Genomic DNA, 57,671 nt, shown 5'->3' on the forward strand with positions numbered 1-57,671 from the left:
TGGGAACAGATTTATATGCGAACGCAGTAGCGGCTCATCATTTGGGATACGAAGGCAAGAAAATTGTGATTGATTTCGGAACGGCTTTAACGTTTTTAGCGATTGATGAGGTTGGTGAAGTCACAGGAGTAATTATTGCGCCTGGAATTAATACGGCTTTAAATTCTTTGGTAGGTGAAACAGCTCAATTACCAGAAATCGAATTGAAAGCGCCAGCAACTGTTTTAGGTCGCGATACCGTAACGTGTATGCAATCGGGAATGGTATTCGGTTACCTTTCAATGATCGAAGGAATGATTGATCGCATCAACAACGAATTAGGCGCTGAATGTACGGTAATTTCTACCGGAGGTTTAGGGGGAATTTATAAACCATTGACAGATAAAATTCAGTTTGATGATCGTTTACACACAATCAAAGGATTGAAATTATTGTATGATTTGAATAAGGATTCTTATAATAAATGCTAAATGCTACCTAATTTAACGTCATTACGATTCTTTCTGGCCCTTTTCGTGCTATTATTTCATTTGCCAGAATTTGCAATGAATAGAGGATTTCCATATTATAATCAACTACCTATATTTTTCAAAGGCCCAGAAGCGGTTTATGTATTTTTTACATTAAGTGGATTTTTAATTATTAGAAATCTTATTAAAGAGAAACAAAAAACTGGGACAATACATCTCGGGAGATTTTATAAAAAAAGAGCTCTAAGAATTTTTCCGTTGTATTATTTGGTTTTAATTTTTGGACTTATATATTACAATTATATCGTTCAGTTTTTTGGATTTGAATTTGAAAGAAATTATAATCTCGTAAAGGGTATTTTTCAAGGTATTTTCTTTTTTCCAAATGTATTAGCAGATTACAAACCAGGGGGCATTTTAGAAGTATTATGGTCAATAGGTATTGAGGAACAATTTTACATATTTATTGCGCCATGTTTTTTCTTTATTCATAGAAAATATATTATTCCTTTTTTAATTGGGTTTACACTTCTATATTTTTTGCTCTTTCAATTAAGTATTTTACCTTTTATCGTGAAATTTAGAATGTATTTTTACTTCTTCTCTATGGGAGGATTATTGAGTTATTTTGATTTAAAATTTCAGAATATATATGGATCCAAACTTATAGAATTATTAAACTATTTTGTGTTTCTATTAATTTTCTTTACTAATATTTTTCAAGAAAATTTTAATGATTTTTGCTTACACATTATTTATATGTTTAATTTTTCTATAACTATATATTATCTATCTCAAAAACCAATTCCTGTTTTAAATTCGAAGGTATTAGAATATCTAGGGTCAATTTCGTATGGGATTTATATGTATCATGCAATTGTTTTTCAAATCGTAGGATTTATATTTCTAAAGATAAATATTCAAGATAATTATTTACAGATTATTCTATTTTATAGTACTGTAGTTATAACTACAATAGGAATTTCCGCAATGTCTTATAAATATTTTGAAAGCTACTTTCTAAAATTAAAATAAAAAAAGCCACTCGATTGAGTGGCTTTTTTTATTGGAAATCAATATTTTTAATAAAATTTCAAATTTTATTGTAACCTTTTTAAAAAGTTAGAGTCTATTCTATAAAGCCTTTAAAATTAACACACGTGAAACTATTTATAAATTCTAAAAAATCTGCAGAAGAGCTTTTGGTCGAACGGCTTAAGAAAGCGGATCAAAAAGCACAACGCGAATTGTACGATCAATGTGCCAAGAAAATGTTGGCGGTTTGTCGCAGCTACATTGCCGATGCGCATTATGCTGAAGATTGTATGATCAATGGATTTTGTAAAGTATTTAATCATGTAGTGAAATTTGAAAATAAAGGGAGTTTTGAAGGATGGATTCGCCGAATTATGGTGAATGAGTGTTTAACGTTTTTGCGATCGAATAAAACATTGATTTATGTGGACGATGCTCGAATTTCTTCTTACGATGATATTGATGATGAATTGGACGAATTAGAATTCACATTCAATGTCGAAGAAGTGTTACAAGACTTACCAGAAGCTTATCGCTTGGTTTTTAATCTTCATATCCTCGAAGATTATTCGCATCAAGAAATTGCTGAAGCGTTGAATATTTCGGTGTCTTCGAGTAAAACGCAATTATTTAGAGCCAAAGCCAAACTAAAAGAAATCATCCTAACTAAAAAAAGAGTTCAAAATGAAATTTAAACAATATATACAATCAGAAATTAACCAAAAAGAGGTCGAGCCATCGCACGATGCCTGGGATCGTATTCAAGCCCGAATGGAGAATCAAGCGCCAGCGGTCGTGATTGAAAAATCTTCTAAAAAATGGTGGGCAATTGCAGCTGCTGTTATTGGATTAGCGGTTTGTACGACGGTTTATTTTTCAATGAATAATGAAACGAATGTTCCGCAAATTGTGAATGAAAGTACCGTTCCAGAAATCAAAAATTCATCTGAAACTTCGCCTCAAGAACATTCAGCAACGGAAATCTTAAATCAGATAGAGGAGATTGATAATACAGAAATGGTAGAATCAAAATCTAACCCAACTACATCGCCTCAAACTATGGAGGTAGAAAAAGAACAAATGGTTTCTAATCTAAATTCAGAATCAAAAATAACAGAACAGCCTCAGCAACAATCGATACAAAAACCAGCTTTAGCAAGTGGATTAAAACCAACTCCACAACAAATAGCGACTAACTTGGATACGGTAAAAATGAAAAAGAATAAAGGAAATTACGTCGATCCAAGCATGTTACTTTATTCCATTGAAAACAAAGAAGCATTAAAAGAAACACAGAAAGAGAAAACCCGCGTTGCAGTGATAGACTTAAATAAATAACCACTCACTTCTTTAAAAAAATACTAAATATGATAAAGAGAATTATCGTAGCAGGAATGCTGTGTCTTTTCGCTACACCGACTTTTGCTCAAAATATTGCCATCGATTTTAATAAAGGTGGAAATCAAGATAAAGTTAGTCCTAAAGTTCGTGAGAAAATGGACGAATTTCAGCTTCAGATTCGTGAAATTGTAAATGAAGAAAAAGCAAAATTAGATGCCGAAATCCAAAAAGTAGAGAATGATTTAGCAGATGGTAAACTTTCGAAAACAGAAGCGGACGAAAAGAAAGAGTCCTTAGCCATTCAATCCTCAGATTTGATCAACGAAAGAATTCAAGCGGTTAATTTTGATTTAGACGAATTGATCAAAAAACAAGTTGCTTTTGCCATTTTGAATGGAAATGATGCTGACGCTGTTCCTACAAAATCAGAATTAGAAAAGAAGCATCGTGCGACGCATAACATCACAGGATATATAGGATATGGATTTATGGGATTTTCTCAAAAACAAAACGAGGAATTGGACAGCCGTTTAGGGTTTGCAAATAACTTTGAGTTAGGTCTTTCTTATACAAAACAGTTTAATCGCGAAAGTCCTTGGTCGTTGAAGTCTGGAATGGTCTTTTCTTGGCGTACAATTCGTTTGGATGACGATTATCGATTTGTGAGAGATGCTGACGGAAACACAGGGTTAATGCACAATGAGACACAATTGGATAAAAGTAAATTGAGAGGTTCATATTTAATAGTTCCATTGGGCTTACAGTATACATTTGGAAAAACAGTTACAGTAGAAGATTTTACGTACTACAAAGAAAAAGATATTGCAATTACCGCGAATGTCTATGGAGGTGTGAAATTGGCGAACAATAACATTGTGAAAGGAGATGATGTAAGTTTCAGAGATAAGAAAGATTATAACTTGAATCCATTCATCTATGGAGCGCAATTAACATTCAAGATTAATTCGGTGAATATCTATGCGCGTCAAGAATTCTCGAACTATTTTGATAAAAACACGTTTGATGATCGTAAAATGTTCCAAGTCGGAATTAACTTTGGATTCTAAAGAAAATAATTTTTTTATATTTCTACGATTATATTTGGATTGATAGCTGATAATTCTTGGATAAATTGTTCTCGATTTTTAGGAGAGATTAGGACAGAATCATATTTATTATACGAGATTTCAATTCGATCGATTGATAGGGCTGGACTGCTGATCCAACTTTTAGATTTTTTAATTGTTTTGATATGTTCAATGTCAATTTTCCTATAAAAGTAACCAGATTTAACCACTAATTTTTTTGAATTGTTATTTATGGTATATACTGTGGATAATAGTAAGTAAGTTATGAAAACGAATAACACAACAATGACGATTGTTCCGATGAGATTAAATTCGCTATAGACAAAATAAAATAAAGAGATAAATGGGAGATAAGCTATAAGAATAATCTCAATTCCAATTTTAGATGAATATTTAGTGATCATAATGCATTAATTGTTATAAAAATAAAAAAAGCTATCGAATTTCGATAGCTTTTCTATTTTATAATTTTCCTTGTTTCAAGGTTAAAATTAAATGTTGAATAATCACCACTAATCCTACAGAAACTAAAAATAACATTCCAGCTTCTATGGCAAGTTTAGGGTTTGAACCTTCTATTTTCGAGAAGATTGCATATGCTATTGCAGCAGCGGCCATTTGCATTGTGGCACTTCTCATTCCAATTTTATTAATTCCAGCGCGATCCTTTGGCTTAAAACCAAAAATTAATTGATGTAACGTAGGAATCAATAAACAAATGAATGCGATTAAAGTATAAGTAACTATCATTACAATTTTATTTCTTTTTGCATTTGCTCAACCACTTCATAAGTAGCAGGACAAATCAACGTGTTTTTAATCGTTAAATCATTAATTTGATAAAACTTCTTACGATCCGTATGTGGATATTCGCGGCAAGCTTTTGGTCGATCTTCATACACCAAACAATAATTGTCCGAGTCTAAAAATGGACAAGGGGTTTGTTGCAGGACATAATCGTTATCTTCATCAATGCGCAAATATTTCTCGATAAATTGACTTGGTTTCAAACGAAACACGTGCGCCAATCGTTCTATATCTTTATTGGTAAATAGAGGTCCAGTGGTTTTGCAACAATTGGCACACGATAAGCAATCGATACGATCGAAAACTTCTTCGTGAATTTCCTCCATTTGTTGATCTAAATTTTTAGGTGGTTTTTTCTTTAGCTTCGCTAGAAACGCTTTGTGTTCTTTCTGTTTTTCGCGAGCTTTTTTGAAATATTCTTCTAAATTCAACCTAATCTTTTTTAATTTCTTGTTCAGCTTTGATGCCTCTTAATTTTCCGAACTCTTCAATCACGGTATGATGAGTAACCGTTTTATCTTTAAAGAAGTTAACAAAGTATTTCTTTTCTTCTTCTGTTGCTTCTAATTGATTCAAGATATTCATCAAGTGCATTTTCATATGACCTTTCTGAATTCCAGTTGTCACTAACGAACGTAATGCTCCAAAATTTTGTGCTAATCCTGCCACTGCGACAAATCCCATTAATTCGCCAGCCGAAGGTTTACCTAATATTCCTAATGCTAATTTTACTATAGGGTGTAATGAAGTTAATCCACCAATAGTTCCTAAAGCGGTTGGTAAATCAATCCAAAAACGGAAAATTCCGTCTTTTACTTCGCAATGTGTTAACGAAGAATATTGACCATCTTTAGCAGCATAAGTGTGTGCACAAGCTTCAACTGCACGGAAATCATTTCCTGTAGCGATAACCACAGCATCAATTCCATTCATGATTCCTTTGTTGTGTGTTGTTGCACGATAAGGTTCAATTTCGGCGATACGAACAGCACGAGAGAATTTTTCTACGAATTCTTCAGCAGTAACATTTCCTTCCGCCAATTGTTCCACAGGACAAGAAACTTCTGCGCGTACAATACAATCGGGCGTGTAATTCGATAAAATACACATTACGATTTGTACCGATTCTTTTTCTTCTATTGTAAATGTATCATCTGATTCGACTTCATTTTTCAATGTTTTTGCAAATTGCTCTAAACAAGAATTAATGAAATTTGCTCCCATTGAATCCACCGTTTCAAAAGAACCTTTTATTTGGAAGTAGTTTTCTAATTCAGCCGATTTATCAATTAATTCAAGGTCTAAAATACCACCATTACGCGCACGCATATTTTTGGTGATATCATTCGTTTCCTCGATTAATTTTGCTTTGATTGTGTTTTCAAACGTTGTTCTTAATTTTTCAACATCTCCTTCGTACATGAAATGAACGTGACCTAATTTCGTTGTTGAAAGAACTGTCGTTTTAAATCCACCACGGTCTAACCAAAACTTAGCCGCTTTAGAAGCAGCTGCAACTACAGACGATTCTTCAACCGCCATCGGAATTGTGTATAATTCGTCGTTGATTAAAAAGTTTGGCGCTAAACCAAAAGGCATATAAAAATTAGAAATTGTATTTTCAGAGAATTCGTCATGCAGTTTCTGTAAATCTGCATCGTCGTTCCAATATTGTTTTAAAGTTTGGATAGCTTTTTCATCACCATTTAGGTATTCATTCACTAACCATTCAATTTTTCCTTCTTTCGATAATTTCGAAAATCCTTGTACGGGTTGATGTGTCATATTGGAGATTAAAATTTTAATTGTTACAAAATTAAGAAGCTTTGTATTATAAAGTTGAAAAAATCTTCTTGAAATGCCTAATTATTTAACATTGTTTGTATAAAAGAGTAGTTGTGCGGACCTATAGAATAACTATTTTGTTATATTTGATTGTTTATACACATGTTTTAGGATAAGATTATGAAAAAGACTTTATTAAGTTTTCTGGTTTGTACGGTAAGTATGTATACTTATGCACAGAAAATTACTTTAGAAAATATTTATGGAGGAAAGTACAGCGAACGTGGTTTGCGTGGTGTGAACTCGATGAATGATGGAGAAAATTATACCGTTTTAACGGAACAAGGTTTAATGAAGAAAACGTATCAATCGACATTGAACAAATCCATCGATAAAGACGTTGTTTTAGTTCCTGGAAAATTCCAAGGGTATGATTTTTCTTCGGATGAACGCTATGTTTTATTACAAAATAATGCAGAGAGTATTTTCCGACACTCATTTACTGCGACGTATGAAGTGTACGATACACAAACAAAATCTAAAGTGAAAGTTTTTGATGGAAAATCGATTCAAGAACCTTTATTCTCACCAGATGCTTCTAAAGTCGCATTTGCTTACGAGAACAATTTATATGTTCAAGATTTAAAATCGAATCAAGTTACTCAAATCACAAAAGATGGAAAGAAAAATGAAATCATCAACGGGATTTGTGATTGGGTGTACGAAGAAGAATTTGGATTTGTTCGTCATTTCGATTGGAATGCAGATGGAACAGCTTTAGCTTTTGTTCGTTTTGATGAATCGAAAGTAAAAGAAATTAATATTCCGATTTACTACAACAATTTATACCCTCAAGAATTAAAATTCAAATATCCAAAAGCGGGTGAAGATAATTCGGACGTGTCGTTACACGTGTACAACGTGAAATCGAACACAACGGATAAAGTTGATTTAGGATCAGTACAGAATTATTACATTCCTCAAATTAAATTCTCCAAGAAATCGAATTTATTAACTGTTGTTACTTCAAACCGTCACCACAACAATGTAGATGTTTCGTTTTATGATATCAATACCAAAAAAGTAAACAAGCTATTTACTGAGACAAACAAAGCGTGGATTGAAACGGATAATTTTACGTTAGAATTTTTAGCAGATAATTCATTCTTATGGACATCGGAGCGTGATGGAAATAACCACATTTACCATTATGCTGACAATGGAAAGTTAATCCGTCAGATTACAAAAGGAGATTGGGAAGTGACGCGTTATTACGGATATAATTCTGCAAACAAAACGATTTATTACCAATCGACAGCAAATAATGGAAAACGAGTTTCGACGGAGCGTCAGATTTTCGGTATTTCGTTAGACGGAAAGAAAACAACACAATTAACAAAATTAGCGGGAACAAATAATGCTGCGTTCTCTAAGAACTTTACATATTTCATCAACACATTTTCTAATATCGAAACACCACGAACAATTAGTTTAGTTGAAACGAAAACGGCGAAAGATTTAGGAATCATTATGAATAATGATCATGTGAAGCAACGCGTACAAGCAGATAATATCGGAACGAAAGAATTATTTACGGTTAAAACTCCGGCAGGAAATGAGTTAAATGCCTATGTGATAAAACCTAAAGATTTTGATCCAAACAAAAAATATCCTGTTTTAATGTATCAATATTCAGGGCCAGGTTCTCAAAATGTAAATAACACATGGCAATCAACCAATGATTATTGGCATCAATTGTTAGCACAAGAAGGATACTTGGTATTTTGTGTGGATGGACGTGGAACAGGATACAAGGGTGAAGCCTTCAAAAAAGTAACGTACATGCAATTGGGGAAATATGAGGTAGAAGATCAAATTGCAGCAGCTGTTGAAATCGGTAAATTACCTTATGTGGATGCAAGCCGAATCGGAATTTGGGGATGGTCGTTTGGAGGTTATATGTCGTCGAATGTTTTATTCAAAGGCAACGATGTATTCAAAGCGGCGATTGCAGTTGCACCGGTTACAAACTGGCGTTTTTACGATACAGTTTACACGGAACGTTTCATGCGTACGCCACAAGAAAATGCTTCTGGGTATGATGACAATTCCCCGATTAACCACGTGGATAAATTCAATAAAGGAAGTTTCTTGTTAGTGCACGGAACGGCAGATGATAATGTACACCCACAAAATGCATTTGAATTATCAGAAGCCTTAATCCAAGCCAATAAAGATTTCCAAATGCTATATTACACGGATAAAGATCATGGAATTTATGGTGGAAATACAAGAGTTCATCTGTACCGTCAAATGACTAATTTTTTAAAGAATAATTTATAAATTCAAAACAAAACAAAAACACAAAATATGAGTCAAGACAAAAGTTTAGTTAACCATCTCCATAGTCTGGGGATGGACGACAAAATGGTAAATGGACATCCTGCAGGATTGTTTGTATTATTCTTTACAGAAATGTGGGAGCGTTTCAGTTATTACGGCATGCGCGCTTTACTAACATTATTTTTAATCAGTACAATTGCGTCTGGTGGATGGGAATGGACCAATTCAGAAGCAATGAAATTATATGGGACTTATACGGGATTAGTTTATTTAACACCATTATTAGGTGGAATCATCGCAGATAAATTAACAGGATATAAAAGAGCCATTTTAATTGGTGCGTTTATTATGACTTTGGGTCATTTATCAATGGCATTCGAAGGGATAGCTCCTTGGTTTTTTTATTTAGGATTAGGTTTAATGATTTTAGGAAATGGAATGTTTAAACCAAATATTTCTTCGATGGTAGGAAATTTATATCCAGATACAAGTGCAAAGAAAGATGCAGGATATACAATTTTCTATATGGGAATTAACGCTGGTGCATTCTTAGGAATGTTATTGTGTGGATATATTGGTGAAAAAGTAGGGTGGCATTATGGATTTGGATTAGCAGGTATTTTTATGTTTTTTGGTATGTTACAATTTTATTTCGGTGAAAAGATTTTCGGAATTGTAGGAGAGTCTCCAAAAGATGTCCAAGCATTTCATGATAAAAAGATTGCAAATAATGAAGAAGTAGAAGAAGAAATTCCAGCTAATGTTTCTAGAGATCGTTTAATTGTAATTGCTGTATTAATGATTGCAAGTATCGTTTTCTTTTTAGCTTTTGAGCAAGCAGGAGGATCAATGTCAATTTTCGCAAAAGATTATACGCAACGTGTTTTAGAAGGAAACGCTGCTACAACTTTTAAGTGGGTGGATACTATTTTAACCATTGTTCCAATTGCTATAGTTACATTAGTTTTATATGCATTAGCAAAGAAAATTTATAAACAATATCCATTAACGATTATTTTCACTGCGATTTCTTTTGTTATTATTTGGGGATTAGGTTTATGGAAAATTTTTAGAGAGTTTAATTCAGTAGAGACGGAAGTAGCAGCATCTTGGTTCCAAATATTAAATTCATTTTTTATTATTGCATTAGCCTCTTCTTTTAGTAAGTTTTGGGAAAAAATATGGAACCCATCAGGTCCTGTGAAATTTGCGCTAGGTTTACTCTTAGTAGGAATTGGATTTGCAGCATTAGCTTATGGAGCAATGGAAATTCCTCAAGGTGCTAAGACAGCAACAGTAAGTATGGTATGGTTAATTATTGCTTATTTCTTCCATACAACAGGGGAATTATGCTTATCGCCAGTAGGATTATCATACGTTTCTAAATTATCACCAAAGAAATTTATCGGATTATTATTCGGATTCTGGTTCTGTGCTTCTGCCATTGCCAATTTTATAGGAGGGTTCTTAGGATCTTATATTGATGAGATTGTAGAAACACATTCAATGTCTTATTTCTTTATGATTTTTGCAATTATTCCTGCTGTGACTGCATTAATTTTAATGGGATTAAATCCAATATTAAAACGAATGATGCACGGAATAAATTAATGATTAAGTAAAAAAGATTTAATAAATAAAAAAAACCTCTGCTTTATCGGAGGTTTTTTTTATTTTCGTTGATTGCTAAGATTATGTTAAAACAATTTTAGCGTAGAATATTTATTATGAGTCAAAAATTAACATTAGAACAAATCCAAAATTTTGAGGGTAAATACCCCAAACAACTTTGGCATTTGTTTATGGTAGAGATGTGGGAACGTTTTTGTTTCTACGGAATGAGGGGGGTACTTGCCATTTTTATGGTAGAGATGTTGGGACTTACAGATGTAGAATCTAATTTGAAATATGGTGCTATTCAAGCTTTTGTATATGCCTTTACTTTCGTAGGAGGAATTTTTGCTGATAAAATTTTAGGATTCAAAAAATCATTAATATTCGGTGGATTAGTCATGATTGCCGGAAACTTACTGATCGCAGCAGATCCACACCACTTCTTTTACTACGGAATAACATTGAGTATCATTGGTACAGGATTTTTTAAACCAAATATTTCTTCAATGGTTGGGGAATTGTACAAAGAAGGTGATCCACGACGTGATGCAGGATTTGGATTATTCTATTCCGGAATTAATATTGGAGCCTTTTTAGGAGGGTTTGTTTGTGTATTATTGGGTAAACAGGTAGGATGGAACTATGCCTTCTTAGCAGCTGGATTGGTTATGATTATCGGTGTGATTTTATTCTTATTCATTCGAAAAGAGTTAGGTCCAATTGGTGATTCGCCATTGATTAATTTAGAACCAGCTAAACGTTTGACAAGAGAAATTGCAGTTTATGCAGGAGCTTTGGTTTGTATTCCATTAATTTATATAATGATACAAAACACTTCTTACACAGACATGTTTATGTTTACAGTAGGTCCTTTAGCTGTAATTTATTACTTGTATCAATTATACAAAATCCCGAGTTCTAAAGATAAAAGGAAGTTTATTGCTGCCTTTATCATGATTGCTTTATCAATTATTTTCTTTGCAATTTTTGAACAATCGGGAGGTTCTTTAGCATTGTTTGCAAATAAAAATTTACATTCAACATTGTTCTCACTTCCAATGGATCCGAACATTGTAAATAATAGTGCAAACTCATTATATGTTATCATCTTTTCACCATTATTAGGTTTAGTATGGTTATGGATGGCAAAACGTAGAATAGAACCTAATACTGTAGTAAAGTTTGGATTAGCTTTCATCATGTTAGCAGCTGCATACTACATTTTTTACACAACAAGATTCTTTGCAGATAGTGAAGGAAGAACTTCTTTAGAGATTTTTGCACTAGCATATTTTGTAGTTACAATTTCAGAATTGTGTCTTTCTCCAATTGGCTTATCCATGGTAACAAAATTATCTCCTAAACATTTGGGTGGTATGATGATGGGATTATGGTTTTTAGCATCAGCGTATGGACAATATCTAGCCGGAATTATTGGTGCAGGGATGTCTACGCCAAACGATAATGCTTCATTACTAGAAAAGCTTTCAGCTTATACAGATGGTTACCAACAATTGGCAATATATTCATTAGTTGCAGGAATAATTGTTATAGCTATATCACCATTGATTCGCAAATTAATGCAAGAAGTAAAATAAGAATAAACGAAAAATAAATAACAAACATGAGCGCACTTAAGGAACAAAACTTTTTTGACTCTAAAGTACTAGGACATCCCTCGGGATTGTTCGTACTTTTCTTCACAGAAATGTGGGAACGTTTCTCTTTTTATGGGATGCGTGTATTATTAATTAACTTCTTAACATCAGCAATCCTTTCAGATAAAGGACCTTTATTCAACGGTTGGGGTTGGGATGCAGAACAAGCAGGTGCTCTTTATGGTACATATGCGATGTTATTATATATTACACCAATCTTTGGAGGAATATTAGCCGATAAATATTTAGGTTATCGATGGGCAGTAGTAATTGGAGCTATTATAATGACTATAGGTCATGCTTCTATGGCACTAGATGCGCCAATTTTTATGTACATAGGATTAGCTTGTTTGGTAATTGGTACAGGATTCTTTAAACCTAATATGACTTCAATTTTATCCGAAATGTATAAAAACTATCCTGAGAAAAAGGATGGTGCGTACACTATTTTTTACATGGGGGTAAACGCTGGAGCATTCTTTGGAATGATGTTATGTGGTTATCTAGCTGAAAAAATCGGATGGCACTGGGGATTTGGTTTAGCTGGTATTTTTATGTTACTAGGTACATTACAATTCTGGTTTGCAAAACCAATTTTCGGTACAATTGGAGATCCACCAACAGCGGAACAAAAAGCTGCTGCAGCAAAATTAGGAGCAGAATCAACAGATCCTAATGATAAATTAAATCCATTTACATTAGTAGATAAAATTTTAATTGGAGTAATGACTTTATTAGGTTTAGGATATGCATTTAATGATCCTTTATCTAAAGCAGGAGATATCAATCTATTCAACTTTAAAGTAGGATCTTTAGCAGGACAAGATTTTGTAATCCTTGTTGCGTTAATCTTATTTTTAGGTGTAGTAATTTCACGTTTAACACGTTATACAAAAGTAGTTCGTGATCGTATGATTGCGGTAATTATCTTCGCATTTTTTGTGATTTTCTTCTGGATGTCTTTCGAGCAAGGAGCATCTTCATTGGTGATTTTTGCACGAGATAATGTAGATCGTACTTTAGAAGGTACTTCTTTAACTATATTTAATATCATAAATGCTGGTTTAACAATTATTCCATTAGCTATTATTACTTACGTGGTAGGGAAATTAACGCAACAAACATTTGGAAAAGCACCCTTATCTAACGTTGTTCAAATTCTATGTTTTGTAGGGATTTGGGGAATTGCAATTTGGATGTTGTACCGTGAGTTTACAGCGACTTCATCAGAGATTACAGTATCATGGTTTTCGATCTTAAATTCATTCTTTATTATTGCATTTGCATCCTCAGTTTCTAAAATTTGGGATTCTAAATTAAATCCTCCAGCAGCTGTAAAATATGGTTTAGGATTAATTATTATGGCGATTGGTTTCGGATTATTAGCATTCGGATCTCATGGAATTCAAGAAGGAGTTAAAGTATCAATGATTTGGTTAGTATTAGCATACTTATTCCACACATTAGGAGAGTTATTCTTATCACCAGTAGGATTATCTTATGTGTCTAAATTAGTACCTGCACGTATGATTGCATTTATGTTTGGGATGTGGTACTTAGCGATTGCAATTGGTAACAAATTAGCTGCAATTATCGGTGGTCAAATCGAAAATATTACAAATAATTACTCGTTATCAACTTTCTTCTTAATCTTTACAGTAGTTCCTATTGTAGCAGGATTACTTGTAATGGCATTAAACCCAGTATTGAAGAAATTAATGCACGGCGTTAAATAATAAAACAAAGACTTATGAAAACTTTTTTAACTGTTATTACAATTCTTTTATCTTCATTTACTTTTGCACAAAAGATTAATTGGATGACTTTAGAGCAAGCTACTAAAGCAAGTAAAGAGAATCCTAGTAAGCCTATTTTACTAAATATTTACACTGATTGGTGTGGATATTGTAAAAAATTAGACAAGGAAACTTTTGTAGATCCTGCTGTTACAAAGTATGTAAATGATAATTATATACCTGTGAAATTTAACGCAGAAACTAAGGAGATGGTATCATTCTTAGGAATCAATTATACATATATAGACGGTGCAAAAGCTAACTATTTAGCTTTTATATTTTCGCAAGGTAGACTAAGTTATCCAGCAACTGTTGTAATTGATAGTAAAGGAAATACAGAAAAATTAGTTTTTGGATATAGATCAGCAAGCGATTTTAAAGAAGATATTAAAATCTAATCTGAAAAGAGCCTTTTTCTGAGGTATTCCATAAAATAGAATGGTTATTTAGTTTTAAAATTGAATCCATTTCTGAAATATAACTAGGGTAGTTGCTTCCATCAGCAATTACCCTTTTTATTTGCTTTAAATCCTTCAAATCTTCAGGTTTATAACTTGAATTTCTCACCAAAATATAGTCTACATTTTCAGGGTTTTTACTTAAATTTTCTCCTATAAAATAAGTTTCATTATTCACAAATAGAAAAGATTTCGTTTTATGAAAATAGTTGTTTTCATAGACCGAATCTAGAGCAATATAAGTGGTATGTTTTATCCGTTGATGTATTTGATAAGGTCTAATAATATATTGTTTAGTCTGCGATGAATCCAAATTATGAGCATGTAAAATAGTTAATTCATGTCCGTTTCTTATGCCTATTAAACTCGTCCTGTATTGATGAAAAATTATAACTTCATTTGAATTTTTGATGCTATTAAAATCCATATATCTATTGATTTGTATACCCAGTAAACAAGCAACAATAACATAAAGTGACACTTTTGATTTATATAAAATCAAAGGTTTAATAGCTATTAATATTATGATGATTAAGAAGGCTATAAATGGTGAAATGTAAACTTGTTTCATAATCATGGTTTCATGAGAAGCAAGCCATTTGATATAAGCATTACTATAATATATAAAAGCATTAAAAAAATTTACATATAAGGTAAGCTGTATATTTAATAAGACTAAAATAATCGCTAAAATAGCCCCTAAAATCATTAAAAAAGAGGCAGGAACTAAAAATACATTTCCGAAAAGAAAAAGACCAGAAAACTGATTAAAATAATAAGTTGCAAAGGGCATTGTACCAAGTTGTGCACTAATGCTTGTAGTAGACAAATCATAGAAATACTTCACCTTTTTATTTTTGGGCTTGTATAGTTTTTTATAAATAGGATTAAGCCAAACTATAAAAAATACTGCTGAAAAACTTAGTTGAAAGCCTACGTCAAATAGATAATTTGGCTGAATTAGTAAAATAATAAATGCACTTAAAGATATAGTATGAAATATATTTTTAGGTCTTTTTAACAATTCAGAAGTATAATAGATTGAGATCATTAAGGCGGAACGAAATACTGGCGGCAGCATATCTACATAAAATGCAAATAGCCAAATTATAAGTAATGCAATAATAATTCGAATTTTTTTGCCATTTCGAAGATATAAAAGAGGCTTTAAAATAAATTGTAAAATCATAAAAATCATCACAACATGTAAGCCTGAGATGGATAATATATGCACCACACCAGTAGCTATATAACTATCATTTAATTCTTGAGAAATCTCACTACGATCGCCAAGCAGCATAGACGAAATAATAGAACGGGCTTCTAAGGAATACCCAGCTTTCTCTAGTAATATTCGGATATTTTCTTTGGATTTTGTAGCTATTTTCTTCCAGTGCGAATGATTAGATTTATGTTTTAAAACATGTTCTACATAAATTGTATGGTTGATTTTTTGTTTTTTAAGAAACATTGAATAATTGAACTGATAAGGGTTTTTAGCCTCATTTAATTCATATGTATTTCCATAAATAACAAGTGTATCTTTAGGATATATTTTTAAATTTTTATCTTCAACATGTAATAAACCTACATTTCCGTTTACTAAATTCCGACCTTTAAACTTGAGGTATTTAGCAGAAGCTTTATAGTTTTCTATGATAACATATTGAGCTACTTTTTTTTCTTTTGCAGGTATATAAGGTTCATTAGCAGGGGCATTGATAGTTGTATGGAGTATGATTCCTAACAAAATAAATTGTACACAAAATCCTATGGTTTTGAATATATGATTTTTTATTAATTGATTGAAAAACAAGGTAAAGAGAAGAAAAATAAAATAAATTCGTAAATTCGCATAATTAATCCAGCTATCAGAAATAAATATTCCGATAGCTAAGCAAATTGTTAAAAATGAAAAGAGATGATTTTTCATTTTAATAATTTACGATAAAGAATTGTAAAAACTGTTTTTTAAGTATTTGTAATTCAGTTAGTTTAAATCTAATTCATATGAGATATTTTTTATTGGTTTTATCATTTTTTTTGTGTCATACTATAAATGCACAAACTGATGTAAAGCTTACAATTAAAAATTTACGTAAAGTAGAAGGTAATTTGTCTATAGAATTCTACAGAAATATAGAAAATTATACAAAAGGTGAAAATGCATTTAAGAAATTATATATTCCAATTAAAGACTTAGATCAATTTGAAACTACGTTTAAGAATATTGAAGAAACTTACTATGCAGTAAAAGTTTTTGTAGATACAAATAATAATAAAATATTGGATAAAAGTTTTTTAGGTGTAAAGAAAGAACCTTACGGATATTCTGGAGATAGTTCACCTTTCCTAAGAGAACCTACTTTTGAAGAGGCAAGAGAATTACCAAGTAAGCAAAATAACAATATTATTATATTTTTGAAAAATAATAAAGGCGATGATTAATCATCGCTTTTTTTTTATTTTAATTGAAACGACATTCCTAGATTAATTCCTATCAATGACGAGGCATTATTGGGATTATCTTTTATTGGATTCAGCAATAATTTATAATAAGGTTCCAGATTAATTCCTATTTTATCATTAAAAAGATATTCAAATTTTAAAGCTCCATTTGCACTAAAACTAGTATTATTTACATTAGAAGCTTCTCCGATTTTCAGTTTTCCAGATGTAGAATTAGTAATATCGATTTCATTTTTAGTTAATATAAAGTAACTTCCACCACCTATTGCAGAAATATTAAATCTTTTGTGTTTAAATAAATTTAACTCTATTTCTATCGGAATTTCTACAAATTCTAATTTTTGATTCATCTTATTATCCGCTGATAAATAGTATTTATTAGGAAAATCTTCCGCATTATTTAAGATGCTTATCTCACTTGTGTATTTTATATTTTCAGGATTATTTGCAAAATTATTGTCTGATTGTATCGTGTTAATAGAAGACATATTACTTACAGAAGATGTGGTAATGTTATTTGTATTCTGCGCTAAATCTATTTTAGCAATTCCTGCACGTACTTTTATATTCTCTGTTATTATATAAGAAACTTTTGCTCCATAAGAAACTGTAATATCATTTTGCAGTGTATTAGCATTAAATGTTGATGATAAGATAGATTTTGAGTCTAATAATAGAGTAGGAGAAACAAATGAAGATATGGCTAACTTAGGAGAGCTTTTTGTAGTTTCCTTTGTAATATGACGAGTTTCTTCTTCAAGAAGTATTTCTTCAAGAAATTTTTCATCATCATTTTTAACTACAGGAAGTTTAACTTGGCTAGCTTGATAAGCAATATTTTCTCCATCAATCGAATTGCTTTTTAACTTTTCATTTCTTGAATTTAAACCAAGATTTGAATAATAATTGTTCCAGTAATCTCCAAATTCTGTATTATTATCTATCTCCTTAGTATATATATTTTGTGGTGCTGTAAGACTATTATAACTTATATTTTTATACATAGTTTTAGTATCTACATTAGTATGATTAACTATGTAAGTATTTTCAAAAGAATCATTATCTCTTGTTTTTACAAAAACAGCATCTTTATTTAGTTTTCTTGTATTCTTTATTTGTTCTTTTTTGTTAATCACAAAATCGGAAGAAGTTTTTTGTTCATTATTTTTAGATGAAAAAAACAGGAAGGCAAATATTGCAATACATGCCGCAGACGAAGAAAGCCAAATAAAAATAGGAACTATTTTTCTCTTTGGTTTTTTGTGTAATTGATTTTCAATATTAGTCCAAGCATCTAGAGGAGGAGCTTGTGGCTGGGATAATTTATCTTTTATTTTTTGATCAAAATTGTTCATTTTCAATAGGATATTTCAGATGAGATAATTTTTGTTTTAATATATTTCGAGCACGAGACAGATTGGATTTTGAGGTGCCGATGGATATATTTAATAACGTGGCTATTTCTTGATGAGAATATTCCTCAAGTACATATAGATTAAAAACTTGCCTATATTGGTATGGAAGAGATTGTATAATGGTAAGAAGTTCTTGGTAGCTGGTGAGGTCATCAAAATCAATAGTTTCCTCTTCTACATCACAGATATTTTCTATATCCTCTACTTTAAGATTATTCTTCTTCCGGTATTTTTGTAAAGATACATTTACCATTATTTTCTTCATCCATCCTTCAAATGAACCTTGAAAATTGTATTGATCAATTTTATTGAATATAAGGATAAAACCCTCTTGAAAAGAATCTTGTGCGTCTTCGTAATTATCAGAATACCGAAGACATATTGAAAAAAGTATGCTAGAAAATTCAGTATAAATTAATTGCTGTGCTTTTCTATCATTCTTTTGACATCGTTGGATAATCTTTATAAGAGGGTTTTCCAAAATTTATAATCTACTTTTATTCCGCAGGAATCTGGATTGTTTCTGAGATATAAATATCTTCTCCATTTAGTTTACCAGCCCAAACTCTGATTGTATTTTCCCCCGCTTTTGTAGGAACAAATCGGTATGTTTTAGTCACAATTCTAATATCATTAGTACATGATGAATTATTTTTTTGAGATCCAAATACGCCAAAGTTTTTTACGTCACTTGCTGATGAAGCAATGTCTTTAAACTCTACAAAATCTTGACAATCTCCTTTTAATTCAAATGTAACATGTATGTTAGTCGGTTTTTTTATAGGAGCAACAGAGTCTACATTATATTCTAATTTTAAAGCCGGAACGAATCCGTATGAAGTATATTCTTCAGATGAATTATCATCATTTAAACAACTAATTGTTGTAAAACCTACAAACATTAACATCGTGAAGTAGGTAAGTAATTTAATCACTTTCATAGTTTTATTTTTTTTAAAGTTATATAATTATAAGATGAATAAAAGTAAAAGGGTTGCGTTAAAAATATAATTTTAACATTTTTTAATAAAAAATCCTCTTATTAAAATAAGAGGATAATATTTATTTAGAAGTCAAATCTTTTATGATAAGATTAGCTGTGCGCTCGGATGCACCTACACCACCCAATTTATGAACAAGTAAGTCATAATCTTTTAAAACCTGATCACGTTTAGCTGTATTTAAGATAAGATTTAATTCGTGTTTAATGTTTTCATACGTTAAGTCGTACTGAATTAATTCTTTCACAACCTCTTTATTCATTATTAAATTAACTAAAGAGATGTATTCAATATTCTTTACTACTCGTTTTCCTATCTCATAAGAAAGAGGATTCCCTTTGTAACATACAACTTCCGGAACCTTTAATAACGCTGTTTCTAAAGTAGCCGTACCCGAAGTAACTAATGCAGCATGAGACATACGTAGTAAATCGTATGTTCTATTTTCAACTATTTTTAAATCATTTCCTGCGATTGCTTTATAGTTTTCTATAGGTTGTGATGGGGCACCAGCAACAACAAATTGATAATCTGGAAAATCTTTACTTACTGATAACATCAGAGGTAGTTTAACTTTAATTTCTTGTGTTCGACTTCCGGGTAATAATGCAATTATAGGACGATTATCTAAACCATATTTTTGCTTTATTTCTTCAGGGTTGATCGAAGGTAAATTGTGCAGTGAATCTAATAATGGATTTCCTACAAAATCAACTTTATAATCATAACGTTGATAAAATTCTTCTTCGAAGGGTAAAATGACGAACATTTTATCTACCACTTTTTTTATTTTATGTACTCGGCCAGTTTTCCAAGCCCATATTTGTGGAGATATATAGTAGTAGACACGTATACCAAGCTTCTTTACAAACTCTGCAACTTGTAAATTAAACCCAGGATAATCAACTAATATAACAGCATCTGGCTGATAGTTTTTAATGTCTTTTTTACAATAAGAAATATTCCCAAGGATTGTACGTAAATTCATGATTACTTCAGCAAAACCCATAAATGCAAGATCGCGGTAATGTTTCACAATTGTTGCGCCTTGTGCTTCCATTAAATCACCTCCCCAACATCTAAATTCTGCTTTAGGATCTTTGATTTTAATTTCTTTCATTAAATTCGAAGCGTGTAAATCGCCCGATGCTTCTCCTGCTATGATATAATACTTCAATGGAAATTGTTTTTCTCTTACAAAGATAAATTATCCTAGTAAGATTTGGTAAGATTATTAGATGAAGAAAAATGAATTTATTGTTCTTAACATTTGTTATGAATGATAGCCATATTAATTTTATAACTTTACTTCTTTAAAAACTTACTAAAAATGTCTGACGAAATCTTAAATAAAGTAACAAATAGCGGATTAATAACTTTGGATTTAGAAGATTATTATCCAACAGGTAATCGTGTGATTTTTGATCTTAAAGATTGGTTATATGAAGAATTAATCTTGAAAGAAAAAGATTTTAGACAAAATTTAAAAGATCATGATTGGTCGCAATACCAAGGTTCATATGTAGCTATGACTTGTACGGCAGATGCAATTGTACCTTCTTGGGCTTATCTATTGGTTGCTACATATCTACAGCCAGTTGCTAAAAAAGTGATTCATGGTTCGTTAAAGGATTTAGATCAAATTATTTATACAGAAGTAATTAATAATTTAAATCTTGAAGAATATGTGGATGGAAAAGTGATTGTAAAAGGTTGTTCTCAAAAACCAGTGCCAGATTCAGCTTACATATTACTAATTGAGAAATTGCAACCCGTTGTAAACTCATTAATGTTTGGAGAGGCGTGTAGTACAGTTCCATTGTACAAAAAGAAAAAAGTATAAATAGGATTAATAAAAAAATCCACTCTTTAGAGTGGATTTTTTATTTTATTTAGAATTAGAATCCTGATCTTCCCATTCCTCGACCTTCACCGCGAGGACGATCTTGATTCATATTTGAACCTGAAGATTTACCTCCGAATTGATTTAGGTTAAATGTTACTGAAAACATTACAAAACGAGTTAAAATGTTGTTACGTTCATCTCTGATATATTCGTCTGATATTGTACGCGTATAACTGTTATTTTGATTAAGAATATCAAATACTTTTACTCCAGCTTCCATTTTATTATTAAAGAATGAATACATCATTTGCATATTCCATAAGAAGAAATCTCTTTTGAAACCGGCAGCCATTCTTGAATTGTTGTTGTAAGAAAATTCGTTAGTCCAAGTTAAGTTCTTTGGCCATGTCGTAATTGATCTTAAACTAAAATTATGAACTGTATTAGTTTGTTCATCTAATGTATAATTGTAGTAATTAGTTTTTGAGTATCTTAAGTTATAAGATGGAGAAAGTGTAATATAATTATTCCAATTATATGTTAATCGTACACTAGGTGTTATACTAGAGTTGTATGCTGTATATAATTGTGAGTTTCTAAACGCTTGTTGACGTGCATAGCTAGAGTATAAACCTACGTTTAAGTTTAATTTATTAGCAGCTTTATTTAATTGTTTACTCCAAAATAAATTTCCATTTAATCTATAATTACCTTCCACATTTGTATAAGTAGAACGTGTGATTAAATCTTCATCTACGTACGAATAATTTACAATACTAGATTGATTGTAAGTATATGTAAAATTTGCATTTATTCCTTGACGCGTTTTACGATCAAAGTTGGAGAAATTTAAAGATAATTGGTGAGATTTATTTGGATCTAAATCTGGATTACCAACAAATATATTTAACGGATCTGATAAATTCTCAATAGCTAATAACTGTGTTGTAGAAGCTAAGCTTGTGTTGTAATTATAATTAAAAGATAGGTTATTATTCCCCGCTTTGTAGCGTAAATTGGCTTGAAGCGCAGGTAACATTTCTCGGACAGTTAAATTATAAGCACTTCCTGTATAAAATCCATAATTTTCTTGATTATAGAAATCAGAACCAGCACGTAATGTTCCAGAGAATTTAGATTTATTTAATTGTAATTCAGCATAAGGAGAAACTTTATTTTGTTTCATTTCATTATAACGACTAAAAATATCATTTCTAACGATAAAATCATTTAACAATGGATCATACTCCCATGTTTGATTATCATTTTCATTATAGTTATACTCATATTTCGTACCTACAGCAAATTTTAAAGAATCTGCAATTGGATATGTATAAAATAAATCAGCAGAAATAGAATTGTTTTTAGTATTTACCTTCTCTAATTGATTACGAATATCATCCTCACGATCTGAGTTGTAAAATAAAGTGCTTGTATTGATTCTATTATTTTGATTTCTATCATCAATCGAAGCTTTTACTGAAGCATTTAAGTAAGATTTATCTTTGAATCCTTGGTATAATGTTACTTCAGAATTGAATCCATTATTTTTAGATTCATTTTTATTACTACCAAAACTCTCATTTCTTAATTCTCCATTTTCATCTGTAGATTGGCTATCAAAATCTCTTGTAGAGCTTGATGTTCCATGAGAAAAACTTGGATTAAAGTAGATTTTTGTTAGATTTTTATTCCATTCTAATGTAGAACCAAACTTATGATTAAAGTTTTCGGATTTAGAAATCGTGTTAGATTCTGTCGTATAGATATTATCTGGTAATAAATTTTCTTGACGCGTGTAATTATCGTTTTTATTGTAACTATGGTCGAAGTTATAATTTCCACCTACAGTAAAATAATCATTAATTTTATCATTATAATTTAAACCGATAGACGAGCTGTTTGTGATACCGTTACCACCACGTTTTCCCATTCCACCACGACCAAATGATCCTGCACCGGTTGCTAAACCTGTACTTGCAATATCGTTTGATGAACCTATTAAACTTAAACGTCGACTTCCTTTAAAATAGTTAGCCATGATATTAGCTTCATAACGATCATCTGTACCATATCCCACAGTACCTTTTACCATGTAACCTTGTTTTTTGTCTTCTTGTAATGTGATATTAATAGAAGATTTATCGGATCTTGATTTCTCACCTGAGAATTTCTCATTTCTTGATTTAAAATCTGATACTTGTATTTTTTTAATGATATCAGCAGGTAAATTTTCTAATGCAATTTTACCATCTGTCCCAAAAAATGGTTCCCCGTCAATAAGAATTTCATTAACTTCTTTTCCATTTACGGTAATTTTGCCATCATCATCAATATCAACACCTGGTAGCTCTCTTAGTAAGGCTTCAAGGTTTGCATTTGGTTTTACTTTATACGAACTTGCATTATACTCTATTGTATCATTTTTAATAACAACTGGTTCATTCGTCGTTAATAAAACTTCTTTTAATTGATAAGTTTGTGGACTTAATACAATAGTACCTAAATCTAGGTTTTGGGTTAAATTATTAAAGCTTCTTGTGTATATACCTTCAATTGGATCATCTACTATGATATAAAAAGGTTTATCTAGTGTAGATAAAGATAAATTAAATTCACCATTTTCGTCGGTGAAAGTTGAAGTAATTTTAGTAGAGTCAGCTTTATTCCCGATGGTTATTGAAACATCGGTAAGCGGAAACTCTATCTGATCTTGTACTTTCCCCTTAAGAGAAATTTGTTCCTGAGCTATTGAGAAAACAGCGTATAAAAGGAAAAAAAGAGTGGATAATTTTTTAAACATAGTTAAACTTAATGTCCTTATTAGACCAAAAATTTAACCAAAAGTTTAACCAAAAGTTTAACTACTGCTTAAATTTTTTCCAATTTGTAGGGCTAATATTTGTTGTGTCTATTTCAGAAACTGTGTTAAATAAAGGAGTTATAGACATGATACGGAATGTTTTATCTACTTTTAAATCCATTTCTGGACAATAAACTTCAATTAACTTAATGGTTTCTGAATTGGAAGAAGTAGAAACAAACAAAGTACTTTTAACTTGTTTAGTAACTTCCCAATTCTGGCAATTTCCTACAGAAGAATAATATTTAAACAATATAAAAGGAATAAATGCAAGTAGAATTCCAAAGATAAATTTGAGAATATTTTTATAATTCCAACCTCTATTTTTATTAATACTCAATAAGCATAAAAAGTAAATGCTAGTTCCTGTGGCAAAGGTTAATATTTTAGGAAAAATTTGAGCAAAATTGTAATCAGAGAATTCTAATCCAATATGTTCACCAAATACGAAATAACTGATAAACCAGACAATTATAAATGTAAACGTTGTTTTTAAAATTAATCGTAGGTTTTTGTTCATGTTATATATTTTGTAGATGTAAAATTAGAGTTTAATTCCTGTTAATATAACTTATTCACAGGAATTAAACTTATATATTATTTTAAATCTTTAATAAGATTATCTAAAACTTCAATTGCTGACTCAGCTAAGTGTGTTCCTGGTCCAAAGATAGAATGCGCACCATTTTGAAATAAATATTCATAATCTTGTCGTGGGATAACACCTCCTACAATAATATAAACATCTTCTCTACCTAATGCTTTTAATTCCTTAATAACTTCAGGAACTAACGTCTTATGTCCTGCGGCTAAGGACGAAATACCTAAAATATGAACATCATTTTCTACAGCTTGTTTAGCAACCTCAGCAGGCGTTTGGAATAAAGGTGCGATATCTACATCAAATCCCATATCAGCATATGAGGTAGCAACTACTTTAGCTCCACGATCATGACCATCCTGACCCATTTTTGCCACCATAATACGTGGACGTCTTCCGTCTAATTCTGCAAATTCATCAGCCAGTTTTCTAGCTTTTTCAAAACTTTCCATTTTTCCTGCATCCATAGCATATACACCTTGTATTCCTCTTGTAATCGCTTTATGTCTTCCGTATACTTTTTCTAAAGCATCTGAAATTTCGCCTAATGTTACTCTACGACGAGCAGCTTCAATAGAAAGTTCTAATAAATTTCCATTGCCCGATTTTGCAGCTAATGTTAGTTGATCTAATATTTCTTCAACTTTATTTTTATCACGTGTTGATCGAATATTATTTAATCGAGCTAATTGTTTTTCGCGTACCGCAGAATTATCAATATCTAAAATATCAAAACCGTCTTGTACTAATTTAGATTTGTAAGCATTTACACCAATAATAGCATCTTCACCAGAATCTATTTTTGCTTGTTTTTTTGCAGCAGCTTCTTCAATACGCATTTTAGGAATTCCAGCTTCTATGGCTTTTGTCATTCCTCCTAACTCTCTTACTTCTTTGATGTATTCCCAAGCTTGGTTAGCCATTTCATTTGTAAGAGATTCTATCATAAAACTTCCACCCATAGGGTCTGCAGTTCTACAAATTTGCGTTTCTTCTTGTAAAATAATTTGCGTATTTCGAGCAATTCGAGCAGAGAAATCTGTAGGTAAAGCTATGGCTTCATCTAACGCATTAGTGTGTAGAGATTGAGTTCCACCTAAGGCTGCAGCTAGAGCCTCGATAGCTGTTCTACCGATATTGTTGTAAGGTTCTTGCTCTGTTAAACTCCATCCCGAAGTTTGACAATGCGTTCGTAACATTAATGATTTTGGATTCTTTGGTTCAAACTCTTGCATCAGTTTTGTCCAAAGCATACGTGCAGCACGAAGTTTTGCAATTTCTTGGGTAAAGTTCATTCCTATTGCCCAAAAGAATGATAAACGTGGCGCAAAGTCATCCACCTTTAATCCTGCTTCTAACCCTGTTTTTACATATTCGTATCCATCGGCTAATGTGTAAGCCATTTCTAAAACAGGTGTAGCTCCAGCTTCTTGCATATGATAACCTGAAATAGAAATAGAATTGAATCGAGGGATTTTTTGAGATGTATATTCAAAAATATCCGCAATGATTTTCATAGAAGGTGTAGGAGGATAGATATACGTATTACGTACCATAAACTCCTTTAGTATATCATTCTGAATCGTGCCAGATAATTTTTCTTGAGAAACACCTTGTTCTTCAGCAGCAACGATATAAAACGCTAAAATAGGAAGTACAGCACCATTCATCGTCATGGAAACTGATATTTTATCTAATGGAATTTGATCAAATAAAATTTTCATATCCTCTACAGAGTCAATAGCTACACCTGCTTTACCAACATCACCAACTACACGTTCATGATCAGAATCGTATCCACGGTGTGTGGCTAAATCAAATGCAACAGATAATCCTTTTTGTCCTGCAGCAAGATTTCTTTTATAGAAAGCATTTGATTCTTCTGCAGTAGAAAAACCGGCATATTGACGTATTGTCCATGGTTGACGAACATACATAGTTGTATATGGTCCACGAAGAAATGGTGAGACCCCTGGTAAAAATTCAGTTTGTTTTAAATCTTTAACGTCTGCGTAGCTATAATTATTTTTAACTTTTAAGCTGTCAAGCTCAAAATTTTCAAGTTCAGGTTGAACTAAATTTAATTTTCGTTCAAATTTTAAATTTGAAAAATCTTTTTTGTGATTCATATTGCTAATATAAAAAATATCCTACATAAAATTTTTCCTTATATAATCATAACTATTAAAAATGTAACAAAATGAATTTGATTGGTTTGGTAAGGTTATTGAAACAAAAAAACAAAACCAACTACTATGAAATTAGAATTTAGTAAACTTAATATTCAAGAAGTAATTGATACGATTGACGAAAATAAAGCCCTTGAATGGCAGCTTGATATTCGTAAATTCTTAGAAAAGTACGCAGAAGAAGATGCAGTAATTTCAATTAGCGAATTACAAGGCGAAGTAATATTTGATGTAGAAATGCGTAAGCAAAACATCAAAAATACAGTAATAGCATTAAATGAATTGTTAGAATTAAAGCAAGGGGATACTACATTGTTAAGTAATTCGATTAGGATGAAATCTGGAGCTATTGTAATTGCTCAAGCCATTGAAGCTAAAATGGATATTTATTGTACTGAGCAAACAGATGTTATAAAAATTCCTTATACAGGGCAAGACCAAAATACAATTCATTGGGGATTAAATTATGTTTATTTAACAGAGGCGCAAGTTCATCAGTCTAGTGATGTTTTACATAGAATAGAGAAAATTGTGGTAGAAGCTTACGGCATAAAAGATGAAACCAAATCACATTTATATAAAAATGATGAACAACATATATATGAGGTTTTTAGTGTTAAATTGTTCCCTATCGGAATAAGAAAATTAGGAGAAGAAGAATTTACAACTTTCGGAGAAGTGCAAATATCTCGTTCTGCACAAGGTCATATGTTAGTAAATTCTCCAAACTACAATGATCAAATTGATACTCAAAAAGTAGTTCATATAGTAGATAATAAAACATTTAGATGGTTACTGCCCAATGAATATCTAGATAACGAGTTAAATACAATTATTGATTTTGACCATATAGAAGATGTTTTGAGACCTTATATAGATAGTCGTTTCGTAGTAATTAATTATCCACATAGCGAGACAGGAAAAGAAGTTGTAACATTAGTAGTTAAAAGATTATATATAGACGATTTTAAATTTCCTACCGATGGGTTAAAGGATTATGAAATTCCAAGGCAAAATTATTCTATTGGAGATTTTCCTGAAAACGATGATCGTGCGGTAATTAGAAGTGAAGTAAAACGTTTATTAGCTGAGAATTAAACAATAAAAAAAAGTGCTTAACATTAGTTTAAGCACCTTTTTATTAAAAATTATTTATTAATATTGTATATCAATCAATGATTTTAAAGGAATTAAAACTCCATTTTTAATTTGTAAATATTTTTCCGTCACAGTCCAAACAGTAGTTTCAATTTTTTTAGGACCTTGATCTGTCTGTATTGTGATAAAAGCTTTTGATTTAAATTCATTTCCTAAACGAACAGAGTTTAACAATTTTTCTTTTTGTACCTGTATTTCGTCTAGTGGTGCATCTAAAAATTTGTAGTTTGTTAACTCTTCCTTTTCAATTAATTCAGCTCTCATCATTTCCATTCTTTTGTAGTTTTATATTTCTTCTTGTTACACATTACCTAAATTACAAAATGAATTCATTTAAACTAATAAATATCATATATTTTTTATTCATAATTTAAGGCTAGAAGTGTATTAAAAATATATTCAAAAATTTGACCAACACTATAAAAATATAAAAAATTCATTCTATTTTCTTAATTTTGCATTATGTCAGACGAAAAGAAATTTAAATCCGGTTTTGTTAATATTATTGGTAATCCGAATGTAGGAAAATCTACGTTAATGAATCTTATGATGAAAGAAAGATTAGTTATTGCTACCCATAAGGCACAAACTACTCGTCATCGTATAAAAGGTATCTTAACAGGAGAGGATTATCAAATCGTATTTTCTGATACACCGGGTGTATTAGATCCTGCATACGAACTACAGACAAAGATGATGGATGCTGTGAACGAATCTATGGTAGATGCGGATGTTATTCTTTATGTAGTTGAAGTTGGAGAAAAACGTTTGAAAAATGAAGAAATTTTTGCTCGTATGCAAAAAACTTCAACTCCTATAATATTATTATTAAATAAAATAGATACTGCTACACAAGAAAAATTATATGAGGCTGTAGAATACTGGCATGAACTTTTACCAAACGCTCAGATATTACCTATTTCTGCAAAAGAAAATGTAAATGTTGAGATGTTGGTAACAAGAATTAAAGAAATGCTTCCTGAAGGACCTCAATATTATCCGGATGATCAATTGACTGACAGATCTGAACGATTTGTAGTAAACGAGGTTATTCGTGAAAAGATTTTATTAAATTATACGAAAGAGATTCCTTATTCAGTAGAAGTTGTGACTGAACGTTTCAAAGATGAAATTAATTTGATTTCTATAGAAACTGATATTTTTGTTGAAAGAGATTCTCAGAAAGGAATTATTATAGGCCATAGAGGAGAGGCTTTATCAAAAGTAGGAAAAGAAGCACGAGAAGAATTAGAAAAATTCTTTGATAAAAAAGTTTTCCTAAAACTATTTGTTAAAGTTAGAAAAGATTGGCGTAAAAAAGAAAATGATTTACGTCGTTTCGGTTATTAAATAATAACATTAAATAAACATTAAGCGTTGATTTTTCAACGCTTTTTTTCGTCTTAATAAGTTAATAATGAGTAAATTTGATGTATAACAAAACCTAAAATCATATACTTATGTCAACTATACTATTTCCTACAGATTTTTCTCAGACCGCAAATAATGCCTTTTTATACGCCTTAAACCTTGCTAAAGTTTTACATACAGATATTCGATTAATTACTTTAAAAACTCATCTAAAAGAATATTTGAATATGCCAGAAGATATATTCGATACGAAAGTGAATGAGCTAAAAAGTATTGCAGTAGAAAATAATCTAGGCGATGTAAATATTATAAGTTCATTAGAAATTGGCGATCTATTGATGTCTGTGCTTGATATTATTGAAAAAGAGAATATCAAATACGTGGTAATGGGAACTAATGGTGAAAATAGTTTTGGAAAAAAACTATTTGGCTCACAAACATTAAGTGTGATTAACAATTCTCCAGTTCCGGTATTGGCAATTCCTCATCAATTAAAATATCATCCTGAAAGAAAATTTGCTTTTGCAACTATGCTTGACGCTAGAGAAGATGCAGCATTACAGGAAATTATAGAAATTGCTAACAAACATTCATCTCCTTTAAATGTGGTACATGTAGAAACAAAATCTATTACAAGCGAAACGCTTATTAAAAAACGAGAATGGCAAGTAAATCATCCATATTTAGAATTGGATATAGTACAAAAAGAAGATGTAGAAAAAGGATTATTAGAATATTGTAACAACAAAATGATAGACGTATTAGGAGTGGTTCGCAGAGATCTTAATATTTTTCAACGTTTATTTACAGAAAGTAATAGTAAACAATTACTTAATAATTCTAATTTTGCCATTTTAGTATTGAAAGGTAAATAATTATTGAGGAATAGATTTTTAAAAAGCGATGATTATATCATCGCTTTTTAATTGGCTAAATTTTTGCGAAATTTAATTAAGATTTAACTAAATGACTGAACTAGAAAAAAAACAAAGTTTAAATAAACATAAAACTATAGCCACAGGATTATTTGTCTTAATGGCAGTAGTATATGGTGGGATGGTTTTTTTAGCAACCAAAAGTGATGCAAGTTGGATAAAATATGTAGAAGCTTTTTCTGAAGCTGCAATGGTAGGTGCGTTGGCAGATTGGTTCGCTGTAACAGCACTATTTAAATATCCATTAGGTTTAAAAATCCCACATACAAATTTAATTGAGAGAAGTAAAAATTCAATCGGAGAAAGCTTAGGTTTTTTTGTTACAAATAACTTTTTAACTCCTTCTACTATTAGACCATATATAGAAAAATTAGATGTGGTGAAATTTGTCTCCGATTGGTTAAATAAAAAATCTAACCAAGAAATTTTACAAGAAGAATTAATTGCTTTTATTCAAAAAATCCTCAAAGATTTAGACGATAAAGAAGTTGTTGGTTTTATGACTCTAAAAGGAGATGAAATTTTAAAACAATTTGATTTGCAGGAGCTAGCAGGTACTACTATAGAATATGTTATAGAAAAAGAAAAGCATAATGAAGTATTAGATTTAGTATTGCCAAAAGCAAAAGAGTATATACAAGAAAGTAATTTTCTTATTGAAGGAAAATTAAATGAAAAACATCCTTTTATTTCATTTTTTGCTGGGAAAAAAATTTCTAAAGGAGTGATAGATGGTGTAGTAAGTTTTATAGAAGAAATAGAACAGGACAAAGAGCATCCTATACGAAAGAATATACAAGAATCAATATTGAACGCTGCAGATAAGATTAAAACTGATTCTACATGGCAAATAAAATTGAATGAAATGCGATCTGAATTTATTACTCCTGAAAGATTAGAAGAATATGCTTCAGATTTATGGCAAGCATTAAAAACTAATTTAACGGAGAGTTTTGCACAAGAAGATTCCACACTACAGAAATATGCCCAAAAAAATATTCAAAAATTATCGCATAATTTAAATGAAAATCAAGAAATGATTCAAAAAATAAATGGATGGATACGCCATTTCTTATACAGAATGATTTTGAGAAATGTAAATGAAGTCGAAACGTTAATCAGTAATACAGTAGGAGATTGGGAAGGTAAAGATTTAAGTGAAAAACTGGAATTGGAAGTAGGAAAAGATTTACAATATATCCGAATTAACGGAACATTGGTGGGAGGATTAGTAGGATTATTAATATATAGTATAACACAATTATTACTTTATTAAAATATAAAAAGAACCATATATCATGGTTCTTTTTATATAAATTATTCAGCGTTATAAATATTATGTGAAGCACTCCAAATTCGATATTGTATCTCATATCCTTTTGGAGAATAGATGACAAGGGGTAATTTACTATTATATCTTACTTTATCGGGTTGCGCGTAAACTATTTTTTCTTTTGGTGTAGCATTTATACAACCCATTAAAGTTGACGCAACATCACCTTTAGTTTCAAATTCATAATAGCTGTATCCCCAACCTTCTAAATTTTTCTCTTCAAGTTCCCCTATTAAGAAGTAGTTATTACAACCATCAGTCATTGTATTTTTTCCAATCATGATTTCGACCATATAGTCATTTTCATTTTCTTTTGGCTCTAAACGAATCACTTTTTGAATTTGTTCTTTTTCGGCTTTAGGAAACATCTTAATATCTTCTTTCGTCTGTGAAAATATTGGTGTAGTAAGAATAGATAATATACCTATGAATAATAATTTCTCCATCTTTTAAATTGTTTTAAATATAATAATAAGATGAAAATGTTGCACCAAAAGTTGGTTTAAGGATGTTAAATAAAAGCCAAAAAAAAGACATTCAAAATTTGAATGTCTTTTTTGCTCCTCCTCTTGGGCTCGAACCAAGGACCCTCTGATTAACAGTCAGATGCTCTAACCAACTGAGCTAAGGAGGAGTATCGTTATCGATATTGTTGATGCAAATATAGAGCGAATTTTTATATCTCCAAATATTTTTTCAACTTTTTTTTCGCTGAAAGTCCCATAAATAGGGCAACTTATTGAAAATGAATAAGAAAAATTTTTATTTTTTTACAATTAATAATGATAAAAGATCCCTTGTTGTGCCGCAGTCCATAGTGGAGCGGTTTGTTTGGCTTCTTTTAGTGCATCTGCTGCCCAAGTATTACACGTAAAAAGGAAACTATAATTACCTTTAGCCTCATAAAAGGCATCATTGTTACCATAAACCATATCAGTTGGAATCAATTGTACTTTACCATTTGCATCGTAATCAAATGAATTTTTTAAATAATTCACTAACGATTCATACTCTTCCTTAGAAATTGAAATCTTCCTACATTCTTCACTTTCATTAATTTGATTATAAAAAGTGGTATGCATTGCAGAATCACCCAACCAAAAGGCGGCATTAAAAGCTGTTGAGAATTTTAAATCTTTCCATTCAGGCGTATCCAAATAAAATCCTTTATCGCCCCAACCCATTGCGATGTATTTCATCGGTTGTTTAGCTTTTGTGTCACGAAACGGAATGATTTCCGACCAATTGATAACTTCAGACTCCACCGGCATTACGATATCTGTATGCATCCCATTCGTTAAGATGTATATAACAATAGAATCTTCATTCGATGAGGTCGTTTTGTTGACGGGAATTAATGGTAATACAATTGCTAATAAGATGTAGATGACAAGTAATCCAAGGATAAATCCAATAGATTTTAGTAAGGATGTAAAAAGTTTCTTCATCTGTAATGATTTGAAATAAAGATATAAAAAATCCCGTCAAAATTGACGGGATTACATTTCACTAAAAATATTTAATATGAATCGACTTCATAAATGGTTGCTTATTTGCCGTTAGTTAAAAACACTAACTTATTATTACCAGGTTTATCTTCAAAGTAATCAATTAAAACTGCATCGTTATCGTTGATATTACCTTTTAAGATTTCTTTTGATAACTCATTCAAGACATCTTGTTGAATTACTCGTTTCAATGGACGTGCACCAAATTGAGGATCATAACCTTTGTTGGCTAAGTAAGCCGAAGCCTCTGGTGTAATATCTAATGTAATATCACGTTGTCCTAATTTTTTCGCTACACCATTCAAGTAAATTCCAACAATTCCGTTGATTTGGTTTTGACTCAATGGACGAAACAAGATAATTTCATCGATACGATTCAAGAACTCTGGACGGAAGTTTAACTTCAATTCTTCAAAAACTTCTGATTTCGTATCATCATAAATCTGAGCCACATTACTTTCATCAATATCTGCAAATTTCTCTAAGATGGTATGTGAACCAAAGTTCGATGTCATGATGATAATCGTATTCTTGAAATTCACTACTCGACCTTTGTTATCCGTTAAACGTCCATCATCCAACACTTGTAACAAGATGTTGAACACATCAGGATGCGCTTTTTCGATCTCATCTAAAAGAATTACCGAATACGGACGACGACGAACAGCTTCAGTTAATTGACCACCTTCATCGTAACCAACGTAACCCGGAGGTGCCCCAACCAAACGAGAAACCGCGTGGCGTTCTTGGAATTCCGACATATCAATACGCGTCATTGAATTTTCATCATCAAATAAGAATTCCGCTAAGGCTTTCGCTAATTCAGTTTTACCAACCCCAGTCGATCCTAAGAATAAGAACGATCCAATTGGTTTTCCTTCGTCACTTAAACCAGCTCTCGAACGACGAATCGCATCAGCAACAGCTGTAATTGCTTCTTCTTGTCCTAAAACACGTTGGTGTAATTCGTCTTCTAGATGCAATAATTTTTCACGTTCGGATTGCATCATTTTTTGTGCAGGAACTCCTGTCCATTTTGATACAACTTCTGCAATATCATCGGCATCAACAAATTCTTTTACCAATTTGTTGTGTTTGTTTTCTTCTAATTTTGCTTCTGAATATTCTAAAGCTTTTTTTGCATTGACTAAGTCTTCAAATTCTAATTTAGATGCTTTTGCATAATCGTATTCACGTTTTGCACGCTCAATTTCGAATTTAATATTTTCTATTGCTTTTCGTAAATCTTGTACTTCGTCTGCTTTATTTTTCTCGTCTTGCCATTTTGCACTGAATTGGTTGCGCTCGTCTTGAAGGTTCGATAATTCTTCGCGTAATAAGTTCAATTTTTTCTCATCACCTTCACGTTTAATTGCTTGGATTTCGATTTCTAACTGAACAATACGACGATCTAATTTATCCAACTCTTCTGGTTTCGAGTTCATTTCCATACGTAATTTAGATGCTGCTTCGTCCATTAAGTCGATGGCTTTATCCGGTAAGAAACGATCCGAGATATAGCGCGTTGATAATTTTACAGCCGCAATAATTGCTTCGTCTTTTATTCTAATTTTGTGATGTTGCTCGTATTTATCCTTAATACCACGCAAAATTGAAATCGCAGATTCTTCATCTGGCTCTTCGACCATTACTTTTTGGAAACGACGTTCTAAAGCTTTGTCTTTTTCAAAGTATTTTTGATACTCATTTAAAGTTGTCGCACCGATCGAACGTAATTCACCACGAGCTAATGCTGGTTTTAAGATGTTTGCGGCATCCATAGCGCCTTCACCGCCACCTCCGGCACCAACTAACGTATGAATTTCGTCGATGAATAAGATGATTTCTCCATTGGCTGATGTAACTTCTTTCACAACTGCTTTTAAGCGCTCTTCGAATTCACCTTTATATTTTGCACCTGCCACCAACGCTCCCATATCTAAGGAGAAGATTTGTTTATTTAAAAGATTTTCAGGTACATCGCCATCAATAATACGATGGGCTAAGCCTTCGGCGATAGCTGTTTTACCAACCCCAGGTTCACCAATTAAAATCGGGTTATTCTTTGTTCTTCTTGATAAGATTTGTAATACTCGACGGATTTCTACATCTCGTCCGATTACAGGATCTAATTTTCCTTCTTTTGCTAACTCAGTTAAGTTCTTCGCATATTTGTTTAAGGAATTGTAAGTTCCTTCTGCATTTTCTGATGTTACTCTTTCTCCTTTTCTCAATTCTGTAATTAATTTTTTGGTGTTGTTGAATGTGACACCTTGATCTTTCAGAATTTGACTAGTAGGTGAGACATTCTTAATGATTCCTAATAAAATATGTTCCAACGTAACGAAATCATCCTGCATATCCTTAGCCATTTGTTGTGCCGTTTGCAAAACAGCATTACCAGAATTGGATAGATGATTTCTTTGTTGACCTTGTACTTTTGGATACTTTTTAATTTCCGCATCCAATTCATTTTTAATATGTGTAAGGTTTGCACCTTGTTGTTCTAAAATTAATGAAATCACGTTTTCATCGACGTCGAACATTCCATTTAAGATATGGCTTGGTTCGATGGCTTGATTTTGATTCTCAGCCGCAATTTGTTGTGCGGATTGAATCGCCTCGCGCCCTTTTATTGTAAACTGATTAAAATCCATTGTTAAACTGTATTTAGGTATTTGTTTGTTGATTGGATTAAATCAAATTAGATTCCAAACTGAAAATGAATTAGTTATACTGACTTTTTGTCGTTTTTGTATAAAAAAAGGAGACATTTTGGCTTATTATTAGATTTTAATAAAAATAATTTTTGTATATATATATTAGCTAAAACCTTGATTTAAAATCTACTGTAAAACCGACGTTATTCTAGAAAACTTATTTTTACTTTAGTCTTATTTGTAGGCTCATTTTCGTTTGCATCTTTAAATACACCAACAGTAGATAATGCAAATAATAAAACGATTATAGAAACAACTTATGAAAATTATAATGCAAACAAATACGAATTATCCTTCGAAGATGATAAAGTATGTGAAAGTGGTACAGCTATTAATGTTGATACCGGTGAAGTTGGTTCGTACGTATACGATTGTGACAGTGGAGTTTTATTAATTGTATTTCCGTAACTTTTATAAATAATCATCAAAATAAATTAATTAATGAATTTTAAATACAAGGTTTTATTTTTTTTAATTCCGATGATGATTTTTTCACAAAACAAAAATGATATTGATTTAAAAGAAGTTTTGATTACAGCTAATAAGAAAGATACCATTGTTGTGAGCTTAGATAGTTTGGCTCAGAAAGGGAATATAGCGGAGGCAATTAAAAACTTACCAGGTTTTTTTATAGATAATGATAAAATTTTTTACCAAGGTCAGGAAATTAAAAAGATGACGATTGATAAGAAAGAAATGTATGCTGGAAATACTAAAATTACTTCTGAACAAATACCGTCTGAATGGATTGAACAATTGAAAATTTCTGGTTTAGATAATGCGAATGAATCTCCTAGCATTGAATTGTCATTAAAAAAAGAAAAGAAAAATGCGATTAGTGCTACTTTTGAAACTCTGGTTGCAAATGGTAGTAGATATAGATATTATGGTAGTGTTACAAAGGTCAATAAAACCAATCTATTTAATTTTTTTATAGATAAAAATAATATTCAAAAAAATATACTTCCGAATGATTTTATCTATCCAGAATTATTTAATTCGATGTATTTTCCAAAGAAAGATTTAGTTAGCCAAATCATGTATTCGCCAAATGATATAAATAATATTTCTCTAAATGATTTAAATACGGGTGATTATGCGCAATGGCAATTTGGGAGTAATGTAACTATAAAGAAAAAAAACATAGATTATAGTTTGTTCTTAATAGGAAATTTACCAAATGGAAATTTAGAGGAAAGTCGATTATTAATGAAAGATAACGCGACAAATGTTGTAAGACAAGAAAAATCGATGCTTAGTTCTTTTGATAAAAAATTTATTAATCTGACTCAAAAATTCAATTACAATAAAGATAATTTAAATGTAAATTTTTTTAATCAATGGAATTATAAAAATAATATAAATATTGAAAAAATACAGTCTAATGAATTGTTTGAATTATCGTCCGTTAATTTAAATAATATTTATCAAAGTAACTTATCCTTAAAAGAAAAAGCCCATATTTTATACAATAAATTTTTGACGGAATATAAAATAAATAGAGCTATAAGTTTTCAGGCAGGAGGTGAATTAAATTTTAATTATTTTAGTAAAAATGATGATTATAACCATCAACTAAATTACGAAAAATCACTTTTTGGTAAGCAAAACAGAAATGCAAAGCAATGGGAGTATTTATATTTTATTTCAAACAGCGCTCGTATAAATAAAAGAATGCAATTAAACTCTAGATATTTTGATAGCTTTAATTTTACGTCGAACAATAATGAAAATTATCTTAACGGAGGTAGGAATAATATTTTAGATAATTATACAATCGCAAGCCAACAGCGCAATGTAGAAAGTTATTTGTGGTATATTAATAAGCAATGGGATGTGATTGTTGGTGTGGATTATGTAAATCTATATTATAGAAATGAGAATTTTAAACCATCTAGTGATAATTATATATTTCCCAAATTTTCAATAAATTATAAAGATAAAAAGTCTTTTCAATATAGGATATCATCAAGTATTAATAAATCAATTCCGGTGACAGAGCAACTTTTGCCGTTAGAAGATAAAGTCGATTTAGAAAATTATTGGGTTGGGAATAATTCGATTAATCCTGTAGTTTTTAATTATAACACGGTGTTTTCTGTAAGCAAGAAAACGAATCATTCTAATTTCACATTCAATGTAAGTCATACTTATATACCAAAAATTTGGATTTATAACCAAATTTTTAACACTGATGTACCTGTCAAAGAGTATTTTTTATACGATAAAAATCCTATTAATAATTTTTCAGCCTCTTTCAACTTTAACTATTTAAGTAAAGAAAAAACATTCTCGCTATTTAATTTATTGATGTATAGAAATTTGAATAGTTATATGATATTTGATAATATTGAGAGTAAACTGAAATTAAATTCCTTAAATAATGTTACTCATTTGTCTTATAAATTAAACTCTTTCATAATAGGAATGAAAAATAATTTCAGGTTTGATATGCAAAATACAAATAGCTTCTCCAACTCAAATTTATTAATTGTTAAGAAAATATTATTCAAACATTATTCGACAGAATTAGAGGTAGAAAATAGAATAAATCATTCTAAAAACACACAGATAACAAATCCGATACTTCATTTTAATAGTAAAAGAAATTATAAATACTTCAGTACAACTTTAGGCATTTATAATTTATTAGATGAAACAAAAAATATTAATATAACCACAACAAAAGATCTATTTATTAATAACTTTAATCAAAACAGAATGGGAAGATACATCTATTTTTCAGTCGGAATAACAATTTAACAACAATCTTGACACTATGAATATTATTAAAATTTTATTTTTATTTATCTTTTCATCAAGTTTTGCTCAAAATTTTAAAAGCGAACTTAAATGGAAAGATGAGACTAAAACAAGGGAAGTTTATAAAACTGTAACCAATGATTATTACAAAATAATACGAGTTACACAAGAAACACCACGCCCTTTTAATGCACCTGGAAAAGATTTTTTAGACACAGACGATCCATTTACGAAAACGGAATACGATGTTTTAAAAGATTTTTTTAATTTTTTCATTGATAAAAAATGTACTTCTTATTCAACTACTGAAGAATGTAAAAGAGCAAATATGGTTTTTAATCAATATTTACCGCTTTTTACTCCTGATAGGAATGAAATTGGATATAAATTTTTAACATCTAATGAAATTGAAATCGATAAACAATTTACAGTTGATATGGATGGAAATTTTTATATAACCAAAATAAATAAAGTTAATAAAAAGTCTAATGATTTATGGATTATTACATTTGAGACTGAGAAATCATTATCAAATAATATTATTGAATCAAATATCAATATGCCAGGAAATAATGCAAAAATTAAAACAACTATTGCTGCAGAAAATTTTATGGGTACGTTAGATTTTAATCCAAACGAAAATAAGATATTGGCAATGAAGTATGAGTATTATGTAAAATCATCTCGCCAACAAGATAATACTCCAATAACTGATAGTTCAAAAAAAGTAGCAGTTATCTTAAAAAATAAATTTTAACAAAAAAAGCGAACGATTTATTAATAAACCGTTCCCTTTTTTAATATTCTATATTAAAACAAACCTTCTACTGATAAATAACGTTCTCCGGTATCGTAGTTAACTGTTAATACTGTTGCATCGGCTGATACTTTTTCTAAAGATTTAGCCACAGCAGCTAGAGAAGCTCCAGTAGAAATTCCTACAAATAAACCTTCTTCTTTTGCAGCTCTACGGGCGAATTCGTAAGCTTCTTCTTTTGAAATTTGAATCGCTTCATCAACCACATTTGTATCTAAATTCGTTGGAATAAATCCCGCTCCAATTCCTTGAATGGCGTGTGGACCTGATTGTCCACCTGAAATTACTGGAGAATCTGAAGGTTCTACTGCATAAACTTTAGTGGTTGGATTCACTTCTTTCAAGGCTTTACCAATTCCTGTTAAATGTCCTCCTGTTCCAACACCTGTAACCAAATAATCAACTCCTTCAGGGAAATCAGTTAAAATTTCTTTTGCTGTTGTACGGTAATGAATCGATGGATTAGAAGAATTCTCAAATTGTTGAGGAACCCATGCACCTTCAATCGTTTCAGCTAATTCTTGTGCTTTAGCAATTGCACCTTTCATTCCTAATTCTTTCGGCGTCAAAACAAATTCAGCTCCATAAGCTTCCATAATTTTACGACGCTCAATCGACATTGATTCGGGCATTGTAATAATCATTTTATAGCCTTTCACAGCTGCAACAAATGATAATCCAATTCCGGTATTTCCAGAAGTTGGTTCAATAACCGTTCCTCCAGGTTTTAAAATTCCAGCTTTTTCGGCATCTTCAATCATTGCTAAAGCAATACGATCTTTGATAGATCCACCTGGATTTTGTTTTTCTAATTTGATATATACATTATGTTGAGGAAAAAGACGCGTAAGTTTAATGATAGGCGTATTTCCTATTGCTTCTAAAATATTATTTAAAATCATAAAATTTATATTTGATTAGATGACATAATCATCTATTTGATTATTATTCTTTTGTTTAATGGTTGGTTGAAATTCTTGGTACACAATAGAGTTAGGGGCTATACTTTCAGTAATCCACACATTTCCACCAATGACTGAATTTTCACCAATGACAGTTGTACCGCCTAAAATCGTTGCTCCGGCATAGATGGTCACATGATCCTCTATTGTTGGATGACGTTTTTGATCAGCTAAATCTTTAGACACATAAAACGCGCCAAGAGTTACACCTTGGTATATTTTTACATTATCACCAATAGTGGTCGTTTCGCCAATAACAATTCCAGTTCCGTGATCGATATAAAAGTTTTTACCAATAGTTGCTCCTGGATGAATATCAATACCAGTTTGTTTATGGGCATATTCTGAAAAAAAACGGGGTAGAATAGGAGTATCCAATCGATATAACACATTTGCTAGCCGATGAACTGCAATGGCAAAAAATCCAGGATAAGAAACTATAATTTCAATTTCTGATTTAGAGGCTGGATCATTATTAAAGAATATAAAAATTAATTTTTCTAACTCAATTTTTATGTCTTCTAAGGCATCAAAAAAATTAGAAGTTATTGTATTTGCCTTTTCGATGGGAACTATACGAGTTAGTATTTCATTAAAACAATTTTTAACTTCATCATATGTAAATCTCTTCTTAGGTTGGCTAAAAATTAGATCATAAATAATTGATTCAATAATTTTTTCGACCTCCTTTTTATTAAAAGGTAAACTATATTTACTAAAAGGGCTCATTGTATTAATTCTATATTCTCTATAATATTAGTAGACAAATTTATATTTTTATTCGTTTTAATCCAAATCTGATGTTTTTTTCTAAAATTTCAACTTTTTGGGTTGAATACTCATACACTAATATTTTCTATATAAGATAATACTTGTAGTAAGTTATTAAATGCAGACAATTTTAGTTTATTGTGTATTAGCGAGTTGATATTTTTTTAAAGAATTTAGAAAAATATTAATTTTTTTAATAGATAGTGTTTTTTTTACACTAAAAAATATTATATTAGTGGAACAAAATAACTATTTTAAAATGCTATTTATGAAAAAACTATTTTTATTTACGTTCATAATGTTCATAGGTACTGTTGTTTTTGGACAATCTCCTTTAGGAACTTGGAAAACAATAGACGATGAAACAGGCAAAGAAAAATCATATGTTGAAATCTTTGAAAAAGATGGTAAAGTATATGGTAAAGTAGTTAAAATCTTGACAAAAGGTAAAGAAGATTCTAAATGTACTGCATGTAAAGATGCTAGAAAGGATAAACCAATTTTAAATATGGTTATTCTTACAGATCTTAAGAAAAGCGGAAACGAATGGACAGGAGGAAAAATTTTAGATCCAAATAGTGGTAAAGAGTATAAAGCAACTCTGAAACTAAATGGCAAAGATAAATTAGACGTAAGAGGGTATGTTGGTATTTCATTAGTCGGCAGAACTCAAACTTGGCAAAAAGTCAAATAAAAAGGTTACACAAGTAATCAAAACCCACAAAAAATTAAAATCAAAACTCTTAATAATGACTATTTTCTATCATGAAAATAGTCATTATTTTTTTGCCTAAATTTGCATGTTCTATACCTCCGTATAGTTTTATAAATTATATATTTCGATGAGTTTATACAAAAGAGCGTTATCATACGTTAAGCCTTATAAAACTTCTTTTGGTACAGCAATATTTTTTAATGTGCTCTATGCCATTTTTAATGTCGTTGCTTTAGCCTTTATGATGCCTATCCTAAGCATTTTATTTGGGGAAGAAAAAAATAGGGTTTATACAAAGCCTATATATTCTGGAAAAGTTTCTGAGTTGAAGGAATATTTTTCTGAATACTCAGGATACATTATGAATGATATTACACAAAATGAAGGTCCTATATATGTTTTAGCATTTTCATGTATTTTATTTATTATTGCTTTCTTTTTCCGTAATATTTTTAGTTTTCTATCAGAAACTTGTCTGGTTGACTTACGTTCGGGAGTTACCCGAGATTTAAGAATAGATTTACATAATAAAATTTTAGAATTGCCAGTTTCCTTCTTTACTGAGAAAAGAAAAGGAGATATGATAACTCGTATATCAAATGATGTAAACGAAGTAGAAGGAAATATTTTAAATTCTATTGTTGAAATCATTCGAGGACCGATTATGATATTGGTATTTGTTACAGTATTATTTGTAACTAGTGCCGAATTAACTTTATTTGCCATTTTGGTTTTTCCTATCATGGGAACAATTATTTCTTTAATCGGTAAAAGTTTAAAAAGAGCTGCTAGAGATGCCCAATCAGAATTATCAAATATTATTACTTATGTAGATGAGACTTTATCAGCTTTAAAAATCATCAAAATATTTAATGCTGATGAACAAGTAAAAGGTCGATTTGATGATTCTATTAATCGTTATAGAAAATATTTACAAAAAGTGATGAAAAAGCGTGCTTTAGCTTCACCAACTAGTGAATTTTTAGGTGCTGTAACGATAGGTTTGATAGTTTTCTTTGGAGGTAAATTATCTTTAGAAGGGAATGGATTATCAGGTTCAGAATTTATCTTTTACATAGGTACTTTTTATACTTTATTAGATCCTATTAAAAAGTTTTCAAAAGCTTTATCAGATATTCAAAAAGGAGAAGTTTCGGCACAACGTTTATTTGAAATATTAGATGCAGATGTATCTATAAAAGATAATGTGAATGCAAAATCTATCGAGACTTTTCAAGACAAAATTGAATTCAGAAATGTAACTTTTGGTTATGGAAAGGAAACGATTATTGAAAAATTTAATTTAACATTACTTAAAGGTCAATCTGTTGCTTTAGTAGGTCAATCCGGTTCAGGAAAATCTACATTAGCAAACTTATTAACTCGCTTTTGGGACGTAAAAGAAGGAGAAATATTAATAGATGGAGTAAATATAAAAGAAATTAAATTAAATGATTATAGAAGTCTTTTTGGGTTAGTAACACAAGACTCAATATTATTTAATGATACTATTGCGCATAATATCGCGTTAGGTGATCGCAATCCGAGCAATGATAGAATACAACAAGCGGCAAAAATTGCAAATGCTGAAGAATTTATTGTAAAGCAAGCCGAACAATATAATGAAAGTGTAGGAGAGGGCGGAAGTAAATTATCTGGAGGACAAAAGCAGCGTCTATCTATTGCGAGGGCTGTATATAAAAATCCACCAATTATGGTACTAGATGAGGCAACATCAGCATTGGATACAAAATCTGAAAAATTAGTACAAAAAGCATTGAATAATATGATGCAAAACAGAACTTCTTTAGTAATTGCACATCGTTTGTCTACGATACAAAATGCAGATAAAATTGTTGTAATGGAAGCTGGAAAGATTATTGAGCAAGGTAATCATCAAGAATTAATACAACAAAATGGTGCATATGCTAATCTTGTTAGCATGCAAAATTTCGGAAATTAAGAATAGATTAAAAGAATAAAAAAAGCATCGATTTTTCGATGCTTTTATATTTTATAGATGTTTAATATCAAATCCAAGTTGTTGCCAATTTTGCCAAAAAGTAGGATATGACTTTTCAACAACCATTTCGTTTTCAATTTGTATCGGAAATTTCACCGCTAATGGTGCCATACACATTGCCATTCGGTGATCATTGTAGGTTGCTAATACAGGAGTTTCTTCAAAAATATTATACCCTTTTATCGTTAAAGAATCATTTGTAATGACTACAATAGCTCCAAATTTAGTCAACTCATTTTGTAACGCTTGTAATCGGTCAGTTTCTTTAATCTTTAATGTTTCTAATCCTGTTAAATGACATTTTAAACCTAAGCCAACACATGTTGCCGCAATGGTCTGTGCAATATCTGGCGTATAGTTAAGATCTAATGTGATAGTATCTTTATGAATAAATTCAGGATTATTTTTTAAAGTTAATTTTCCATTCTCAAAAAATGATGTAACACCAAAATTATCTTTATAAATATTTTCTAACGCAGAATCTCCTTGTAAAGAATCCTTATAATAAGTTGAAATTGAAATTTGGCTTGCTGGACTTAATGCTACTAATGAATAGTAATAAGAAGCTGAACTCCAATCCGATTCTACTTGTAAAGTTTTCTTTTCAATTTTTGGCGTATATGGAACTTTAATTTCTTGGCTAATCATTTCAGCATTTACTCCAATTCTACTCAATAATTGAATAGACATTTGGATATAAGGAATTGAAATAATTTTACCTTCTAAGGTAATTGTTAATCCGTTTTCTAATTGCGTTCCGATCAGCATTAGAGCTGTAATGTATTGGCTACTTACATTGGCAGGAATTGTAATTACTGAATTACTGATTTTTTTTCCAACAATTTTTAAAGGTGGATAACCTTCATTTTCGATATAAGAAATATCAGCGCCTAAATTTCTTAACGCATCAACTAAAACTCCAATTGGGCGTTGTCTCATACGATCAGAACCTGTTAACGTTATGATACGGCCCTCTTGAATGGAATAATAGGCTGTTAAAAATCGCATTGCAGTTCCTGCATGATGAATATCTATTGTATCAGTAGGATTAGACAAGGCTTTCTGCATCAATTGAGAGTCCTCAGAATTAGAAATGTTTTCTAACTTTAAAACGTGATTAAATAACTGATTTAAAAGTAAAAGTCGATTACTCTCACTTTTAGAACCTGTAATCTGTAAATCTCCTTTAATGTTTGTATTTGAACGAGAGATTTGAATCATAATTTATTTTAATTTCTCGTTATTTTGGTGACGGTCGTGGTCACGTTGAGTTTTAAGGTCTAATTTTTTATAAAAAGCAGACTCTAAATCAACTCCAGTTTGATTTGCTAAACAAAGTGCAACAAAGATAACATCGGCTAGTTCTTCTCCTAAATCTTTGTTTTTATCTGATTCTTTTTCAGATTGTTCTCCGTAGCGACGAGCAATAATACGTGCAACTTCTCCAACTTCTTCTGTTAATTGAGCCATATTCGTTAACTCGTTAAAATAACGAACACCATGATTATTGATCCAATTATCTACATCTTGTTGTGCTTGTTTTAAACTCATTTTCGTCTGTATTTAATATTTAATAAAGTAAATGTACAAAATAAAAAAGCCAATGAAAATCTCCATTGGCTAATATTTGTACTGAATACAATTTTATTGTTTGATTAAAATAACTTGCTGTGTTTCTGCTTCAACAATTTTATTCATAAATTCTTTAAAAGGTTTATAATAATCTGAAGGCAATATACTATAAGGTAAAACTCGAGCAGAATAAATGTTTAAAAATCCATCCTTTTCAACGATATTGTAAGCATAACCTGCTGCATCGTTAATTAATTTCTCATTATAGATTTTAGGAACACTTTCAAGTTTATATCCTTCCGGAATTTTAATTTTAACTGATTTTGAGATATTCATTGGTGTACCAAATTCTAGATTATAATTTCTAGTTTCATAATTTAAATTATGATTTTCAGTAGCTAAAAATAACATTGGATTAAACATGATTTTATTACCGATAACATTAGCCTGTATGTTATCAAATTTAAATGAGTGGCGAATTAAACCTTCATTGTTATCATTTGATCTAAAATTTTCAATATCAAAAGTGTAATCTTTGATGAAAGTTTTTTCGAATTCTTTAGGATCATCTTGAATTTGGCTTCTATCATTCATATAAAAATAATTATCATGATAGTTATTAAACGTTCCTGTGAATTTTCCATCTGGCGAAAGTGTAGCAACGATTTGTTCTTTATCATTAGACATGATTGAATTCTGAAGATCGATTTCTTTGGTATTATTTTTACCAATTAATATTCCTCTAAAATTCAAGGTTCTTAGTGGAAGTAAGTTAATCTGAGAATTAATATCTGTAGCATCCATCAAAATATCATTTCCATTAAGATCAACAGAAGCAATTACATAGTTGAGTTTCGCTTTCGATGGGAAAATATAATTTAGCATCCCATTTTGTACTGTGCTTAATACAATTGGATTAGCTTTAAACCCAGCTTTCTCTAGCATAGAAACTAACATTAAATTAATGTCTGCTACATTTCCAACTTTTTCATTAAAAGTTTTTCTGATCCCTTTATCTGTATAAATGCCATTATATCCATTCCATTTATAGTTATCTCTTACGAAAGAATAAATAGAATTTAATTTTTCCTCGCTTGTATTTTTACCTGCTATTAATTCTTTTACTTTATCATCTAAAAAGCCATTACCAGAGATTTGACGGCCAAAACTTTCGCTATCTATCAATTCTCTTCCTATATTATCCCAAGTTGTTGAAAAATATTTTGGCACTCCATTTTTAGGAGAATACGCTGCTAACTCAAATCGTATAGATGATAATAAATTTCGAGGATTTAATACATAAGCTTCTCTTTCGTAGCCCGGTAAATTATCTGCGGTATATTCTAATTTATTTAATTCATACTCATATGTCGCATGTGAAGGTTTAGTATAACCATAAGAATTTACATCAAAACCACCTTGTTTTACAGTAGTAGATTCTTTACGTGTTGTATGTTTAGGTTTAACATTATATTGTCCTCTAGAATCCTCTTGATATTTTAATGTTTCATTTGTTTCTAATGATAATATACTTTTTACGACTGGAATAGTTTCTTGAAAATACCAAGTTTCAGTATTATAATAAAATGGAGAAACTATTTCGTAACTATATTCTAATATAGATCCGTTTTGTACATCAGGAAATGTAAGTGTTTGGATATCTAAATAATCATGAGCATTTTTTGTGAAGATATCTTTTTTGCTTACTTTAATTTCTCTCATACTGCTTCCTTCTGGTACAAAAGTAGAAGCCTTTAAAGACATTAGTTTTTCTACATCAGCTTTAGATGCTCCTTTTCCTAATGGAATTTCTACAGCTAGGATATGGTCAGGAGTTTTGTCTTTATCATAAACTTTTATACGGTAAGTAACGATAGATGTTTTAAGTAAATTCCCTGAACCTTTGTCCCAATCAATTTTATGTTGAGCGCTAGAATATAATACTTCTGCAGGTGCAGTAGGATTAATTGTACTTGCTTTTTTAGTAATTTCTTCAGGAGAGAATTTCCCAAATTTAATATTTTGTGCATTTGCGACAATAGAAGTAAGCGCCACAATTACAATTGGTAAATAATGTTTCATAGTTTTTTATAATTCTAGAAGAGTTTTAATATTGTCGTTTGCAGCAACTTGTCGTCTAAACTCAACATAGTCATTGTATTTAGATTTATCATAATCGCCACCAATTTGTTGGTAAGTTCGTTTTAAGATATATTTATTTTGGTTAATAGTTTCAATTGTCAAATTATAAGACCCAAATTCAGACTTAATGTCTATAGGTGCTATATTTATTTTACTATTTATTGTTTTTGGAAGGTTGATTTCAAACTCGATATAATCTGTGTATCCTCTAGAAATATTAAAGTCAAAATTTCTTGTTTTTGCTTTCTTTAAAGTGGTAGTTTCATTATTAACCGGAATTAAATTAAAGATAAGATTGTTACCTTGTTTCTTCGCATAATGATTAGATTTTATGCTTAAACCTGTTTCGTAAACAGCATTTTTCCAATCACTTTTTAGATCAATAGTTTCAAATTTTGGTTGGCCTAAATTTTGAAATTTTTGTTTAAAATAGTTTTCTTGATCTTTTAATATTAATTTTTCAACGCCTGCATTATCGTCATAAAATAATCCTTTTGAAGTTTCAAAAAAGCTTATAGTAGCTTTTCCATCTATTTCGATATCTATTTTACCTTTTGTTGTTAGAAGATTATTGGTATGGTTATATTGTTGAGATGGAATAATTTTACCACCATTTTTATGAAAGACAAATACGTCTCTATTTCCTCCAAAGTTTCCTAAATAATTAAAAGGACTTGATTGGCTTGTTGCTTCTATCCAAATATCTTCGTCTTGTAATGGAACATATACAATCATATGATTTCCTTGTTGATACATCATTCTTTTGTCAATATCAACTGGGCTATTCCCTGCATATAAAATTGTATGTTGTGCCTTAATACCCACAGCATCTAGCATACCAATAAGATAGTTGGATAATGCTTTACAATCTCCATAGCTTTTAGATTCTACATAAGAATTAGGAAAAGGTGATAATCCTCCGATACCCAATTGGACACCAATATATCTTACTTTTTTCTGCATATACTGATAAAGTATTTCTACTTTCTCTTTTTCAGTTTTTGCCTCTTTCACCAAGTTCTGGAAATATTTTTTTTGCTCTGGCGTAAAGTCTAATTTACTTTCAATTAGTTTATCATAAGACCATTTTCCGTAATCATTCCAATTATCATAAACACCTTTTGTTCCATCAATATTTATTTCATTCGATGCAAATATTACAGAAGGAAAAACATTTCGCCAATTCACCATAATAACTTCAGATTCTATTGGTTTTTGGTTTTTTAACTCATAAGTATAAGAATTACCGGAAAAATTATAAGAAATATTATAATCTGTTAATTTACTTTCTAATTTTCTAATTATACTATTCGTGTTGTTCGTAAAAGTATATTTAGAAGATTCTATTGCTAGATTACTATTTGATATAGGGGCCCAACGAGGTATAAAAATGGTATTTTTGTTTGTTGTAGAAACCTTATACCTTACAGTGTATGGATAAAATGTGGGTGTAAATTGTAAATATTTAACACGGTCGTCAGTGTATAATTGCCCTCCAGATACTGCACTAGCATCAGACAAATCTTTTGATTTAAATTTTCGATGGAGCTTACCTGAACCGTCAAAAATTTCCACTTCAAATAAATCAATTTTAGTATTCGGATCATAAAATTGATGAGCATTAACATATGAATCGCCCGATTTATCAAGTACAGATATTACTACTTCATTCGTGTACTTATATTCATTAATTGAGTTTAGGTTAATCGAGGTTTCATCTAGCCTAACTACCGCATAAGCATTGGTTTTTATATCAGCTGATATTTGATCAATCGGATAAAATTGAGCTATTAATGATAAGGGAAATAGTAGTAATAGAGATGGTAAAAATTTATTCATATGTTATTTAATTTTTTTATTATTCTCTGTTTTTAGAGTCAATAAAAATTGTGACTGGTCCGTCATTCAAAAGTTCAACCTTCATATCGGCACCAAATATTCCGGTTTCAATTTTAGAATCAAGATTTCTTTCAATAACGGATAAGAAGTTTATATATTGTAAGTTAGCTAAATCCGGTTTTGAAGCTTTGATGTAAGAAGGTCTGTTACCTTTCTTGGTAGATGCATGTAATGTAAACTGAGAAACAACTAAAATTTCTCCATTTACTTGCTTTACATCACAGTTCATAACATTATTTTCATCATTAAATATCCTTAATTGTACGATTTTTTTTGCAATCCATTCAAAATCTTCTTGGTTATCTTCTGCTTCAAATCCGACTAAAACTAATAGTCCATGATTTATACTACCAGTAATTTTATCATCCACTGTTACAGATGCATGTTTTACTCTTTGTATGATGACTCTCATTATAGAATTATAATTTAGATGTAAAAATACGTGATGAAAAGACATAAAAAAAGTCTGAAATAGGTTTAGCAAATCAGACTTTAATTAAGGTTAGGTTAGTTAGGTTGTTAAGTTAGTCAGTGTTCGTATATTTTAATTGATTGAGCCGAAAAATAAATTATCTTTTAATATAACAGCATAATCTACTTTTTTAATATTTGAAATTTTTGAAGCAGTAATTAAATCCTCTTTTATGATTTCAATTCGATCTGTTTCAAGAATATCTTTTTTAAAACCAATTCTCCAGTTTCTTTCGGAGTTTAGGTTAATCCAATGTTCACTTGTTAAATAATCAAGAAATATCTCTTTCTCTTTTATAAAATTATCATCAAAGTCAAAAGTCACTTCAACGTAGTATCGGTTCATGTGTTAATTTTAAGCTAAATTAGATAATATGGTTTAACATTTTTTACGGATTTCCGTAAAAACAGAAATTTTTTCTTAAATAATGCACATATCTTTTGCTATAGCAACCATATGAATACTATTATTTGCCTTTAAAGTACTTTTTAGTTCGCCAATACGCTTTTCAATTGCACTTACAGATGAAGGTTTTATAGCATCTTGTTTAAATTTTTCCGAAATTTCTTGTTGCGTCAATCCTTTAGATAACATTTCCAACAGGCAAATATCATACTCGTTAATTGCTGTAGTAGAGTCGTTTTTAATTTTATGTATTACTTCGGTTGTAAAGTAATTTTCATCCGATTCAATCGTAGAAATACTTTGTTTTAGTTCAGAAAGACTATTTAAGCCTTTCAAAACTATAGAATTTACACCAATATCATCTTTTAGTCTCTTCAACAAAGAAGGTTTATCCTCTATGGTGTAAATAATAGTTTTAAGGTCTGATTGTAATCTTTTAGCAGCAATGGTTAACTCTTCTCCATTTTTTATTTCTGGTTTCAAATTACCATCTACTTTAAAAGATAAATCAGAAATTAAGAGATCGAACGGATCATTTTCTGAAATTGATTTTTTAATTTTTAAAAGTGCATTATCGCATGAATTTGCATAATCAATTTTGAAACTAAAATTTTCTTTTAAAATAGAAATGATACCAGTGTTTATACTATCAATATCTTCTGCAATTAATATCTTTTGAATCATAAAAGTTATTTCTTGGTTGTAGGAATATTTATAAAAGCTTTAAAACCTTTAGAACAATCAAAAATAATTGAACCATCAATACTTTTTATACGGTTTTCCACATTCTTTAAACCATTTTTATTGAACTTAGGTTGATCCATAGCTATAGAGCCATTATCAGCGTATTTTATTTGTAAATTTTTTTCTTCTTGGATAAAATTTAACATTACAATATTACAGTCGCTATGCTTTTTCATATTAGTCATTAGTTCCATCAATATGCGATAGATAACTATTTTTAACTGAATTTCAATGTTTTCCCAACCAATAAGGTCTATACCTTTAGACAATACATTAATTTCTTCAGATTTGTATGATCCTAGCATAAAATCTAATTCTTGTTTAAAATTTTCTGTATCTATAATATTATTTTGACGCGAAATTTTTCTGGTTTGAGAATAGATATGATCCAGATTATGAATTAATTTATGTTTCAAATCAGCGTTGTCAAATTTTATTGAATCTACTAGAGTAATGGTAGAAAATAAATCATTCGCGAGCTCATCATGTAATTTTTGAGATAGTTTTACTTCAGTTTCATAGATGGTTTTCAGTTTTTCCTCCTTGCGTTTTTGCTTAATGCGGTAAGAATATAAGGTAAATGATAATATTGCAATCACTAAAATGGCTAGTATTATAATCCCATAAATTTTAGCTCTTTCAAGTCTTAGCTCTTTTTCAGCATTTTCTAAAGAAAGTGAAGTCACTCGGTTTCTATTAGCATCTACATCATATTTTAACTTTGCAAATTCATACTTAGAATTGCTGTTTATATGTTGTAAACTATCTGACAACGTAATAAAATCCGTAATATTCCGAGGGTTAGGGTTTAAGGTAATAATGCTTTTTAAAGCATTTAGTCTCCCTTCAGTATTATTAGAATTCTTTGTTATACTATACTTTAAATTGGCATATTCTAACGATTTTTTAGGATTGATGTCTTTATAATAATCAATTAAATGGTCATAAGTTGTACTCATTCCAAAAAAATCATTTTCTTCTTTATAAATGTTTAGCGCTTCATTGTAACTTTCTAATACATCTGTATTCGGGCTTTTCTTCCATTTTGCATAAGCTAAGTTATCTATTACTCTTGCTTTTAAGCCATTATCTTTATAAAATATAGGTGTATTTACAATGCTAGATAAAACACTAATAGCTTTATCATATTTTTTTAATAGAGTTAATGCTACACCTTGATTATGCTTAATAGATGCAATATAATAAGGGTCGTCTGTAAGTTCTAGCGCTTTTTCATACCAATATAATTCTTCATTATAATTTAATAAGCTTCCACTAGATACTGCCAAGTTATTATATATAGGAGTTAGATATGGATGTTTAGGATCATCTTTAATAACATTTAAAGCTTCTAAAGAAGAATTTTGACTCTCAAAGTATGAAGAAACATCATTCAGAATCATTGCAATATTGATACTGTTTTTAGCAATGCCTTCTTTATTATTAATCTTTAAAAATTCGTTTTTAGAATTATTAAAATAATAGTAAGCACTGTCGTTTTGGTATTTTTGGTAAAAATCTTTTCCAAAATTAAAGTATGCTTCTCCAAGATATTTTTTATCTGGAATAGTATTAGCCCATTTAATAATTTCATGATTAATTTTAGAAGAGCTATCATCCATTTTTAAATCCTTTAATAATGTCATCTTTTTAAGATATGCATCGAAAAGAATTGAATCATTTTTAGCGCTTTTAGCTAAAAAGATTAATTTATCAGCTTTTTCTAATCTTATTTTAGGATCAACCTTAGAATTATGTATCGAATCCGACAATTGTTGATTAATTTTTAATTCAGAAATCGAATTATTGTTTGCAGGGACACTTGTATCTATATTTTTTTTACAATTATATAATAGAAAGAAAGTGATAGTTAAGAAAATAAGATGAAATGAGTAGATTTTTTTCATTCAATCAATTTAGAAAATTTTAACAATAAATAAAAGTTTATGATTTTAAATTAAAATTGATTTTCTTATTAATACTCAAATAGGATTTCCTATTTAATTAATTGGTTAAGTATTTAAACTAAGGATTGAGTGAAATAAAAAAAAGCATAAACCGATGGAATATGCTTTTTTAAAATGTATAAATTATTGATTATAAATTTCTTCTTGTAAGAATGTTAAATAGTTTTCATAACGAGATGGCGCAATTTTCATTTCATCTGCCGCATCACGTACAGCACATTTTGGCTCGTTGACATGGATACAGTTATCAAATTTACATCCACTACGTAACTCAAAAATTTCAGGGAAATAATTTTGTAATTCAGACTTATCTAAATGTACAAGTCCAAACTCTTTAATACCTGGAGTGTCGATAATAAATCCTCCAAAAGGCCACTCATACATTTGTGCAAAAGTAGTAGTGTGCTGGCCTTTGCTATTAAAGTCAGATACTTGATGTGTTTTAATATTTAATTCGGGATGTAGAGTATTCAGTAGAGTAGATTTCCCTACACCAGAGTGTCCAGATACTAAACTAATACTATCCTTCATTCTTTCTTTTACTAATTCTAAGTTTACCCCAGTCTCTGCAGAAATATCAATACTTTCATATCCAATAGAATTATAAATGTGTTTATATAACAATAAATCGTCCAACTCATCTTGTTGATAAGCATCGATTTTATTAAATAACAACACGACCGGAATTTGGTAAGCTTCGGCAGTAATTAGAAATCGATCTATAAAACCAAAAGATGTTTTTGGATTAGACATTGTAACTACTAAGAAAGCTACATCAATATTAGAGGCAATAATATGTGTTTTCTTAGATAAATTTACCGATTTACGAATAATATAATTTTTACGATCGTAGATTGTATTAATAACGGCAATATCATCTTTATCAATCTCAAATTCAACCTCATCACCAACCGCAATTGGGTTAGTGTGTTTGATATTAGCGATTCTAAATTTTCCTCTTATTCTGGCTTGGTAAACTGTACCATCATCTGTACGAAGATGATACCAGCTACCAGTAGATTTTGTTACAATTCCCTTCAAATGGTTATTATTTTATTTCTTCTTTTTTAATCATAATGTTGTTTTGTTGAGCAACAGATTCTTGGTGAATAGCTTGTAATAATTTATCAATAAAATCTTCTGATAAACCAAGTGAAATTCCTGCTTTTACAGCATTATTTTTAATCTGTTTCCAGCGTTCTGGTTGAAAAACGGCTACATTATGTTCTTTTTTTAATTCTCCGATAGAATTAGCAACTTTCATACGTTGAGAAATAGTCTCTAGTACAGAAGAATCTAATTCATCAATTTGATGACGTAAATTATCGATTCCTGCTTTGTAGATAGAATCAGGGTCATCGGATTGGCGTAATTCCAAAGCGCTTAAAATTTCTTTTAAACGTGCCGGCGTTACTTGTTGTGCAGCATCCGACCACGCTTCGTCTGGGTTACAATGTGTTTCAATCATTAATCCATTGTATTCAAAATTGAAAGCTTGTTGAGATACATCAAATAAACCTTCTCTGTTTCCACAGATATGCGATGGATCACAAATAATAGGAATATTTGGTAATTTATTTTTGAAATCTAAAGCAATTTGCCATTGTGGATTATTACGGTATTTAGTTTTCTTATATGTTGAAAATCCACGGTGAATTGCACCTAAATTTTTAATGCCTTGACCTTCTAAACGTTCTAAAGCTCCAATCCATAAATCTAAATCTGGATTTACAGGATTTTTTACTAAAACAATTTTATCTGTATCGCGTAATGCCTCAGCAATTTCTTGTACCGTAAAAGGATTTACAGTAGAGCGAGCTCCAATCCATAAAACATCTACATCATATTCTAAAGCTAATTTAGCATGATTTGCATTTGCAATCTCAGTTGCAATCATCATTCCATGCTCATCTTTTACTTTCTTTAACCAATTTAATCCAATTGCTCCGACACCTTCAAAGCAATTAGGTTTTGTACGAGGTTTCCAAATTCCCGCGCGGAAAATCTTAACATAATCTTTGTCAATATCTTCAGCAATGGTCATCATTTGTTTTTCACTTTCAGCACTACATGGTCCCGCGATTATAAGTGGTTTCTCGAATTGGTTAATCCAGTTATTATTTTCCATAATTGTTACAAATTTAAGGTATATATATAGACTTAGGTATTATTATTTATTTAAAATTCTTCTGATGTCATTTGTATTTGATAAATACTGGCGTATAGTTTCAGCATCAGCATCTTCAATCATTTTTTTTATTTTTTTAATCTGTGTTTCATATGCTTCTATTGCATTTAGCAAGTTTTCTCTATTTTGAATGAAAATAGGTGTCCACATATCAGGTGAACTTTTTGCTAAACGAACTGTAGATTCAAAACCAGATCCTGCCATATCAAAAATGGCCTTTTCATTTTTCTCAATTTCTAACACGGTTTGTCCTAAGGCAAATGAAGTAATATGAGAAAGGTGAGAAACATAAGCAATATGCTCATCATGCGCTTCTGAGGTCATTGTGATTACATTTGTCCAAAGATTTTGATAAATTTTTCTTACTTTTTTTACAGCGCTTAATGCACTTTCCTCAGGATCGCAAATTATCGAAACTTTGTTCATAAACAATTCCGGAAATGCGGCTTTTGGACCTGAATTTTCGGTTCCCGCAATTGGGTGTGTCGCTACAAAATTCTTTCGATTCGGGTGTGTACGTACAATTGCTCCAATTCCAGATTTAGTAGATCCCATATCCATCACAATAGTATCTTTAGGGATGTAATCTAATATTTTAGGAAGTAATGCTTGTATTGCATTAATAGGAATGGCAAGAACCACTAAATCGCTTACCAATACCGATTCTTTTAAATTGCCTAATGTGTCAACAATTCCTAATTCTAAAGCTTCTTTGCAATGTTGTAAATTAGAGTCAACACCAATAATTTTATTAGCTAATCCAATTTTTTTAAGTGCCAAGGCAAACGATCCTCCTATTAACCCTAATCCTAAAATTGTTACTGTCTTCATAATCTTTCTACAACTTCATTTAATTTTTCAATAGGGGCACAAAGTGAAAATCTGATATATCCTTTTCCGTTGTTCCCAAAAATACTTCCCGGAGTAATAAATACTTTTTTATCGTAAAGAATTTTATCAATAAAGGATTTATCATCTATTCCTTCAGGTAATTTTGCCCAAATAAATAGTCCTACGGCATTTTTATCATATTTTACATTCAGCTTATCACAAATATTATAAATAATCTCACGACGTTCTGAATAAACATTATTTAGATTTTTATACCATTCTTCTGATGCTTTTAATGCTTTTGTAGCGGCTTGCTGGATGGCATAACTCATACCAGAATCCATATTAGATTTTACTTTAAGAATTGAATTCAGAAATTCTTCTTTTCCTAAAACCATTCCAACTCGCCAACCTGCGATATTAAAAGTTTTGCTTAACGAGTTTAATTCAATCGCCACATCTTTAGCGCCATCAATGGATAAAATACTGGTGGGCTTATCATTTAGAATAAAACTGTATGGATTATCATTCACAATTAAAAGCTGATGACGTTTTGCAAACGCAATCAATTGTTCAAGAACTTCTCGTGGAGCTGTTGCTCCCGTTGGCATATGTGGGTAATTAATCCACATAATTTTTGGTTTTTGTTCAGCTAATTTTTCCAATTGATTAAAATCAGGAAGCCAATCATTTTCACCTTTTAAATCATAGTATAAAGGTTCTGCTTGCAGCAATTCTGTAACTGATGAATATGTAGGATAACCAGGATTTGGAATTAAAACTTTATCACCTTCATTTAAAAATGCCATCGAAATATGCATAATTCCTTCTTTTGATCCCATCAATGGTAAAATCTCAGTGGCTGAATCCAATGTGACACCAAATTGTTGGTGGTAAAATTGCGCCATTGCATTTCGCATAATCGGTAAGCCACGATAACTTTGATAGCCATTATTTCCGGATTGAGAGGCTGTAATTAAAGTTTCAATCACCTCGGGTGCTGGTTGCAAATCAGGGCTACCAATGCCTAAGGAAATAATCGGAATATCCGTTTGCATGTTCGCTATTTCTTGCAATTTCTTCGAGAAATAGTATTCCTGAACACTTTGTAAACGTTTAGCTTCTGTTATCATTCTTTTCCTTTTTTGTATTCTCCTAAGATTTCTAAATCTGTTAGTTTTTTCGCTATTTTGCCTAAAAGCGTATAATATTGTTGCTGATCATCAAATGTAATATCGATGTGAAATGAATATTCCCAAGGTTTATCAATAATTGGCACGGACTGAATTTTATCCATGTTAATTCCACATTCAGCAATATGATTTAATACCTCTACTAGTGCTCCAGCTTTATGATTCACTGAAAAACGCATTGACACTTTGTTAAATCTATCGTAATCGATATGATCGCGTTCTAAAACAAAAAATCGTGTAAAGTTGTCTTGAAAGGTTTGGATGCTCGAGGCTAAAATATCCAACCCATAAACTTCGGCTGCTTTTCTAGAAGCAATTGCGGCCACAGAGCTTAAATTTTGATCAACAATATCTTTTGCCGTTAAAGCTGTATCTACATCATGTACCACTTTCCAATCTTGGT

General features: G+C 30.5%; 52 protein-coding genes and 1 tRNA gene (2 of these 53 running past the window's edge). 20 read left to right on the forward strand and 33 right to left on the reverse strand.

What is annotated here, in order from left to right:
* From IM532_RS10170 to IM532_RS10190, 5 genes are all read left to right on the forward strand, one after another.
* Window positions 1-470, forward strand: partial view of a type III pantothenate kinase gene (locus IM532_RS10170; RefSeq protein ID WP_194183348.1) — the 3' portion only. The gene continues 307 nt to the left of window position 1, outside the view; 470 of the gene's 777 nt are visible here — the last part of the coding sequence; its start codon lies beyond the left edge, outside the window; it ends in the stop codon at window positions 468-470.
* Window positions 471-1,505 carry an acyltransferase family protein gene (locus tag IM532_RS10175; RefSeq protein WP_194183349.1) on the forward strand — a complete coding sequence of 345 codons (1,035 nt, stop codon included), beginning with the start codon at window positions 471-473 and terminating at the stop codon, window positions 1,503-1,505.
* 125 nt (window positions 1,506-1,630) lie between these two features.
* Window positions 1,631-2,200, forward strand: a complete 570-nt coding sequence (locus IM532_RS10180) for an RNA polymerase sigma factor (protein WP_194183350.1) — start codon at window positions 1,631-1,633, stop codon at window positions 2,198-2,200.
* Window positions 2,190-2,843, forward strand: coding sequence for a hypothetical protein (locus IM532_RS10185; RefSeq protein ID WP_194183351.1), 654 nt, complete (start codon window positions 2,190-2,192; stop codon window positions 2,841-2,843). The genes IM532_RS10180 and IM532_RS10185 overlap by 11 nt, the downstream gene beginning before the upstream one ends.
* A 29-nt stretch (window positions 2,844-2,872) precedes the next feature.
* Window positions 2,873-3,913 (forward strand): PorT family protein, encoded by a 1,041-nt coding sequence (locus tag IM532_RS10190; protein ID WP_194183352.1) that lies wholly within the window; start codon window positions 2,873-2,875, stop codon window positions 3,911-3,913.
* Window positions 3,914-3,927: 14 nt separating this feature from the next.
* Here the strand turns inward: IM532_RS10190 and IM532_RS10195 are convergent, their stop codons facing one another.
* Genes IM532_RS10195 through IM532_RS10210 form a run of 4 tightly spaced genes read right to left on the reverse strand, consistent with a single transcriptional unit; the run spans window position 3,928 to window position 6,526 of the window.
* Window positions 3,928-4,338, reverse strand: a complete 411-nt coding sequence (locus IM532_RS10195) for a PH domain-containing protein (RefSeq protein WP_194183353.1) — start codon at window positions 4,336-4,338, stop codon at window positions 3,928-3,930.
* A 58-nt stretch (window positions 4,339-4,396) separates the two neighbouring features.
* Entirely contained in the window at window positions 4,397-4,684 is a 288-nt protein-coding gene (locus IM532_RS10200; protein WP_194183354.1) for a hypothetical protein, read from the reverse strand.
* Window positions 4,684-5,178, reverse strand: a complete 495-nt coding sequence (locus IM532_RS10205) for a YkgJ family cysteine cluster protein (protein ID WP_394368352.1) — start codon at window positions 5,176-5,178, stop codon at window positions 4,684-4,686. Before IM532_RS10205 ends, IM532_RS10200 begins: the two co-directional genes overlap by 1 nt.
* Window positions 5,174-6,526 carry a hydroxymethylglutaryl-CoA reductase gene (locus tag IM532_RS10210; RefSeq protein ID WP_194183356.1) on the reverse strand — a complete coding sequence of 451 codons (1,353 nt, stop codon included), beginning with the start codon at window positions 6,524-6,526 and terminating at the stop codon, window positions 5,174-5,176. Before IM532_RS10210 ends, IM532_RS10205 begins: the two co-directional genes overlap by 5 nt.
* Before the next feature lie 180 nt (window positions 6,527-6,706).
* On the opposite strand from IM532_RS10210, the gene IM532_RS10215 reads away from it, so the two are divergent.
* From IM532_RS10215 to IM532_RS10235, 5 genes are all read left to right on the forward strand, one after another.
* Entirely contained in the window at window positions 6,707-8,869 is a 2,163-nt protein-coding gene (locus IM532_RS10215) for a S9 family peptidase (protein WP_194183357.1), read from the forward strand.
* 27 nt (window positions 8,870-8,896) lie between these two features.
* Window positions 8,897-10,480: a peptide MFS transporter gene (locus IM532_RS10220; protein ID WP_194183358.1), complete on the forward strand. Its 1,584-nt coding sequence runs from the start codon at window positions 8,897-8,899 to the stop codon at window positions 10,478-10,480.
* A 116-nt stretch (window positions 10,481-10,596) separates the two neighbouring features.
* Entirely contained in the window at window positions 10,597-12,081 is a 1,485-nt protein-coding gene (locus IM532_RS10225) for a peptide MFS transporter (protein ID WP_194183359.1), read from the forward strand.
* Window positions 12,082-12,107: 26 nt separating this feature from the next.
* The gene (locus IM532_RS10230) at window positions 12,108-13,877 is read left to right on the forward strand and encodes a peptide MFS transporter (protein ID WP_194183360.1); all 1,770 of its coding nucleotides are present in this window, start codon (window positions 12,108-12,110) and stop codon (window positions 13,875-13,877) included.
* Between the two features lie 14 nt (window positions 13,878-13,891).
* On the forward strand, window positions 13,892-14,335 hold the full coding sequence (locus IM532_RS10235) for a thioredoxin family protein (protein WP_194183361.1): 444 nt from the start codon (window positions 13,892-13,894) through the stop codon (window positions 14,333-14,335).
* On the opposite strand, the gene IM532_RS10240 is transcribed toward IM532_RS10235, so the two are convergent.
* Window positions 14,325-16,328 (reverse strand): ComEC/Rec2 family competence protein, encoded by a 2,004-nt coding sequence (locus tag IM532_RS10240; protein WP_194183362.1) that lies wholly within the window; start codon window positions 16,326-16,328, stop codon window positions 14,325-14,327. The two genes, IM532_RS10235 and IM532_RS10240, sit on opposite strands and share 11 nt — an antisense overlap.
* A gap of 77 nt (window positions 16,329-16,405) precedes the next feature.
* Between IM532_RS10240 and IM532_RS10245 the strand changes: the two genes are divergently transcribed.
* Complete coding sequence (locus IM532_RS10245) at window positions 16,406-16,843, forward strand: DUF2141 domain-containing protein (RefSeq protein ID WP_194183363.1); 438 nt, start codon at window positions 16,406-16,408, stop codon at window positions 16,841-16,843.
* Window positions 16,844-16,857: 14 nt separating this feature from the next.
* Here the strand turns inward: IM532_RS10245 and IM532_RS10250 are convergent, their stop codons facing one another.
* From IM532_RS10250 to lpxB, 4 genes are all read right to left on the reverse strand, one after another.
* Window positions 16,858-18,219, reverse strand: a complete 1,362-nt coding sequence (locus IM532_RS10250) for a hypothetical protein (protein WP_194183364.1) — start codon at window positions 18,217-18,219, stop codon at window positions 16,858-16,860.
* Window positions 18,206-18,760 carry an RNA polymerase sigma factor gene (locus IM532_RS10255; protein WP_194183365.1) on the reverse strand — a complete coding sequence of 185 codons (555 nt, stop codon included), beginning with the start codon at window positions 18,758-18,760 and terminating at the stop codon, window positions 18,206-18,208. The genes IM532_RS10250 and IM532_RS10255 overlap by 14 nt, the downstream gene beginning before the upstream one ends.
* 16 nt (window positions 18,761-18,776) lie before the next feature.
* On the reverse strand, window positions 18,777-19,220 hold the full coding sequence (locus IM532_RS10260; RefSeq protein WP_194183366.1) for a hypothetical protein: 444 nt from the start codon (window positions 19,218-19,220) through the stop codon (window positions 18,777-18,779).
* A 121-nt stretch (window positions 19,221-19,341) separates the two neighbouring features.
* Window positions 19,342-20,457, reverse strand: a complete 1,116-nt coding sequence (gene lpxB / locus IM532_RS10265; RefSeq protein WP_194183367.1) for a lipid-A-disaccharide synthase — start codon at window positions 20,455-20,457, stop codon at window positions 19,342-19,344.
* Window positions 20,458-20,610: 153 nt separating this feature from the next.
* Between lpxB and IM532_RS10270 the strand changes: the two genes are divergently transcribed.
* Complete coding sequence (locus IM532_RS10270) at window positions 20,611-21,123, forward strand: DUF2480 family protein (RefSeq protein WP_194183368.1); 513 nt, start codon at window positions 20,611-20,613, stop codon at window positions 21,121-21,123.
* 55 nt (window positions 21,124-21,178) lie between these two features.
* Here the strand turns inward: IM532_RS10270 and IM532_RS10275 are convergent, their stop codons facing one another.
* The 3 genes from IM532_RS10275 to scpA all read right to left on the reverse strand — a co-directional run bounded on the left by IM532_RS10275 (window position 21,179) and on the right by scpA (window position 26,719).
* Window positions 21,179-23,929, reverse strand: coding sequence for an outer membrane beta-barrel protein (locus tag IM532_RS10275; protein ID WP_194183369.1), 2,751 nt, complete (start codon window positions 23,927-23,929; stop codon window positions 21,179-21,181).
* A gap of 61 nt (window positions 23,930-23,990) precedes the next feature.
* A complete protein-coding gene (locus IM532_RS10280) occupies window positions 23,991-24,509 on the reverse strand; it encodes a hypothetical protein (protein WP_194183370.1) in 519 nt (172 codons plus the stop codon).
* Window positions 24,510-24,586: 77 nt separating this feature from the next.
* Window positions 24,587-26,719 (reverse strand): methylmalonyl-CoA mutase, encoded by a 2,133-nt coding sequence (gene scpA / locus IM532_RS10285; protein ID WP_194183371.1) that lies wholly within the window; start codon window positions 26,717-26,719, stop codon window positions 24,587-24,589.
* A 126-nt stretch (window positions 26,720-26,845) separates the two neighbouring features.
* Between scpA and IM532_RS10290 the strand changes: the two genes are divergently transcribed.
* Window positions 26,846-27,877, forward strand: a complete 1,032-nt coding sequence (locus IM532_RS10290; protein WP_194183372.1) for a hypothetical protein — start codon at window positions 26,846-26,848, stop codon at window positions 27,875-27,877.
* Window positions 27,878-27,934: 57 nt separating this feature from the next.
* On the opposite strand, the gene IM532_RS10295 is transcribed toward IM532_RS10290, so the two are convergent.
* Window positions 27,935-28,210: a hypothetical protein gene (locus IM532_RS10295; protein ID WP_228063711.1), complete on the reverse strand. Its 276-nt coding sequence runs from the start codon at window positions 28,208-28,210 to the stop codon at window positions 27,935-27,937.
* A gap of 189 nt (window positions 28,211-28,399) precedes the next feature.
* Between IM532_RS10295 and era the strand changes: the two genes are divergently transcribed.
* From era to IM532_RS10310, 3 genes are all read left to right on the forward strand, one after another.
* The gene (era, locus tag IM532_RS10300; RefSeq protein WP_194183373.1) at window positions 28,400-29,287 is read left to right on the forward strand and encodes a GTPase Era; all 888 of its coding nucleotides are present in this window, start codon (window positions 28,400-28,402) and stop codon (window positions 29,285-29,287) included.
* Between the two features lie 110 nt (window positions 29,288-29,397).
* Window positions 29,398-30,183, forward strand: a complete 786-nt coding sequence (locus IM532_RS10305) for a universal stress protein (protein WP_194183374.1) — start codon at window positions 29,398-29,400, stop codon at window positions 30,181-30,183.
* Between the two features lie 91 nt (window positions 30,184-30,274).
* Window positions 30,275-31,519, forward strand: coding sequence for a DUF445 domain-containing protein (locus tag IM532_RS10310; protein ID WP_194183375.1), 1,245 nt, complete (start codon window positions 30,275-30,277; stop codon window positions 31,517-31,519).
* Between the two features lie 41 nt (window positions 31,520-31,560).
* On the opposite strand, the gene eco is transcribed toward IM532_RS10310, so the two are convergent.
* From eco to IM532_RS10335, 5 genes are all read right to left on the reverse strand, one after another.
* A complete protein-coding gene (eco, locus tag IM532_RS10315) occupies window positions 31,561-32,022 on the reverse strand; it encodes a serine protease inhibitor ecotin (protein ID WP_194183376.1) in 462 nt (153 codons plus the stop codon).
* Window positions 32,023-32,136: 114 nt separating this feature from the next.
* Window positions 32,137-32,210, reverse strand: a tRNA-Asn gene (locus IM532_RS10320).
* A gap of 142 nt (window positions 32,211-32,352) precedes the next feature.
* A complete protein-coding gene (locus IM532_RS10325; protein WP_194183377.1) occupies window positions 32,353-33,024 on the reverse strand; it encodes a TIGR02117 family protein in 672 nt (223 codons plus the stop codon).
* A 101-nt stretch (window positions 33,025-33,125) separates the two neighbouring features.
* The gene (clpB, locus tag IM532_RS10330; RefSeq protein ID WP_194183378.1) at window positions 33,126-35,741 is read right to left on the reverse strand and encodes an ATP-dependent chaperone ClpB; all 2,616 of its coding nucleotides are present in this window, start codon (window positions 35,739-35,741) and stop codon (window positions 33,126-33,128) included.
* Window positions 35,742-36,070: 329 nt separating this feature from the next.
* On the reverse strand, window positions 36,071-36,229 hold the full coding sequence (locus tag IM532_RS10335; RefSeq protein WP_194183379.1) for a hypothetical protein: 159 nt from the start codon (window positions 36,227-36,229) through the stop codon (window positions 36,071-36,073).
* Window positions 36,230-36,245: 16 nt separating this feature from the next.
* Here IM532_RS10335 and IM532_RS10340 point away from each other — a divergent pair, with 16 nt between their 5' ends.
* Together IM532_RS10340 and IM532_RS10345 are read left to right on the forward strand one after the other, a co-directional pair.
* Window positions 36,246-38,567, forward strand: coding sequence for a hypothetical protein (locus tag IM532_RS10340; RefSeq protein ID WP_194183380.1), 2,322 nt, complete (start codon window positions 36,246-36,248; stop codon window positions 38,565-38,567).
* Between the two features lie 16 nt (window positions 38,568-38,583).
* The gene (locus tag IM532_RS10345; protein WP_194183381.1) at window positions 38,584-39,324 is read left to right on the forward strand and encodes a hypothetical protein; all 741 of its coding nucleotides are present in this window, start codon (window positions 38,584-38,586) and stop codon (window positions 39,322-39,324) included.
* A gap of 53 nt (window positions 39,325-39,377) precedes the next feature.
* Here the strand turns inward: IM532_RS10345 and cysK are convergent, their stop codons facing one another.
* Window positions 39,378-40,286, reverse strand: coding sequence for a cysteine synthase A (cysK, locus tag IM532_RS10350; RefSeq protein ID WP_194183382.1), 909 nt, complete (start codon window positions 40,284-40,286; stop codon window positions 39,378-39,380).
* Window positions 40,287-40,301: 15 nt separating this feature from the next.
* Window positions 40,302-41,075 (reverse strand): serine O-acetyltransferase EpsC, encoded by a 774-nt coding sequence (gene epsC / locus IM532_RS10355; RefSeq protein WP_194183383.1) that lies wholly within the window; start codon window positions 41,073-41,075, stop codon window positions 40,302-40,304.
* A gap of 310 nt (window positions 41,076-41,385) precedes the next feature.
* Between epsC and IM532_RS10360 the strand changes: the two genes are divergently transcribed.
* Together IM532_RS10360 and IM532_RS10365 are read left to right on the forward strand one after the other, a co-directional pair.
* Window positions 41,386-41,811, forward strand: a complete 426-nt coding sequence (locus tag IM532_RS10360) for a DUF2147 domain-containing protein (RefSeq protein ID WP_194183384.1) — start codon at window positions 41,386-41,388, stop codon at window positions 41,809-41,811.
* A gap of 148 nt (window positions 41,812-41,959) precedes the next feature.
* On the forward strand, window positions 41,960-43,795 hold the full coding sequence (locus tag IM532_RS10365; RefSeq protein ID WP_194183385.1) for an ABC transporter ATP-binding protein: 1,836 nt from the start codon (window positions 41,960-41,962) through the stop codon (window positions 43,793-43,795).
* Between the two features lie 51 nt (window positions 43,796-43,846).
* Here the strand turns inward: IM532_RS10365 and IM532_RS10370 are convergent, their stop codons facing one another.
* The 13 genes from IM532_RS10370 to IM532_RS10430 all read right to left on the reverse strand — a co-directional run.
* Window positions 43,847-45,076, reverse strand: a complete 1,230-nt coding sequence (locus IM532_RS10370) for a 3-phosphoshikimate 1-carboxyvinyltransferase (protein ID WP_194183386.1) — start codon at window positions 45,074-45,076, stop codon at window positions 43,847-43,849.
* Between the two features lie 3 nt (window positions 45,077-45,079).
* Window positions 45,080-45,406: a nucleotide pyrophosphohydrolase gene (locus IM532_RS10375; protein ID WP_194183387.1), complete on the reverse strand. Its 327-nt coding sequence runs from the start codon at window positions 45,404-45,406 to the stop codon at window positions 45,080-45,082.
* Between the two features lie 93 nt (window positions 45,407-45,499).
* The gene (locus IM532_RS10380) at window positions 45,500-47,509 is read right to left on the reverse strand and encodes a transglutaminase domain-containing protein (RefSeq protein WP_194183388.1); all 2,010 of its coding nucleotides are present in this window, start codon (window positions 47,507-47,509) and stop codon (window positions 45,500-45,502) included.
* 6 nt (window positions 47,510-47,515) lie between these two features.
* Window positions 47,516-49,408: a DUF3857 domain-containing protein gene (locus IM532_RS10385; protein ID WP_194183389.1), complete on the reverse strand. Its 1,893-nt coding sequence runs from the start codon at window positions 49,406-49,408 to the stop codon at window positions 47,516-47,518.
* Between the two features lie 19 nt (window positions 49,409-49,427).
* Window positions 49,428-49,880, reverse strand: coding sequence for a D-aminoacyl-tRNA deacylase (gene dtd / locus IM532_RS10390; protein WP_194183390.1), 453 nt, complete (start codon window positions 49,878-49,880; stop codon window positions 49,428-49,430).
* A 132-nt stretch (window positions 49,881-50,012) separates the two neighbouring features.
* The gene (locus IM532_RS10395; protein ID WP_194183391.1) at window positions 50,013-50,285 is read right to left on the reverse strand and encodes a hypothetical protein; all 273 of its coding nucleotides are present in this window, start codon (window positions 50,283-50,285) and stop codon (window positions 50,013-50,015) included.
* A 75-nt stretch (window positions 50,286-50,360) separates the two neighbouring features.
* The gene (locus IM532_RS10400; RefSeq protein ID WP_194183392.1) at window positions 50,361-51,029 is read right to left on the reverse strand and encodes a response regulator transcription factor; all 669 of its coding nucleotides are present in this window, start codon (window positions 51,027-51,029) and stop codon (window positions 50,361-50,363) included.
* A gap of 5 nt (window positions 51,030-51,034) precedes the next feature.
* Window positions 51,035-52,996, reverse strand: a complete 1,962-nt coding sequence (locus tag IM532_RS10405) for a tetratricopeptide repeat-containing sensor histidine kinase (protein WP_194183393.1) — start codon at window positions 52,994-52,996, stop codon at window positions 51,035-51,037.
* A gap of 183 nt (window positions 52,997-53,179) precedes the next feature.
* On the reverse strand, window positions 53,180-54,097 hold the full coding sequence (rsgA, locus tag IM532_RS10410) for a ribosome small subunit-dependent GTPase A (RefSeq protein WP_194183394.1): 918 nt from the start codon (window positions 54,095-54,097) through the stop codon (window positions 53,180-53,182).
* A 7-nt stretch (window positions 54,098-54,104) separates the two neighbouring features.
* A complete protein-coding gene (locus IM532_RS10415; RefSeq protein WP_194183395.1) occupies window positions 54,105-55,184 on the reverse strand; it encodes a bifunctional 3-deoxy-7-phosphoheptulonate synthase/chorismate mutase type II in 1,080 nt (359 codons plus the stop codon).
* A gap of 42 nt (window positions 55,185-55,226) precedes the next feature.
* Window positions 55,227-56,075 (reverse strand): prephenate dehydrogenase, encoded by an 849-nt coding sequence (locus tag IM532_RS10420; protein WP_194183396.1) that lies wholly within the window; start codon window positions 56,073-56,075, stop codon window positions 55,227-55,229.
* The gene (locus IM532_RS10425) at window positions 56,072-57,208 is read right to left on the reverse strand and encodes a pyridoxal phosphate-dependent aminotransferase (RefSeq protein WP_194183397.1); all 1,137 of its coding nucleotides are present in this window, start codon (window positions 57,206-57,208) and stop codon (window positions 56,072-56,074) included. The genes IM532_RS10420 and IM532_RS10425 overlap by 4 nt, the downstream gene beginning before the upstream one ends.
* Window positions 57,205-57,671, reverse strand: the 3' portion of a protein-coding gene (locus IM532_RS10430) for a prephenate dehydratase (RefSeq protein ID WP_194183398.1). Its footprint extends 355 nt past the window's final position; only the last 467 of its 822 coding nucleotides appear in the window; its start codon lies off the right edge, out of view; it ends in the stop codon at window positions 57,205-57,207. The genes IM532_RS10425 and IM532_RS10430 overlap by 4 nt, the downstream gene beginning before the upstream one ends.

The sequence above is a fragment of the Faecalibacter rhinopitheci genome (genome assembly GCF_015234135.1).
Taxonomy (GTDB): Bacteria; Bacteroidota; Bacteroidia; order Flavobacteriales; family Weeksellaceae; genus Empedobacter; species Empedobacter rhinopitheci.

Coding starts and splice junctions, on each gene's coding strand:
- era (WP_194183373.1), top strand. CDS start 28,400: ATGTCAGACGAAAAGAAATTTAAATCCGGTTTTGTTAATATTATTGGT.
- IM532_RS10270 (WP_194183368.1), top strand. CDS start 20,611: ATGTCTGACGAAATCTTAAATAAAGTAACAAATAGCGGATTAATAACT.
- clpB (WP_194183378.1), bottom strand. CDS start 35,741: ATGGATTTTAATCAGTTTACAATAAAAGGGCGCGAGGCGATTCAATCC.
- epsC (WP_194183383.1), bottom strand. CDS start 41,075: ATGAGCCCTTTTAGTAAATATAGTTTACCTTTTAATAAAAAGGAGGTC.
- IM532_RS10345 (WP_194183381.1), top strand. CDS start 38,584: ATGAATATTATTAAAATTTTATTTTTATTTATCTTTTCATCAAGTTTT.
- IM532_RS10235 (WP_194183361.1), top strand. CDS start 13,892: ATGAAAACTTTTTTAACTGTTATTACAATTCTTTTATCTTCATTTACT.
- IM532_RS10210 (WP_194183356.1), bottom strand. CDS start 6,526: ATGACACATCAACCCGTACAAGGATTTTCGAAATTATCGAAAGAAGGA.
- IM532_RS10250 (WP_194183364.1), bottom strand. CDS start 18,219: ATGAACAATTTTGATCAAAAAATAAAAGATAAATTATCCCAGCCACAA.
- IM532_RS10260 (WP_194183366.1), bottom strand. CDS start 19,220: ATGAAAGTGATTAAATTACTTACCTACTTCACGATGTTAATGTTTGTA.
- IM532_RS10230 (WP_194183360.1), top strand. CDS start 12,108: ATGAGCGCACTTAAGGAACAAAACTTTTTTGACTCTAAAGTACTAGGA.
- IM532_RS10310 (WP_194183375.1), top strand. CDS start 30,275: ATGACTGAACTAGAAAAAAAACAAAGTTTAAATAAACATAAAACTATA.
- IM532_RS10175 (WP_194183349.1), top strand. CDS start 471: ATGCTACCTAATTTAACGTCATTACGATTCTTTCTGGCCCTTTTCGTG.
- eco (WP_194183376.1), bottom strand. CDS start 32,022: ATGGAGAAATTATTATTCATAGGTATATTATCTATTCTTACTACACCA.
- IM532_RS10185 (WP_194183351.1), top strand. CDS start 2,190: ATGAAATTTAAACAATATATACAATCAGAAATTAACCAAAAAGAGGTC.
- IM532_RS10405 (WP_194183393.1), bottom strand. CDS start 52,996: ATGAAAAAAATCTACTCATTTCATCTTATTTTCTTAACTATCACTTTC.
- IM532_RS10420 (WP_194183396.1), bottom strand. CDS start 56,075: ATGAAGACAGTAACAATTTTAGGATTAGGGTTAATAGGAGGATCGTTT.
- cysK (WP_194183382.1), bottom strand. CDS start 40,286: ATGATTTTAAATAATATTTTAGAAGCAATAGGAAATACGCCTATCATT.
- IM532_RS10385 (WP_194183389.1), bottom strand. CDS start 49,408: ATGAATAAATTTTTACCATCTCTATTACTACTATTTCCCTTATCATTA.
- IM532_RS10400 (WP_194183392.1), bottom strand. CDS start 51,029: ATGATTCAAAAGATATTAATTGCAGAAGATATTGATAGTATAAACACT.
- IM532_RS10195 (WP_194183353.1), bottom strand. CDS start 4,338: ATGATCACTAAATATTCATCTAAAATTGGAATTGAGATTATTCTTATA.
- IM532_RS10375 (WP_194183387.1), bottom strand. CDS start 45,406: ATGAGTTTAAAACAAGCACAACAAGATGTAGATAATTGGATCAATAAT.
- IM532_RS10305 (WP_194183374.1), top strand. CDS start 29,398: ATGTCAACTATACTATTTCCTACAGATTTTTCTCAGACCGCAAATAAT.
- IM532_RS10190 (WP_194183352.1), top strand. CDS start 2,873: ATGATAAAGAGAATTATCGTAGCAGGAATGCTGTGTCTTTTCGCTACA.
- IM532_RS10365 (WP_194183385.1), top strand. CDS start 41,960: ATGAGTTTATACAAAAGAGCGTTATCATACGTTAAGCCTTATAAAACT.
- IM532_RS10295 (WP_228063711.1), bottom strand. CDS start 28,210: ATGGAAATGATGAGAGCTGAATTAATTGAAAAGGAAGAGTTAACAAAC.
- IM532_RS10225 (WP_194183359.1), top strand. CDS start 10,597: ATGAGTCAAAAATTAACATTAGAACAAATCCAAAATTTTGAGGGTAAA.
- IM532_RS10275 (WP_194183369.1), bottom strand. CDS start 23,929: ATGTTTAAAAAATTATCCACTCTTTTTTTCCTTTTATACGCTGTTTTC.
- IM532_RS10425 (WP_194183397.1), bottom strand. CDS start 57,208: ATGATAACAGAAGCTAAACGTTTACAAAGTGTTCAGGAATACTATTTC.
- IM532_RS10220 (WP_194183358.1), top strand. CDS start 8,897: ATGAGTCAAGACAAAAGTTTAGTTAACCATCTCCATAGTCTGGGGATG.
- IM532_RS10245 (WP_194183363.1), top strand. CDS start 16,406: ATGAGATATTTTTTATTGGTTTTATCATTTTTTTTGTGTCATACTATA.
- IM532_RS10415 (WP_194183395.1), bottom strand. CDS start 55,184: ATGGAAAATAATAACTGGATTAACCAATTCGAGAAACCACTTATAATC.
- IM532_RS10280 (WP_194183370.1), bottom strand. CDS start 24,509: ATGAACAAAAACCTACGATTAATTTTAAAAACAACGTTTACATTTATA.
- IM532_RS10370 (WP_194183386.1), bottom strand. CDS start 45,076: ATGATTCAAATCTCTCGTTCAAATACAAACATTAAAGGAGATTTACAG.
- IM532_RS10340 (WP_194183380.1), top strand. CDS start 36,246: ATGAATTTTAAATACAAGGTTTTATTTTTTTTAATTCCGATGATGATT.
- dtd (WP_194183390.1), bottom strand. CDS start 49,880: ATGAGAGTCATCATACAAAGAGTAAAACATGCATCTGTAACAGTGGAT.
- IM532_RS10380 (WP_194183388.1), bottom strand. CDS start 47,509: ATGAAACATTATTTACCAATTGTAATTGTGGCGCTTACTTCTATTGTC.
- scpA (WP_194183371.1), bottom strand. CDS start 26,719: ATGAATCACAAAAAAGATTTTTCAAATTTAAAATTTGAACGAAAATTA.
- IM532_RS10290 (WP_194183372.1), top strand. CDS start 26,846: ATGAAATTAGAATTTAGTAAACTTAATATTCAAGAAGTAATTGATACG.
- IM532_RS10395 (WP_194183391.1), bottom strand. CDS start 50,285: ATGAACCGATACTACGTTGAAGTGACTTTTGACTTTGATGATAATTTT.
- IM532_RS10335 (WP_194183379.1), bottom strand. CDS start 36,229: ATGATTATTTATAAAAGTTACGGAAATACAATTAATAAAACTCCACTG.
- IM532_RS10200 (WP_194183354.1), bottom strand. CDS start 4,684: ATGATAGTTACTTATACTTTAATCGCATTCATTTGTTTATTGATTCCT.
- IM532_RS10240 (WP_194183362.1), bottom strand. CDS start 16,328: ATGAAAAATCATCTCTTTTCATTTTTAACAATTTGCTTAGCTATCGGA.
- IM532_RS10325 (WP_194183377.1), bottom strand. CDS start 33,024: ATGAAGAAACTTTTTACATCCTTACTAAAATCTATTGGATTTATCCTT.
- IM532_RS10360 (WP_194183384.1), top strand. CDS start 41,386: ATGAAAAAACTATTTTTATTTACGTTCATAATGTTCATAGGTACTGTT.
- IM532_RS10215 (WP_194183357.1), top strand. CDS start 6,707: ATGAAAAAGACTTTATTAAGTTTTCTGGTTTGTACGGTAAGTATGTAT.